General features: G+C 66.9%; 53 protein-coding genes and 1 pseudogene (2 of these 54 cut by a window edge). 26 read left to right on the top strand and 28 right to left on the bottom strand.

Annotated features, from left to right (window positions below):
- The 9 genes from B9N97_RS11995 to B9N97_RS11955 all read right to left on the bottom strand — a co-directional run.
- Positions 1-79: the beginning of an ABC transporter substrate-binding protein gene (locus B9N97_RS11995; protein WP_085086558.1), read on the bottom strand. The gene continues 1,166 nt to the left of window position 1, outside the view; the window shows 79 of its 1,245 coding nt (coding positions 1-79); its start codon is at positions 77-79; its stop codon lies beyond the left edge, outside the window.
- A 5-nt stretch (positions 80-84) separates the two neighbouring features.
- Positions 85-936 carry a GntR family transcriptional regulator gene (locus B9N97_RS11990; protein ID WP_085086556.1) on the bottom strand — a complete coding sequence of 284 codons (852 nt, stop codon included), beginning with the start codon at positions 934-936 and terminating at the stop codon, positions 85-87.
- Positions 937-1,070: 134 nt separating this feature from the next.
- Positions 1,071-1,442 (bottom strand): ribbon-helix-helix domain-containing protein, encoded by a 372-nt coding sequence (locus tag B9N97_RS11985; protein WP_085086554.1) that lies wholly within the window; start codon positions 1,440-1,442, stop codon positions 1,071-1,073.
- A 47-nt stretch (positions 1,443-1,489) separates the two neighbouring features.
- Entirely contained in the window at positions 1,490-3,538 is a 2,049-nt protein-coding gene (locus tag B9N97_RS11980) for a sigma-54-dependent Fis family transcriptional regulator (protein ID WP_085086552.1), read from the bottom strand.
- A 223-nt stretch (positions 3,539-3,761) separates the two neighbouring features.
- Positions 3,762-5,399, bottom strand: a complete 1,638-nt coding sequence (locus B9N97_RS11975; protein ID WP_085086550.1) for a molecular chaperone GroEL — start codon at positions 5,397-5,399, stop codon at positions 3,762-3,764.
- A gap of 88 nt (positions 5,400-5,487) precedes the next feature.
- Complete coding sequence (locus B9N97_RS11970; RefSeq protein WP_085086548.1) at positions 5,488-5,844, bottom strand: MmoB/DmpM family protein; 357 nt, start codon at positions 5,842-5,844, stop codon at positions 5,488-5,490.
- Between the two features lie 34 nt (positions 5,845-5,878).
- Positions 5,879-7,024, bottom strand: a complete 1,146-nt coding sequence (locus B9N97_RS11965; RefSeq protein ID WP_085086546.1) for an aromatic/alkene monooxygenase hydroxylase subunit beta — start codon at positions 7,022-7,024, stop codon at positions 5,879-5,881.
- Between the two features lie 32 nt (positions 7,025-7,056).
- The gene (locus tag B9N97_RS11960) at positions 7,057-8,115 is read right to left on the bottom strand and encodes an NADH:ubiquinone reductase (Na(+)-transporting) subunit F (protein ID WP_085086544.1); all 1,059 of its coding nucleotides are present in this window, start codon (positions 8,113-8,115) and stop codon (positions 7,057-7,059) included.
- A 93-nt stretch (positions 8,116-8,208) separates the two neighbouring features.
- The gene (locus tag B9N97_RS11955; RefSeq protein ID WP_085086542.1) at positions 8,209-9,873 is read right to left on the bottom strand and encodes an aromatic/alkene/methane monooxygenase hydroxylase/oxygenase subunit alpha; all 1,665 of its coding nucleotides are present in this window, start codon (positions 9,871-9,873) and stop codon (positions 8,209-8,211) included.
- A 496-nt stretch (positions 9,874-10,369) separates the two neighbouring features.
- Between B9N97_RS11955 and B9N97_RS11950 the strand changes: the two genes are divergently transcribed.
- The 5 genes from B9N97_RS11950 to B9N97_RS11930 all read left to right on the top strand — a co-directional run bounded on the left by B9N97_RS11950 (position 10,370) and on the right by B9N97_RS11930 (position 14,676).
- Entirely contained in the window at positions 10,370-10,762 is a 393-nt protein-coding gene (locus B9N97_RS11950; protein ID WP_085086540.1) for a c-type cytochrome, read from the top strand.
- A gap of 32 nt (positions 10,763-10,794) precedes the next feature.
- Complete coding sequence (locus B9N97_RS11945; protein ID WP_085086538.1) at positions 10,795-11,190, top strand: VOC family protein; 396 nt, start codon at positions 10,795-10,797, stop codon at positions 11,188-11,190.
- 44 nt (positions 11,191-11,234) lie between these two features.
- Positions 11,235-11,789, top strand: coding sequence for a twin-arginine translocation signal domain-containing protein (locus B9N97_RS11940; protein WP_085086536.1), 555 nt, complete (start codon positions 11,235-11,237; stop codon positions 11,787-11,789).
- 81 nt (positions 11,790-11,870) lie between these two features.
- Positions 11,871-13,442, top strand: coding sequence for a GMC family oxidoreductase (locus B9N97_RS11935; protein ID WP_085086534.1), 1,572 nt, complete (start codon positions 11,871-11,873; stop codon positions 13,440-13,442).
- A 166-nt stretch (positions 13,443-13,608) separates the two neighbouring features.
- A complete protein-coding gene (locus tag B9N97_RS11930; protein ID WP_085086532.1) occupies positions 13,609-14,676 on the top strand; it encodes an FUSC family protein in 1,068 nt (355 codons plus the stop codon).
- A 50-nt stretch (positions 14,677-14,726) separates the two neighbouring features.
- Here B9N97_RS11930 and B9N97_RS11925 read toward each other — a convergent pair whose 3' ends face one another.
- The 4 genes from B9N97_RS11925 to B9N97_RS11910 all read right to left on the bottom strand — a co-directional run bounded on the left by B9N97_RS11925 (position 14,727) and on the right by B9N97_RS11910 (position 19,894).
- Positions 14,727-15,239: a BLUF domain-containing protein gene (locus B9N97_RS11925; RefSeq protein ID WP_085086530.1), complete on the bottom strand. Its 513-nt coding sequence runs from the start codon at positions 15,237-15,239 to the stop codon at positions 14,727-14,729.
- A gap of 271 nt (positions 15,240-15,510) precedes the next feature.
- Complete coding sequence (locus tag B9N97_RS11920; RefSeq protein WP_085086528.1) at positions 15,511-17,814, bottom strand: mechanosensitive ion channel domain-containing protein; 2,304 nt, start codon at positions 17,812-17,814, stop codon at positions 15,511-15,513.
- Positions 17,815-18,008: 194 nt separating this feature from the next.
- Positions 18,009-18,767: an SDR family oxidoreductase gene (locus tag B9N97_RS11915; protein ID WP_085086526.1), complete on the bottom strand. Its 759-nt coding sequence runs from the start codon at positions 18,765-18,767 to the stop codon at positions 18,009-18,011.
- Positions 18,768-18,940: 173 nt separating this feature from the next.
- Positions 18,941-19,894, bottom strand: coding sequence for a GlxA family transcriptional regulator (locus B9N97_RS11910; protein WP_085086775.1), 954 nt, complete (start codon positions 19,892-19,894; stop codon positions 18,941-18,943).
- Between the two features lie 374 nt (positions 19,895-20,268).
- On the opposite strand from B9N97_RS11910, the gene B9N97_RS11905 reads away from it, so the two are divergent.
- Positions 20,269-20,577: a putative quinol monooxygenase gene (locus B9N97_RS11905; protein WP_085086524.1), complete on the top strand. Its 309-nt coding sequence runs from the start codon at positions 20,269-20,271 to the stop codon at positions 20,575-20,577.
- A gap of 13 nt (positions 20,578-20,590) precedes the next feature.
- Here B9N97_RS11905 and B9N97_RS11900 read toward each other — a convergent pair whose 3' ends face one another.
- A complete protein-coding gene (locus B9N97_RS11900) occupies positions 20,591-21,178 on the bottom strand; it encodes a TetR/AcrR family transcriptional regulator (RefSeq protein ID WP_085086522.1) in 588 nt (195 codons plus the stop codon).
- Positions 21,179-21,334: 156 nt separating this feature from the next.
- Here B9N97_RS11900 and B9N97_RS11895 point away from each other — a divergent pair, with 156 nt between their 5' ends.
- Complete coding sequence (locus B9N97_RS11895) at positions 21,335-22,546, top strand: acetyl-CoA C-acyltransferase (protein WP_085086520.1); 1,212 nt, start codon at positions 21,335-21,337, stop codon at positions 22,544-22,546.
- Between the two features lie 125 nt (positions 22,547-22,671).
- Positions 22,672-23,010, top strand: coding sequence for a carboxymuconolactone decarboxylase family protein (locus B9N97_RS11890; protein WP_208621201.1), 339 nt, complete (start codon positions 22,672-22,674; stop codon positions 23,008-23,010).
- Positions 23,011-23,055: 45 nt separating this feature from the next.
- Here the strand turns inward: B9N97_RS11890 and B9N97_RS11885 are convergent, their stop codons facing one another.
- Genes B9N97_RS11885 through B9N97_RS11875 form a run of 3 tightly spaced genes read right to left on the bottom strand, consistent with a single transcriptional unit; the run spans position 23,056 to position 26,996 of the window.
- Positions 23,056-25,377, bottom strand: coding sequence for a xanthine dehydrogenase family protein molybdopterin-binding subunit (locus B9N97_RS11885; RefSeq protein WP_143266621.1), 2,322 nt, complete (start codon positions 25,375-25,377; stop codon positions 23,056-23,058).
- Between the two features lies 1 nt (position 25,378).
- Positions 25,379-26,377: an FAD binding domain-containing protein gene (locus B9N97_RS11880; protein ID WP_085086518.1), complete on the bottom strand. Its 999-nt coding sequence runs from the start codon at positions 26,375-26,377 to the stop codon at positions 25,379-25,381.
- A 1-nt stretch (position 26,378) separates the two neighbouring features.
- Positions 26,379-26,996: a (2Fe-2S)-binding protein gene (locus B9N97_RS11875; RefSeq protein ID WP_085086516.1), complete on the bottom strand. Its 618-nt coding sequence runs from the start codon at positions 26,994-26,996 to the stop codon at positions 26,379-26,381.
- 420 nt (positions 26,997-27,416) lie between these two features.
- Between B9N97_RS11875 and B9N97_RS11870 the strand changes: the two genes are divergently transcribed.
- From B9N97_RS11870 to B9N97_RS11850, 5 genes are all read left to right on the top strand, one after another.
- Positions 27,417-28,739 (top strand): cytochrome c, encoded by a 1,323-nt coding sequence (locus tag B9N97_RS11870; RefSeq protein WP_085086514.1) that lies wholly within the window; start codon positions 27,417-27,419, stop codon positions 28,737-28,739.
- Positions 28,736-29,227, top strand: a complete 492-nt coding sequence (locus tag B9N97_RS11865; protein ID WP_085086512.1) for a (2Fe-2S)-binding protein — start codon at positions 28,736-28,738, stop codon at positions 29,225-29,227. Before B9N97_RS11870 ends, B9N97_RS11865 begins: the two co-directional genes overlap by 4 nt.
- Complete coding sequence (locus B9N97_RS11860) at positions 29,224-31,491, top strand: xanthine dehydrogenase family protein molybdopterin-binding subunit (RefSeq protein WP_085086510.1); 2,268 nt, start codon at positions 29,224-29,226, stop codon at positions 31,489-31,491. Before B9N97_RS11865 ends, B9N97_RS11860 begins: the two co-directional genes overlap by 4 nt.
- A 13-nt stretch (positions 31,492-31,504) precedes the next feature.
- On the top strand, positions 31,505-32,620 hold the full coding sequence (locus B9N97_RS11855; protein ID WP_085086509.1) for an FAD binding domain-containing protein: 1,116 nt from the start codon (positions 31,505-31,507) through the stop codon (positions 32,618-32,620).
- Positions 32,621-32,746: 126 nt separating this feature from the next.
- A complete protein-coding gene (locus B9N97_RS11850; protein ID WP_085086507.1) occupies positions 32,747-33,259 on the top strand; it encodes a helix-turn-helix domain-containing protein in 513 nt (170 codons plus the stop codon).
- Positions 33,260-33,359: 100 nt separating this feature from the next.
- Here the strand turns inward: B9N97_RS11850 and B9N97_RS11845 are convergent, their stop codons facing one another.
- Positions 33,360-34,679 (bottom strand): MFS transporter, encoded by a 1,320-nt coding sequence (locus B9N97_RS11845; RefSeq protein ID WP_085086505.1) that lies wholly within the window; start codon positions 34,677-34,679, stop codon positions 33,360-33,362.
- Positions 34,680-35,002: 323 nt separating this feature from the next.
- Between B9N97_RS11845 and B9N97_RS11840 the strand changes: the two genes are divergently transcribed.
- The 3 genes from B9N97_RS11840 (at position 35,003) to B9N97_RS11830 (ending at position 37,342) form a co-directional block, all read left to right on the top strand.
- A complete protein-coding gene (locus B9N97_RS11840) occupies positions 35,003-36,028 on the top strand; it encodes an alpha/beta fold hydrolase (RefSeq protein WP_085086503.1) in 1,026 nt (341 codons plus the stop codon).
- A gap of 148 nt (positions 36,029-36,176) precedes the next feature.
- Complete coding sequence (locus B9N97_RS11835) at positions 36,177-36,557, top strand: response regulator transcription factor (protein WP_085086501.1); 381 nt, start codon at positions 36,177-36,179, stop codon at positions 36,555-36,557.
- On the top strand, positions 36,554-37,342 hold the full coding sequence (locus B9N97_RS11830; RefSeq protein WP_244560683.1) for a response regulator transcription factor: 789 nt from the start codon (positions 36,554-36,556) through the stop codon (positions 37,340-37,342). Before B9N97_RS11835 ends, B9N97_RS11830 begins: the two co-directional genes overlap by 4 nt.
- Here B9N97_RS11830 and B9N97_RS11825 read toward each other — a convergent pair.
- Positions 37,324-38,616: a sensor histidine kinase gene (locus B9N97_RS11825; protein ID WP_244560682.1), complete on the bottom strand. Its 1,293-nt coding sequence runs from the start codon at positions 38,614-38,616 to the stop codon at positions 37,324-37,326. The two genes, B9N97_RS11830 and B9N97_RS11825, sit on opposite strands and share 19 nt — an antisense overlap.
- A gap of 186 nt (positions 38,617-38,802) precedes the next feature.
- On the opposite strand from B9N97_RS11825, the gene B9N97_RS11820 reads away from it, so the two are divergent.
- The 3 genes from B9N97_RS11820 to B9N97_RS35940 all read left to right on the top strand — a co-directional run bounded on the left by B9N97_RS11820 (position 38,803) and on the right by B9N97_RS35940 (position 41,903).
- Positions 38,803-39,249 carry a (2Fe-2S)-binding protein gene (locus B9N97_RS11820; protein ID WP_085086767.1) on the top strand — a complete coding sequence of 149 codons (447 nt, stop codon included), beginning with the start codon at positions 38,803-38,805 and terminating at the stop codon, positions 39,247-39,249.
- 14 nt (positions 39,250-39,263) lie between these two features.
- Positions 39,264-41,552 (top strand): xanthine dehydrogenase family protein molybdopterin-binding subunit, encoded by a 2,289-nt coding sequence (locus B9N97_RS11815; RefSeq protein WP_208621200.1) that lies wholly within the window; start codon positions 39,264-39,266, stop codon positions 41,550-41,552.
- Positions 41,553-41,756: 204 nt separating this feature from the next.
- Positions 41,757-41,903, top strand: coding sequence for a hypothetical protein (locus tag B9N97_RS35940; RefSeq protein WP_208621199.1), 147 nt, complete (start codon positions 41,757-41,759; stop codon positions 41,901-41,903).
- 152 nt (positions 41,904-42,055) lie between these two features.
- Here the strand turns inward: B9N97_RS35940 and B9N97_RS11805 are convergent, their stop codons facing one another.
- The 5 genes from B9N97_RS11805 to B9N97_RS11785 all read right to left on the bottom strand — a co-directional run bounded on the left by B9N97_RS11805 (position 42,056) and on the right by B9N97_RS11785 (position 47,269).
- Positions 42,056-42,676, bottom strand: a complete 621-nt coding sequence (locus B9N97_RS11805) for a helix-turn-helix transcriptional regulator (protein ID WP_085086497.1) — start codon at positions 42,674-42,676, stop codon at positions 42,056-42,058.
- Between the two features lie 126 nt (positions 42,677-42,802).
- Positions 42,803-45,208, bottom strand: a complete 2,406-nt coding sequence (locus B9N97_RS11800; RefSeq protein WP_143266620.1) for an ATP-binding protein — start codon at positions 45,206-45,208, stop codon at positions 42,803-42,805.
- The gene (locus B9N97_RS11795; protein ID WP_208621198.1) at positions 45,184-45,696 is read right to left on the bottom strand and encodes a winged helix-turn-helix domain-containing protein; all 513 of its coding nucleotides are present in this window, start codon (positions 45,694-45,696) and stop codon (positions 45,184-45,186) included. The genes B9N97_RS11800 and B9N97_RS11795 overlap by 25 nt, the downstream gene beginning before the upstream one ends.
- A 170-nt stretch (positions 45,697-45,866) precedes the next feature.
- Complete coding sequence (locus tag B9N97_RS11790) at positions 45,867-46,766, bottom strand: oxidoreductase (protein ID WP_085086492.1); 900 nt, start codon at positions 46,764-46,766, stop codon at positions 45,867-45,869.
- Positions 46,767-46,912: 146 nt separating this feature from the next.
- Positions 46,913-47,269, bottom strand: a complete 357-nt coding sequence (locus B9N97_RS11785) for a hypothetical protein (RefSeq protein ID WP_143266617.1) — start codon at positions 47,267-47,269, stop codon at positions 46,913-46,915.
- A 322-nt stretch (positions 47,270-47,591) separates the two neighbouring features.
- Here B9N97_RS11785 and B9N97_RS11780 point away from each other — a divergent pair, with 322 nt between their 5' ends.
- The 4 genes from B9N97_RS11780 (at position 47,592) to B9N97_RS11765 (ending at position 51,616) form a co-directional block, all read left to right on the top strand.
- Positions 47,592-48,599: an ABC transporter substrate-binding protein gene (locus B9N97_RS11780; protein WP_085086488.1), complete on the top strand. Its 1,008-nt coding sequence runs from the start codon at positions 47,592-47,594 to the stop codon at positions 48,597-48,599.
- Positions 48,596-49,426: an ABC transporter ATP-binding protein gene (locus B9N97_RS11775; RefSeq protein ID WP_208621197.1), complete on the top strand. Its 831-nt coding sequence runs from the start codon at positions 48,596-48,598 to the stop codon at positions 49,424-49,426. The genes B9N97_RS11780 and B9N97_RS11775 overlap by 4 nt, the downstream gene beginning before the upstream one ends.
- Positions 49,423-50,208, top strand: coding sequence for an ABC transporter permease (locus B9N97_RS11770; protein ID WP_085086486.1), 786 nt, complete (start codon positions 49,423-49,425; stop codon positions 50,206-50,208). Before B9N97_RS11775 ends, B9N97_RS11770 begins: the two co-directional genes overlap by 4 nt.
- Before the next feature lie 184 nt (positions 50,209-50,392).
- Complete coding sequence (locus tag B9N97_RS11765; RefSeq protein WP_085086484.1) at positions 50,393-51,616, top strand: PAS domain-containing sensor histidine kinase; 1,224 nt, start codon at positions 50,393-50,395, stop codon at positions 51,614-51,616.
- A gap of 13 nt (positions 51,617-51,629) precedes the next feature.
- On the opposite strand, the gene B9N97_RS11760 is transcribed toward B9N97_RS11765, so the two are convergent.
- From B9N97_RS11760 to B9N97_RS11745, 4 genes are all read right to left on the bottom strand, one after another.
- Positions 51,630-51,860, bottom strand: coding sequence for a hypothetical protein (locus B9N97_RS11760; protein ID WP_085086482.1), 231 nt, complete (start codon positions 51,858-51,860; stop codon positions 51,630-51,632).
- A 239-nt stretch (positions 51,861-52,099) separates the two neighbouring features.
- A complete protein-coding gene (gene istB / locus B9N97_RS11755) occupies positions 52,100-52,831 on the bottom strand; it encodes an IS21-like element helper ATPase IstB (RefSeq protein ID WP_085084044.1) in 732 nt (243 codons plus the stop codon).
- Positions 52,818-54,338: an IS21 family transposase gene (istA, locus tag B9N97_RS11750; protein WP_085084042.1), complete on the bottom strand. Its 1,521-nt coding sequence runs from the start codon at positions 54,336-54,338 to the stop codon at positions 52,818-52,820. Before istA ends, istB begins: the two co-directional genes overlap by 14 nt.
- 62 nt (positions 54,339-54,400) lie before the next feature.
- Positions 54,401-55,837: a hypothetical protein gene (locus B9N97_RS11745; protein WP_143266615.1), complete on the bottom strand. Its 1,437-nt coding sequence runs from the start codon at positions 55,835-55,837 to the stop codon at positions 54,401-54,403.
- A 141-nt stretch (positions 55,838-55,978) separates the two neighbouring features.
- Here B9N97_RS11745 and tnpA (B9N97_RS37015) point away from each other — a divergent pair.
- From tnpA (B9N97_RS37015) to tnpB, 3 genes and pseudogenes are all read left to right on the top strand, one after another.
- Positions 55,979-56,128 (top strand): annotated as a pseudogene (gene tnpA / locus B9N97_RS37015) (IS66 family insertion sequence element accessory protein TnpA); the annotation flags it as partial.
- A gap of 42 nt (positions 56,129-56,170) precedes the next feature.
- The gene (gene tnpA / locus B9N97_RS36720) at positions 56,171-56,554 is read left to right on the top strand and encodes an IS66-like element accessory protein TnpA (protein ID WP_085086476.1); all 384 of its coding nucleotides are present in this window, start codon (positions 56,171-56,173) and stop codon (positions 56,552-56,554) included.
- Positions 56,551-56,750 carry the 5' portion of an IS66 family insertion sequence element accessory protein TnpB gene (tnpB, locus tag B9N97_RS11730; protein WP_085086474.1) on the top strand. The gene runs 157 nt beyond the window's last position, so only the first 200 of its 357 coding nucleotides appear in the window; its start codon is at positions 56,551-56,553; the stop codon falls past the right edge of the window. Before tnpA (B9N97_RS36720) ends, tnpB begins: the two co-directional genes overlap by 4 nt.

Below are 56,750 nucleotides of genomic sequence, written 5' to 3'. Positions count from 1 at the left end.
CGGCGGCAGCCGCACCGGCCTTCAGCACCGTGCGGCGGGAAATCCCGGAGATCGCGGAGTCCTGAACCGAACGTCCCATAACGCTCAACTCCTCTGTTTGATTGCCCGCGTGCTGCGGGTGGGCTTTTCGCCCAGTTTGCTTTTGTCGGTTTTGCTCTTGTCGGTTCGCGGCCAGCCCAGGGCGGGGCTCCAGCGCCGTTCGCCGTCGTTGCCGGTGCGCACCAGATCCATGTGAAAGCTGTAGCGGTCGGGCCGGTACAGCGCGTGCAGATGCTCGACGCCCCGGCCGGACGGCTCGTAGACGATGCGGGTCAGGGTCAGCAGCGGCGATCCGATCTCCAGATCCAGCGCCGCCGCCGCTTCGGGACCGGCAAGCGTCGCGTTGATCGCCTGGGTGGCGCGCTCCGTCGTCACGCCCGATCGTTCGATCAACTCCAGCAGCGGACGCGCCGCCAGTTCCGCCTCCGAATAGGTCAGGCCGATCCATTCCGGCACGTGGGTGGTCAGGTAGGAAAACGGCTCTCCGTCGATCAGGCGCACGCGCACCGACCGTTGGACCCGCTCGCCGGGCTTCAGACCCAGGCTCTCGGCAATGGATTCGGATGGAATACCGTAACCGAAGGACAGCAGCTTCACATCGGTGCTGCGGCCCATGTCGATCAGATGCGACAGGACGTTCGACAGATCGGCGACGATGGGACGGACGGCGCGCGTGTCGTGGACGAAGGTGCCGGAGCCGGCCTTGCGCTGCACCAGCCCTTCCTTTTCCAGAAGGTCGAGCGCACGGCGCACGGTGACCCGCGACACCGCATGTTCGGCCGCCAGCGCCGGTTCGCCCGGCAGCCGCCCGCCCGGCGGCAGTTCGCCGGCGACGATGCGGTCACGCAGCAGCAGATAGATCCTGCGCGCCTTCAGGGGTTCGACCGCCGACTTCACAGTACTCCGCCTCCCCTTCACCGGAAACCGTCGTCTGTTCATTCATCAGACAGGAACCTGTATGATGAATAATACAGCTTTGGTCAACAGCGATGTTGGGAGCGCCAACGGTTGCGGCCCGCACCCGTGCCTTATCAGCGGGAACGGGCGCGGTCGGGACGGAGGGCAACGACGGATGCACCATCGCGGCCCGATGCGGCAGCGACGGATTTCATTCCCCCGGCGACGTCATCCGCAGCGGCGTCGGGCGTCAGGGTCAGATAGCGCACGCAGCTGACCCGCAGGAAGGACGCGAGGTTCTGGACGCTACCGTGAACCTCCACTACCTCGTCATAGAGCGTGACGATCAGGCGGTTGGTGGTGGTTCCCTGTTCGGCGGCGATGCCGGCCAGGACGTTCCAGAACAGGTTCTCCAGCCGGATGCTGGTCACCATGCCATGGATTCGGACCGAACGGGACCGGGCCTCGTACAGGATCGGGTCGGTGTTGACAAAGATTTGGCACATGCGCCGATCCTCCTCCAACGATGGACCTGTTCCTTATCGAAGCCGGCTCATCCCCGACGAACCGCGTTTCGCTGGATGCCGTGCTGGCTCATCTTGCGATACAGGGTGCTGCGCGAAATCCCCAAGACCGCCGCGGCATCCGACAGGTTCCCGCCGGTGGCGGCGATCACATCCTCGATCGTTCGCTGCTCGGTGACCGTGAGCGACATAGGCACCGGACCAGCCGGTCCCGCGACCGCCGGATAGGGCGACGGCCACCCGCCGGTCTCCAGGCAGCCGCAGGCGTCGCGCAGCTCGTCGGGTAGATCGTGGACATCGACGGTTCCACCGGTGGACAGCAGGATCGCGCGCTCCACCACATTGCGCAGTTCCCGCACATTGCCCGGCCAGTCGTGGCCCTGCAGCAGATCCAGTGCCGCGGCGGTGAAACGAACGGGTGCGCGGCCATGCCGCTCCGCCAGAACCCCGTTGAAGTGGGAGATCAGGCGCGGAACGTCGCCATGGCGCTCGCGCAAGGGCGGCACCCGCAGGGCCGTCACGGCAAGGCGGTGATACAGATCGCGGCGGAAGCGGCCGGCGGCGACCTCCTGCCGCAGGTTCCGGTTGGTCATGGCGAGCAGCCGCACCGACACCCGGCGCGGGACATTGTCGCCAATCCGGTACAGCACCCCCTCCTCCAGCACCCGCAGCAGATAGGGCTGAAGGTCGAGCGGCAGTTCGCCGATCTCGTCCAGGCACAGCGTGCCGCCGTCCGCCAGTTCGAACCGGCCGATCCTACCCTCCGCCGCAGCACCGGTGAAGGCGCCGCGCACATAGCCGAACAGCTCGCTTCCCAGCATCTCACGCGACACCGCGCCGCAATTGAACGGCACGAAGGGGCCGCCGGCCACCGCGCTGTGGCCGTGGATGGCGCGCGCGAACAGCTCCTTGCCGACGCCGGTCTCGCCTTCGATCAGGATGGGGACCGGCAGCGGCGCCAGACGCTCCCCCTGCCCGATCACCATGCGCAGGCTGTCGCTGGCCCCGACGATGTCGGCGAAGCGGCAGCGGCTGCGGTCGGATTCGTCCGGTACCGCCCGACGCCCGGCTGAGGGACGGGGCGACGCCGAACCGGGAATGACCAGCAGCGTTCCACGCCGCTCGCCATCCAGCATCAGCGGACGGACCCAGTCGGACGGAACCGGCATCCGGCCGCCGGCGCCGCCTTCCAACCCGACAAGGGGCAGCTTCGTCCCCCGGCTCAGCGGCGGCAGATCCGACCCAAGGCTCGCCTTCAGCAGATGCGCCGCCTTGCGGCTGGCGAAGAGAAGGCGCCCGCGCGCATCCAGCGCGATCAACCCCTCGCCGGCGTATTTCTGGCTGTCCTCCAGGCAGGCCTCCAGAAGCCGCACATGCTCGGCCTCCGTCTGGCGGGCAAGGTTCCATTCCACCTGCCGGGCGGCGACCACCGCCAGCGCCAGCGCCTGCCCGCTGAAGCTCTGTTTCAGGCCGGAGATGTCGAGCAGCCCGACGACCGATCCGTCGACCGGGTCATGGATCGGCGCGCCGGCGCAGCTCCACCCCTTGATGCCGGCGCAGTAATGCTCCGCCGACTGGACCAGCACCGGCTGCTTGGAGGCGAGCGCCGTGCCGATGCCGTTGGTGCCGGCGCAGGTTTCGCCCCACTGGCCGCCGCAGGCAAGGCTGATGTCGCGGGCCGCGTTCATCGTCGCGCGGTCGCCAGCGGCCTCCAGCACCACGCCGTTGGCATCGGTGATCAGCATCACCGTCCGCGTTCCGGCCAGCAGGTTCGCCGCCTCCGCCAGGGTGGTGGCGGCGGCCTGCAGCAGATCGCGGTTGTCACGGCGCAGGGACTCGACAAGGTCGCTGCCAACCACCGGGGCCGCATCCGCCCGCGCATCGACCAGGAAGCTCTGGCAGCGTGCCCAGGATCGGATGACCACGTCGCGGACCGGCAGATTCTCCCGCCGGGACCCGGAGACGAAATCCTCCCACGCCTTCATCGTCGCCTTTTCGCCGTCCACCAGCGCATGGAACGCCGGACCGGACGAAGCAACGGCCAGACGGCCGACACCGATCTGTTCGTTGGCCAACACAGTCCCCTCCCTGCTTCACGGCGTCTTTCGCGGTTTTCCCGTCGCGCCGATTGACCTTGAACGGGGGTGCGGGGACTTGCCCCGATTTGCTCCGCGTCCAAGATTGTTTGTGTAGAAAATTATAAGCCGGACCGAAGCGGGAGCGGTAGTAGCGGAATACTCTATGGCCTTTTTCCTGTGTTTTTCCCCGAAGGTGGAAGCGGGTGGTCGCGGCAAGGCGGGGTCAGCTGCGTCCGTATCGCTCCATCCCGCCGCCGCGGGCCGGACCGGCGGTGGGGTCTACGTCGTCGGGGATGTCGGCGACCAGGGTATGGGTGGTCAGGATCAGCTTGGCGACCGACACCGCGTTCAGCAATGCCAGCGTGGTGACCTTGACCGGATCGATGATCCCGGCGGCGAACAGGTCACCGAAACGGCCGGTGCGGGCGTCGAAGCCGGAGCCTTCGGGAAGCCCGGCGATCCGGGCGGCTACCCCGGCCCCGTCCAACCCGCCATTCTCCGCGATGCAGATCACGGGCCGCAGCATCGCCCGCTGCACCAGCTTTACCCCTGCACGCTCGCCTTCCCCCACATCCGCGGCCAACCGGTCGAGCAGCGGGGCGATGCGGGCGAGCGCGGTGCCGCCGCCCGGCACCACCCCGTCCGCCAGCGCCGCGCGGGCGGCGGCGAGCGAATCCTCCAGAAGCTGGGCGGTGCGCTTCTGCTCCACTGGCGTGGCGCCGCCGACCTCGATCAGGGCGGTGCCGTGCGTCAGCTTCGCCAGCCGCTGGGACAGCTTGTCCCGCTCGATGTTGGGCGGCGCCTCCTCCCACTGCCGCTGCACCAGGGCGCGGCGGGCGGCCAGCGCGTCCGGATCGCCATGGCCGCGCAGGAGGGTGGTGCGGCCGGCGGACACCTCGATGCGGTCGGCGGCCCCGAGATCCTCCGCCGTCACGCCGTCGAGGCGTCCGCCGAGATCGCGGGCGATCACGCGCCCGCCGGTCAGGATCGCGATGTCCTCCATCATCGCCTGACGCCAATGGCCGAATTCCGGAGGATTGATCGCCACCACCGCGGCCCGGCCGTCGCGGCGCAACGCCATCAGCGCCGCCACCACCTCCGGCGCGACACTGTCGGCGACAACCAGCAGAGGACGCTTGTCTCCAAGGCGGTCGATCAGGCGCAGGATCGGTTCCGGATCGGCGATCTTGTGGTCTGTCATCAGGATGCGGGGCTGCTCCAGCACCGCGGTCTGGCCGGTCGGCTCGGTCGCCATGTGATGGGACAGGAAGCCACGGTCCAGCACCATGCCCTCCAGCACATGCAGCGCGGTCGGCGCGCCCGGCTGGCCGTATTCGATGTCGATCACGCCCTCCGGCCCCACCCGGCGCAATGCATCCGCCACCAGCCGGCCCAGCACCGGGTCGGTCGCCGCGACGGTCGCCACCTGTTCCAGTTGCCCATCGCGCTCCAGCGGCCGGGCCATGCCGCGGAGGTGGTCGACGACGAAGCCGCAGGCGCGCTCCATCCCCTCCACCAGTTCGACCGAGCCATGGCCATCGGCGAGCACGGAAACGCCGTCCTGGATCAGCGCGTCGGCCAGCACGGTTGCGGTGGTGGTGCCGTCGCCGGCCACGTCGTTGGTCTGCTTCGACACCTCGCGCACCACCTGGGCGCCCATGTTTTCGAAGCGGCAGGGCAGCTCGATCTCGGCGGCGATGCTGACGCCGTCGCGGGAGATCATCGGCGTGCCGATGGTGCGGTCGATGATCGCGTTCGTCCCCTTCGGCCCCAGCGTGCCGCGCACCGCCAGCGCCAGCTTGCCCACCCCACGGGCAAGCGCGGCCCGCGCCTCGGCACGGTGCAGCATCATCTTCGGCATGGCGTCTGTCCCTCCCATTCTTGATTTTGCGGATTTGAAAAAAGAGGCGGAGCCCACTGGACCTGATGCGGACCCCGCCTTCCCGAGGTCACTCGTAGGCGAGCGCGTCGTCCATGTTGCCGAAGAGGACGACGGTGTCCTCGTCGATCATGACCATGCGGCCATAGTGGGTGGAGGTGGAGATCTCGAAGATGTGCGGGGTCATCTCGCGGCCGAGGGCCTCGCCGATCTCGCTCATCTTGAACTCGATCTTGCCCTCGCCGTCGATGCGGATCATCGCCGGCAGATAGGTGACGGTGATGCCCGGCTTGCTTTCCATCACCTCGGCGATGCAGCGCGCCTCGACGCTGTCGTTCATCGTCACGCCGCACTGGTGGGAGATGGTGCCGTCCTGGGTGATGTCCTTCAGCGGCTTGAAAAGCTGCTGCACGGTGGTGACGCTCATGGTTTTCGTCCTCTTGGCGGAGATGCGGGAAGGATCACTCGGCGGCAGCGTCAGTGACTGCGGCCGCGGTGGCAGCCGGAGTTGCGACCTGCCCGACCTCGACCGGCGGCAGGGCCGGCAGGTCGGCGTCGATGCCGATCTCGCGCCCGATGGCGGCGACGCGGTCGCGTGCCCGCTCGAAGGCATCCGCAAAGCTCGCCGCCTTGACCCGCGGCAGCGACCACAGCGGCTGCAACTGCAACGCCGCCTTCACCGCCAGTCCGCCGTGATGGGTGAACCAGCTCTGCAGCATGGTCCGGTTGTCTTCGCCATGGGCCGGGTCGCGCAGCAGCAGGGCGAACAGCTCCACCGCGTTGGCGAGGTTGCGCTCATAATCGGCCTCCGCCGCCGAGATCACCGACGGGGTGGAGAAGTCATTCTGCGCCGCAGCGACCTGCATGACGAAGCCGCTGCGGAACAGCTCGCCCACCAGCGGTTCGAAGACGAGGTTGACGGCGAAATACTGCTCCAGGAAGTCGGTGGCGGCGCGGATATGCTCCACCGCCTCGCGACAGGGCTGCCAGATCGGGTCGTCCAGCCAGTGCGCCTTGCCGGCGTCCAGATCGAACCCTCCGATATCGCTGCCGACCTCCGCCAGATAGAGCGTCAGGTCCTGGGCGAAGCGCAGCTTGTAGGAGGCGTTGGTCAGGATGGCGTTGTTGACCATCTGGGTGTAGCCGTAGCGCTGCGCCCGCATCAGCGCGGTGCCCAGCCCATATTCGGCATGCTTGAAGGCGCCGACATGGTTCTGCAGCACGGCGACCCAGGCCTTGTCGAAGCGCTGGGGCGCACCGGCGCGGCGCGCGTTCTCCACCACATTCTGGATCATGCCGACGATGGTGGACTGACGCTGGTAATGGGTGCGTTCCCATTCCTGGTCGGGGGCGCGGAAGCCGTGCCAGTCCATGCATTTCAGCGCTGTCCAGTCCTTGGAATAGGTCGGCGTGCCGTCGCCGAAGGAGATGATCCAGTTCTGGAGCAGGTAACGTTCCGGATCGGGTTGGACGTCGACCGTCACGTCCTCGTAATGGGTTGCCTTGCGGCCCTTCGGTTCGAAGTAGTTGTAGCGGCGGCTGTCGGAACCGGGAAAAGCCTTGGCTCCGGCGGCGGCGGATTTGGTATCGGTTTCCTGCATGGTCATCGTCTTTCCTCCCGTATTTGCAAAATCCCGGCTCAGCGGGTGGCGGGGGTGAATTTGTCGAAATAGACGCGCGCGGAATCGACGCCGGCGATCTGCAGGACCGGCAGCACCGCGTCGATCATCGGCGGCGGCCCGCAGGAGAAGACGTCCGCCTCCTCCACCTCATCCATTTCGGACAGGTGCCGGCGCAGCACCTCGTGGATGAAGCCGGTCTCGCCGGTCCAGCCGTCGCCATCCTCGGCATGCGACAGGGCGGGGATGAAGGCGAAGTCCGGCAGGCTGCGGGCGAACTCCTCGAACTGATCGAGGTGGAACAGGTCCCTGCGGCTGCGGGCGCCGTAGAAGAAGCGCACCGGCCGGGTCTCGCCGCTGGCGGCCTGATCGCGCAGGATCGACAGCAGCGGCGCCATGCCCGATCCGCCGCCGACCAGGATCATCGGCCCGTCCCGCCCCTCGCGGCGGAAACAGGTGCCGTAAGGGCCGCGGACGCTCACCCGGTCGCCGACCGACAGGCCACCGTCCAGCTGGCGCGAGAAGGCGCCGTCCGGGTATTTCTTGATGATGAACTCCAGCCGGTTGCCGTCGGCCGGCGGGTTGCCCATGGAGAAGGACCGGGTGAGGCCGATGCCGGGCAGCGTGATGTCTGCATATTGGCCGGCCCAGAACTTCATCGGCTGGTCGAGGTCCAGCGCGATGGCGACGATGTCGTGGGTCAGCGGCTCCACCGCCGCCAGCCGCGCGTTGAAGTCCTTCACCGGGATGGATCGGGACAGAAGGTCCTCATCGTAATTCAGCAGTTCCACCGCCACGTCGCTGTAGGCCAGCGAGCGGCAGAGCAGGATGTGGTTGCTGTCGCGCTCCGGATCGGAGAGCGCGAAGGTGGAGTATTTCAGCATCTCCACGTCGCCGTCGATCAGCAGGCATTTGCAGGCGGAGCATTGCCCCTCCTTGCAGCCATGCATCAGCGAGACGCCCTGGCGGAAGGCCGCGTCGAGGATGGTTTCCCCCTCCGCAACCTCCATTTCGATGCCGACCGGCTCCAGCCGCACCGTGTGGACGGCCGGACTGTTGTGCAGCGCTTGTGCGGTCATGGTCTGTCGATCTCCGCGGTGATGTCAGCAGGGGTTCCCGTTCCCCCTCTCCTTCCGGAAAGGGGGGGCGGGCCCGAGTGAATGGGCGGGGGATCAGACCCGGCGGATCTTGAAGCCCTTGCGGTATTCCTCGACATGCGCCTGACGCTGTTGCGGCGTCATTTCGCGGAGCGCCAGGAGCGGGCTGCGGATGGTGTGGCCGCGCACATGGTCCAGCGTCCACATGTCCTTCTCCTCGAAGGACAGGTGCGGTTGGGCGACCAGCGTCTTCCCATCGGGACGGACGAAGCCCATGTCCTGGATGGCATCGGCGAGGTCCCAGCCGTCATAGACCTCCTCCCACTGGCGCCGGCCGGAGAAGCGGCCCATCGCCGGGGTCGGGCGGCCCTGGTATTCGGCGGCGAACGCCTCCTTGTGGGTCCAGCGGTCGACTTCCGAGGCGTAAGTGTAAAGCTCGCCGTCCACCTCATCGACCTGGAAATCCTCGCGGATCACGCAGGGCACCAGGCTCGACCAGCAGCGGTGCGGATAGACGTAGCCGGTGTCGGCGAAGGTGATCGGCACGCTGCCCGGCTTGCTGAGCTTGGCGTAATTCTCCCACCAGATGCCGAACTCGTCGTACCAGCCGGGATACTTGCTCTCGAACCACTCGAAGTCGCGTTCGGTCATCGCCTCGATGCGCCAGAAATTGGCCCACCAGCCGGCCGAGAAGAACTGGGCGATCTTGTGGACGTAGTTCTTCTTGACGATGCTGTCGAAGGCTTCGTGAACATCGTCATGGTGGATCTTGATGCCGTACTTCTCCAGCGGCAGCATGTAGGTGCGGTAGTAATCCTCGAAGATCCAGCGGTGCCACAGCTCGGCGTAGGATTCCTTGTTCTTGTCGCGGTGCTTGGTGCCGTATTCGATGATCGTGCCGATGGCGGCATCGACGATCATGTGGTTCTGCCAGAAGGAATAGCGGATGTCGCGTTCCAGCAGCAGGTGGTTGTCCGGCTCCTTCAGCACCGACATCAGCATGGAATGGCCGTTGCCGATGTGACGGGATTCGTCGCTCTGCACCGACAGGAAGACGGTGGGCAGGGCATAGTCGCCGTTGCGCGCGGCTTCCGACGGCATGGCGACGAACAGCGTGTTGGTGAAGGCGGTCTCCGCCACGACCTGCAGATAGATGTTCGACGCGGTGATGGCGTCGCCGGTCAGGAAGGCCTCACCGAACTGCCGGCCGATGGTGGTGGCGTAGCATTTGCCGAACGCCTTCTCGGTGATGTCGAAGCCGGCCGGGTCGATGTAGTTCTCCATGTACCATTTCTTGAGGTTCATCTGGATCGTCGAGTGCCGGAACTCGTCGATCATCTGCATGGTGAAGCCGGTGCGCAGGTCGTCGCCCGGCGCCAGTTGGCCCAGCGTCGCCATCGACCGCGCCGCCGAGATTTCCGGGAAGGGGATGATCGCCAGGAACAGCTTCATCCACTCGATCCAGCGCGGCTCCACATTGCGGAACATGTCGCCGCGCAGTGCCGCGTCCAGCGCGCCATAGACGCGGTTGTCCTTCTCCTCCTGCATCGGGAAGTAGGAGCGCAGGACCTGCTTCATCGGGTCGCGCGGCGCCTTGGAGATCTTGTAGTCGGTCGGGAAGGCCATCGCCTCCTTGACGTAGGACGGCGTCCAGCCGAGATCGGCGACGCGGCGCGCCGCCTCGGTGATGCCGATGCCTTTCTGGCTGGTGATCTTGTTCAGCGTCAGTCCATCCGGCATGTCGTCTCTCCCCATGATTTTGATGATGGTGTTGCGATGGTCGGGCTTGTGGAGCGGGCCTGAGGGATCGCGTCGGCCGTACATCCCGGATGACGGGACACCGGCAGTCTGAAGGGCGGAATCGGCAGCGGCGCGACGATGTGGTGCGCAGCCTCAGGCCGCTTGCGGCCGCCGAACCGGGGCAGCCGCATCGCCAGCCCCATAAAGCAACCGGCGTGCCAGAAGCCCGAGAAGCCGGGGATCGGCGATTTTAAAGAAGGTTTGCAAAACGTACTGTCTCATTACGGGACGATCTGTCGCGCTGCGGTGTCCCAAAATGAAACAGTTGGGACGGTCGGCACCGGCCAGACCGGCCAAAACCGGCTTGCATGCTTGTCCATTGCGACCTTCTGCAGCGTGGCACACGCCTTGCTCTACCAAGTCGACGGCGCCGCTCCGGCTGGTCCGAAGTGCCGGCGCTCCGCTTCGGGAGGATTTTCAAACGATGAGGCATGCGATGCACGCGAGGATGTCGCCGCACCGCTGGGTGATGTTGCTGCTCCTTCTGTCCATACCTTTCGCGCCCTTTACGCCGAAATCCGCGGCGGCGGATGGCGAGGTGCTGTTCCGGCAGCAATGCGGAACCTGCCATTCGGTGAAGAAGGACGACGGGCCGCGCGCCGGACCGCCGCTTTACGGCGTCATCGGCCGCAAGGCCGGCACGGCCGACGGCTTCGAATATTCGGATGCGTTGCGCGGCGCCGGGTTCGCCTGGGACGCCGGCCATCTGGAACGTTGGCTGGCGAACTCCAACCAGTTCATCCCCGGCAGTTACATGAATTACCGCCAGGACGACGACGCCATCCGCAAGAGCATCGTCCAGTTCCTGGAGGCCAAGGCCAAAGGGTAGCGCCGCCCCACCACGACTTCGCGAGAAACATCATGGCCAAGATCATCCACATGATGGTGCGCGTCCTCGACGAACAGCGGTCGTTGGACTTTTACGCCAAGGCCTTCGGGCTCGAAACGGCCGAACGGCTGGGGTTCGACGGCTTCACGCTGATCTACCTGCGCAACGCCGAAAACGACATGGAGCTGGAACTGACGGTCAACCACGACCGCACCGCCCCCTACACCCACGGCGACGGCTACGGCCACATGGCGGTGGCGGTGGACGATCTGGACAGCGAACACGCCCGGCTGTCGGCCCTGGGCTTCCCGGTGACGCCGGTGAAGGAGTTCGCCCCCGGCGGCGCCCTGCTGGCCCGCTTTTTCTTCATCACCGATCCGGACGGCTACAAGACCGAGGTCCTGCAACGGCACGGCCGCTACCGCTGACCTTTGACGGCAAAAACAATCCACTTGGGAAGGAGACGTCGATCATGCGCGTTCTCGACAAACGGATACGGCTCAACCGGCGCAATTTTCTGAAGACCTCCGCCGCGTCGATGGCGGCGGCCGGCGCGGTTTCCGGCGGCATGGTGTCGATCACCGCAACACCCGCCTGGGCCGAGGCCCTCACCGCCGTCAAGCCCGACGCCGCCAAGACCCTGCTGGTGATGGTGCGCGATCTCTATCCGCACGACCGGCTGGGCGACGCCTATTACGAGACGGCGCTGGCCTCGATGGACCAGGCGGCGGCCAAGGACGCAACCCTGGCCGGCCAGCTCAATGAAGGCGCGGTTGCCCTCGACGCCGCGGCGCGCAAGCTGCACGGCACGCCCTACGCCGCCATCAAGGCGGAAAAGGACCGCGTGGCGGTGCTGAAATCCATCGAGACCACGCCGTTCTTCGCCAAGGTCCGCGGCGACATGGTGGTCGCTCTCTACAACCAGCCGGAGGTGTGGGCGAAGCTCGGCTACGAAGGGGCGTCGGCCGAATATGGCGGCTACATCCACCGCGGCTTCGACGACATCGACTGGATCAAGGACGCCTGACGGCGAGGATGCCTGACGGCGTCGGGAGCCGGCCTGAATGAACGCCCACTGAATGCCCGAAAAATGGGGGAGGACCGAGACATGGTCGCGAAATTCGCAATGGACGACGACAGCGTCGTGGTGGTGATCGGATCGGGTGCCGGCGGTGGCACTCTGTCGAACGAGCTGGCCCAGAAGGGCATCAAGGTCGTTTGCCTGGAAGCCGGCAAGCGTCACGAAATCCAGGATTTCGTGAACGACGAATGGAAGAGCTTTTCGCAGATTTCCTGGTTGGACAAGCGCACTACGTCCGGCACCTGGCGGGTGGCGAAGGACTTCCCCAATCTGCCGGCCTGGATCGTCAAGGCGGTCGGCGGCTCTACGGTGCACTGGGCCGGCGCCTCGCTCCGCTTTCAGGAGCACGAGTTCAAGGCGCGCACGACCTACGGCGAGGTGGAGGGCGCCAACCTGCTCGACTGGCCGGTGACGCTGGCGGAGATGGAGCCCTATTACGACAAGGCCGAATTCAAGATGGGGACGACCGGCACCAACGGCATCCCGCGCCTGCCCGGCAACAACAATTACAAGGTGCTGGCGGCCGGCGCGAAGAAGCTGGGCTATGCCGAGTTCCACACCGGCAACATGTCGATCAACAGCAAGCCGCGCGACGGCCGCGGCTCCTGCCAGCAGATCGGCTTCTGCTTCCAAGGCTGCAAGTCGGGCGCGAAATGGTCCACCCTCTACACCGAGATCCCCAAGGGCGAGGCCACCGGCAATCTGGAGGTCCGGCCGGACGCCCAGGTGCTGAAGATCGAGCATGACGCGAAGGGCAAGGTCAACGCCGTGCTCTATGCCGATAGCACCGGCGCCATCCACCGGCAGAAGGCCCGCATCGTCGCGGTCGCCGGCAACTCGATCGAAAGCCCGCGCCTGCTGCTGAACTCGGCATCGACGATGTTCCCGGACGGACTGGCGAACTCGTCCGGTCAGGTCGGGCGCAACTACATGCGGCACATGACCGGCTCGGTCTATGCGATGTTCGACCGGCCGGTGCACATGTACCGCGGCACCACCATGGCCGGGATCATCCGCGACGAATCCCGCTTCGACCCGCGCCGCGGCTTCGTCGGCGGCTACGAGATGGAAACGCTGTCGCTCGGCGTGCCCTTCATGGCGGCCTTCCTCGATCCCGGCGCCTGGGGCCGCGATTTCAGCTCGGCACTGGATGCCTACGACCATATGGCCGGCATGTGGCTGGTGGGCGAGGACATGCCGCGCGAGACCAACCGCATCACCCTGCACGCGTCCGAGAAGGACAAGTTCGGCCTGCCCATCCCCAACGTCAATTTCGACGACCACCCCAACGACATCGCCATGCGTACCCACGCCTATGGCCGCGGGTCGGCGGTCTATGACGCGGTGGGGGCGGTGCGGACGATCCACACCCCGCCCTACCCCTCCACCCACAATCTCGGCACCAACCGCATGAGCGCCAACGCCCGCGACGGCGTCGTCAATAAGTGGGGGCAGGCGCACGACGTCAAGAACCTGTTCGTGTCGGACGGCAGCCAGTTCACCAGCGGCGGGTCGGAGAACCCGACCCTGACCATCGTCGCACTGGCGATCCGGCAGGCCGACTACATCGCCGACCAGATGGGCAAGCGTGAGATCTGAGGACCGCCAGATCCGCGCCCGCGCCTCTTTCGCCACCCGTTCCGACGTGATGCCGGGAATGCTGCCCATCGCATGCGCGCGCACACCGTATTGGAGCACGGTCGGAAGTGCCGGGCAGGATTGAGCCGGCGGCAGGACTCATCGCCCGGTGCGGTGTTGACGCAGCATGCAGTCACCATCCCGCTTCCTCGCCGCTGCCGTCCATGGCGATCCGGTCCGCCGTGCGGTCCAGACCACGGTTGCCGCCGTCGGCTCCTATGCGCTGATGACCGTCCTGGGATTGCCGCAGGCGTCCTGGGCGGTCATCTCGGCCCTGTTCGTCACCCAGATCAATGTCGGGGCGACCTTCAACTCGGTCATCTACCGGCTGGCGAGCGCCGTGCTCGGCACCGCGACCGGGCTTGGCTGCGTCTATCTGATCGGACAGGGCCCATGGCAGACCGCCCTGTCCCTGGCGGTGGCGGCCTTCATCATCGATGCCCTGTCCGGACGCTGGCCGGGCCTGCGCTTCGCGGCGGTGGTCGCCGGCATCCTCATCATGTCCCACCAGGGCAACGACCCGCTTACCACCGCGCTCCTGCGGGCGCTCGCCATCACCATCGGCGCGCTGGTGGCCGGCCTCGCAGCACTGCTGATCCTGCCGGTGCCCGCCCACCGCCGGGCTCAGCATCATCTTGCCGAAGCATTGCGCCAGTGCGGATCGCTGATGGCCCGGCTGGGACAGCAGGATCGGAAAGACGACGACGAGGAGCAGCGGCGCCGCGACATCCACACCGCGATCCGCGACAATCTCCAGTCCGTCATCGCCAACAGCCGCCAGTCACGCCACCCGCATGCCCGCAACGGCGACGGACCCGGCTACGAGACACTGACCGAAGCGGTGCAGCGGCTGTGGCACACGCTGGACATGGCCTGCAGCATCGACCTGCACCCTCTGTCCGAGCGGGCCCGAGCCACCCTGTCGGGCACGCTCGCCCCCATTGCGGCAGAGGGCTGCGCCCATCTCCACCGCATCGCCGACGCGGTGGAGCAGGACGGCATACCGCCCCGTCCCGAAGGATTGCAGGAAGACCTCGGCACGGCACGGCAGCGGCTGGGCAACCTCGGCAGCGCCCTGCCGGATGACGAGAAGGCGCAACTGATCGCCGTGGGCCTGATCCTCCGCGAGGTCGGCACCAACATGTATGCCATTGCGGAGCCGCTGCGCGGGAACGACAACGCGGGTGGCGGATAACGGACCGCATCGCTTCACCAGAGAAAAGCGCGGAACAGGAGTTCACACGGTCAACGCCGGAACATGTGGCCGATCCGTGGAATCCGTCCCGGCTTTGTGCTCGGCGGGTACGGCGCCATCTTGGCCTGCACGCAGGCATACTGATAGGCCATGGCCAGCAATCCGAGGGCGAAGGCCGGTTCCAGGGCGCGGTTCGACAGCAGCTCGTCACAGGAGAAGCCCGACCCGAACACGGCTTGCCAGAACGCGTCATCGTCCAGGAACATCACGTTCATCGACCAGGCCCCGAACCGTCGCCGTTCCAGTCCGTTTTCCGAATAGACGACCTCCATATGGTCGTGCCGTGTGTCGCGGTTGATTCGATCGAACGTTTCGTCGACATCACGGGTCTCCCCTTCGATAGCCGTCAGGAATACCCCGCCGCATTCGACCATGAACCCGGTGACCCCGGCCTTCCTGTTCTTCCTGGCGGCGACCAGACACAATCTTTGAATGTCGGTGTAGGATAACAACCTTGTCAGCTGGCTGCGGAAAACGATTTGCAACATGCCGATCCCCTCCATCGGAGGAACTCTGAACCGTTCAGGTGCTGACCTTTGATCTTTAAATTATTCCAATTAAAAAGCTTGTCATCGCACAAAAAGGCAGCATGCCTTCAGTGCGGTCTGGACAACGAACGGCTGCATACTCCTGTACTTTCGGTCGGCGACCCCCCAGCCCCACCGGCCCGCCGGCGACAAGAGGGAGGCACCGTCCCGGGCGGAGGTAATCCCGGTTCGCGGCAGTCTCCCAACTGAGGCTGGATCGGGCATCGCCTATATGCGCCCGCCACCGTCATTCGGCGGCTTCGCCGTACGCGCTCGCCTTGGCGAGGCTGCCCGGCGCGATATGCAGGGTACGCTGCGGGAACGGGATGGTGATCCCCAGTTCGTCGAAACGCTTCTTCATGCGGCCGTTGAATTCGCGGCCGACATTCCACTGCTGGATCGGCAGGGTCTTGATGCGCGCCTTGATCAGGACGGCGGAGTCCCGGAAGGCATCGATGCCCAGCACCTCCAGCGGCTCCAGGATCAGCGGGGCGAAGCGCTGGTCGGCGCGCATTCCCGCCCCGATCTCGTGCAGCACCGACACCACGCGGTCGACATCCTCGCGATAGGCTACGGTGACGTCGAACACATAGAAACTGAAGTCCTTGGTCATGTTTGAGATGCTGGTCACCGCGCTGAACGGCACGGTATGCACCGTTCCGTCGAAATCGCGCAGTCGGATGGTGCGGATGGTGATGCCCTCCACCAGCCCACCCTTGCCGCCGACATTGACCACGTCGCCGACCGAGATGGTGTCCTCGAACAGGATGAACAGGCCGGTGATGACATCCTTCACCAGCGTCTGGGCGCCGAAGCCGACGGCCAGACCGACGACGCCGGCGCCGGCCAGCAACGGCCCGATGTCCAATCCCAGCTCCGATAGTGTGATCAGCGTCACGAAGGTGAGCAGCACCACCATCAGTGCGTTGCGCAGCAGCGGCAGCAGGGTGCGGATGCGCGCGCTTCGCTGGATGGCATGTCCATAGCGGTCGGTGGTCGCCAGATTCCGCTCGATCACGGCGTTGGTCAGTTCCCACACCGCAAGCGCGATGGCCGCCACCAGCAGGATGGCTAGGCCGGACGCCAGGAACCGCCAGCCCATCGCCGTTTCCAGCGTCCCGCGCACGTCCAGGCCCCAGGCGTCCAGCACGACCAGCCCGGTCACCCCCGCCAGACCCCAATGCAGAACCCGCGTGCCGGGCCCGATGTAGCGCTTTATCCGCCGGTCGCCCCAGGTCGATCGCTGGCGGTCCAGGCGGAGCCGCAGAGCCGTCGAGCCGCGGGCGATCCCGCGCCCGATCATCCGGGCGATCGCCACCGCAACCAAAGACACGGCGGTGGCGCGCAGAACGAACCACAGACCGCCCTCGACCTCCAGCGCCCAGATGCCGAACAATGCGACGATGTAGAGGATGGCGACGGCGTGCCAGACATTGGCCAGACGCCGCCCGGCGGCACGCAAAAGGCGCCCGGGGCGTGTCGTCTTCGCCGCGTGCACGGTGGCCTGCCCATGCTCCACCGGCGCGGGAGCGGACGAAATCTCTCCGCGCAGCCAGGAGGCGACGGCTGCACGGCTTTGCAGAACCAGCGCCGTCAGCATGATGGCGTCGGCAAGGCCGACCAGCTTGACCAGCGTGACGTAGGACTGCTCCGGCAGTCCCAGCGTGCGCGCCGTCCCGGCTGCGAACAGACCGTAGACGGTCGAGAAGGCGATGGCGCGGCTCCACACCAGCAGCCGCCGCGCCGCGGCATCATCCATCGGAATCAGCCGCAGGTTGCTGGAACGCGGCGACAGGAGTCCGCGCATCACCAGCACCACCACCTGCACGAACAGGCTGGCGTTCAGGAAGGCAACGCCCAGCAGCCGAACCGTACTGGGCGGGTCGATCAGCACCAGCACGCCGAAGCCGGCGACGGCGAAGGCGGCGATGGGCGCCAGATCCATCAGCGCGCGGACCAGCAGCAGCGGAATCTTGGCGATGGCCGAACCGAACGGCCGTGCCGCCAGGATCGACCGCGGCCGGCGCAGAAGCCGCGTTGCCACCAGCCGGGCGGCATGCCCGGCCAAGACCACCAGGACAAGTTCGGCGAACAGCCAGGCCCAGGTCGCCTGCCGCGCCGGATCCATCGCCTGCCGCTGCAGCCAGCGCATGCCCTGCGGAGCGTTCAGGACCACCTCGCCGGTCGTCCGGACCTCCTCCCCCAAATCATCCAGGCGCGACGACAGCATGGTCAGCAGGCGGGTGCCGAGCCCCTCCGGCTCGCGGTCGGGCTTCGCCGCCTGTTCGGCCTGCTGCAAGGCCTTCAGTTGATCGAGCAGCGCCTCGCGCTTGGCCGGGGTTTCCAGCGAATCGATCAGGCGTCCGATCTCTTTCGGGCTCGGGTCCTGTGCTTGCACGGGCGCTGCCGGCATGGCCTGCGCGAAGGCGGAGCCTGCCGTTGCGACGACGGACAGGCACAGGAAGACGAGGCAGATCAGGGTGGTGAAAAGGCGGTTCGTCCGTCCGCGGCGGTCTGCGGGCGCTTGCGCGCTGCATTCGACAAAAGCCATGGTCTCCTGGGGCGTTGGATGAATGCGTGGATGGGCGATCCGAGGACAACAGGCGGGAAAAGCCTCTTGTCACGCATTCAAACGCTCTGCGACGGCATACCCCATAGGCAAGATCGCCGATCACCGACAGGCCAGGGTGGAGGGTCCGGCCACCGTGGCGGCCGAACCTCGCACATCTATGCGGACGGGGCCGATCAGACCGGGATCGGGTTCTCGGCGATGTAGCTGTTGAAGCCCATCACCAGCGCATGCTCGTTCGGGCCGGCGTTGTCGCGCATCGGGCGGGCGCTTTCGACGATGGCTTCCTCGGCGTCTGTGCCCAGCGCCGCCATCGTCTGTTCGATGAAGGCATCCAGCGGCATGGCGCGCGGGTCGTCGCCCTTCTTGATCAGATCGGTGTTGACCCAGGGCGGCGCGATTTCCTGCACGGTGACGCTGCTGTTGCGCAGCATGAAGCGCTGGGACAGCGTGTAGCTGTGCAGCGCCGCCTTGCTGGCCGAATAGACCGCCGTGGTCGCCAGCGGCGTGTAGGCCAGCACCGAGGTGTTGTTGACGATCACCGCCCGCGGCTGCGCCTTCAGATGTTCGATCAGCGCGGAGGTCATGCGGATCGGACCGAGCAGATTGGTGGTGATGATCGACTGGGCCTGCGCGTCGTCCATCGGGCCGGACGCGTCGTCGAACGGCATGATGCCGGCATTGTTGATGAGGACGTTCAGCGTCGGGTTCTCGGCGACCAGCCGCTCCGCCGCGGCCTGGATGCTGACCGGATCGGTGATGTCCAGTTCGATGCCCTTCATGCCGGGATTGGCGGCGGTCACCTGCTCCAGCAGGGCCTTGCGCCGGCCGGCGATGATGACCTGATTGCCCAGCTTGTGGAACGCCTCGGCCAGCCCGCGGCCGATGCCGGAGGTTGAGCCGGTGATGAAGATCGTGTTGCCGGTGAGTTGCATGGCTGGATGTCCGTTCTATAGAAAAAGTGGGCAAGCGGGTGCGCCAGAGGAAATCGAATATTCCCCACAGTCGCCGTGTTTCCAGTGATGTGAAAAGCTACCGCACTTCAAGTATCTGCGGAGCCATATCTAGGTATTAACCGCTCCGACCTGGGCCGAAGCCGGGGTGCCGCCTAGTCCAGTGCCGATACGCGACCACTTTCTACCGACCGGCGGATCACCTGCGGCGGCTGGCCATAGGCGCGCAGGAAGGCGCGGCGCATACGCTCGCGGTCGGCGAAGCCGGTTTCGCGGGCGATGACGTCCATCGAGTGGCGTCCCTCCTCCATCATCACGCGCGCTGCCTCCAGCCGCAGATGCTCGACCGCCTTGGCCGGTGTCTGGCCGGTCTCCTGGCGGAACAGACGGCTGAACTGGCGCGGGCTGAGGTTCGCCGCCTCCGCCAGTTCCTCCACCGACAGATCGTTCCTCAGATTCTCCTTGGCATGGACCAGCGCCCGCCGCACGCGGTCGGAACGCGGTTCGAGGTCGAGCAGGGCGGAGAATTGCGATTGCCCGCCGGGCCGGCGCAGATAAACCACCAGCTTGCGCGCCACCGCCTTGGCGACCTCCGCACCGAAATCATCCTCCACCAGCGCCATGGCGAGGTCGAGGCCGGCGGTCATCCCGGCCGAGGTCCAGACATTCCCGTCGACGCTGAAGATGCGGTCCTCCTCCACCTTCACGGCGGGGTAGAGGCGCTGCAGGGTCCGGGCATGGCTCCAATGGGTGGTGGCACGGCGTCCGTCGAGCAGGCCGGCCTCCGCCAGCACATAGGCGCCGGTGCAGATGCCGGCGACCCGGCGCGACGCGCCGGCGGCATCGCGCAGATAGGCCAGCAGGCCGGGGGTGGACGGCTTGACGCGCAGGGAGCCGATGGTAACGGTCGTGTCGAAAAAGCCCTCGCCGAACTGCTGCGTCTCGACGGCGAAGCCAAGGGAATTGCGCACCGGACCACCCTGCTCCGACAGGACGGTAACCTGATAGGCCTGCCGGCCGAGCACGAGATTCGCCATTTCGAAAGCCGAAAGCGCGGCCATTCCCATCACCTGGAAATCGTCGAAAACCACGAAACCGATGGTGAGCATGTCCTTCTCCGCCTCGCCTGCCCTGTCCCGTTCCGAGGCCGCATGCCCGAAGTGCGTGACGGCCAGCCCCAGACTATGCGGCGTTCGCTCCGTCTGGAATGTCAAAGACACCACGAATCCGGCCATTAGCACCGGGCAGAATGTCCGTTTTCGTCCGGATGGATGTCCGGAAATGCGACGTCCGAACAGGGAGGTGAGTGCGCGATCGATCTGAATTCCTGATCGATGAAATCGGAACTATGCATTTCAGTTTTTGATCTGCCGGGACTATCCCTTGACCGCATGTTCGCGCGGCCGGTTGCCAGGACTCCCGCCATGGCCCAGACTTGCCGCAGCAGCCGTTCCACCAGCCACCCAACAAGGGAAATACCGCAATGAGCGTTCCGCCGAGCGATCAGGTGCAACTCGTCGCCTACCTCGTCGCCAAGCCCGGTCAGGAGCAGGCACTGGCCGACGCCATCACTGCCATCGTCCCGGCCGTTTTGAAGGAGCCGGGCTGCCTCGCCTACTCCGCCCATGTCAACCGCGAACGGCCGGGCACCATCGTGATGTACGAGGTGTGGCAGGATCAGGCCGCGCTCGACACCCATGCCAAGGGTGCGGCCTTCACCGGCCTCGCCGCACAGTTCGACACGCTACTGGGCGAACCGCTGCGGATCGAGTTGCTCCGCCGCATCGCCTGACCCGAGGGGCCGGCTATTCACCGGCCGCTCCCGCCCTGCCAAGACTTTCGCGCGCCGCGTCCAGAATCTCCTCCGACAGGGCGGGATCATCGACGGCGCGCGAGAGGATCAGGGCACCGACCATGCCCGACAGGGTCGCCAGGGCGGCCTTGCGCTTCGCCTCCGCCGAGCGGCCCGGCACCAGCCGCTGCAGCCTGTCGATGAACGGGCGCAGGCCCCGGGTGAAGGCGCCGCGCACCGCCCCGCCCTGCCGGGATACATCGACTCCTAGCGCGGCGATGGGACAGCCGGCGGCGCTGTGGTCGCGGTGACGCGGCGACAGGTACCCGTCCAGCATTGCCGCCAGCGCCCCGTCACCCGGCGGCGTCTCCGCCGCATCGTCCCAGCGCTCCACCATCACCTCCATTGCGCGGGCACAGGCCTCCGCCGCCAGATCCTCCTTGGACGCGAACTGGCCGTAGAACCCGCCATGGGTCAGCCCGGCCTCCTTCATCAGGTCGGCGACGCCGATCCCATTGAACCCCCGCTCGCGGAACAGCGCGCTTGCCACCTCCACGACCCGACGCCGGTTCTCCGCCGCCTGCTCCTTGCTCACCCGCATGATGCACCTTCCGTGACCGGACCTTGACCGGTGCGGTTTCCGAAAATCGTCCGAAGACCCATTGACAAATTATATGACGATCATCATCAATTATGCAAACATGACGACCATCATTTATTCTGCCCCAGTTGGGTTGCAGAGCCGGAGACCACGACCATGCACACCCCCTCCAACCCGCTTTCCAGCCAGGATCCCGTTGTCATCGTGTCCGCCGTCCGCACGCCGCTCGGCCGTTTCCAGGGAGAGCTTGCGGCGCTGCCGGCAACCGCACTCGGCGCCCGCGCCATCGCGGCGGCGTTGGAGCGGGCAGGCCTGCCGCCCGCCAGCGTCGGCGAGGTGCTGATGGGCTGCGTGCTTCCGGCGGGACAGGGGCAGGCGCCGGCCCGGCAGGCGGCCCGCGGCGCCGGACTGCCCGATGCGGTGGGCGCCACGACCATCAACAAGGTCTGCGGCTCGGGCATGAAGGCCACCATGCTGGCCCATGACCTGATCCGCGCCGGCTCGACCGACATCGTGGTGGCCGGCGGCATGGAGTCGATGACCAATGCCCCCTATCTGCTGGCGAAGGCGCGTGGCGGCTATCGCATCGGCCATGACCGGCTGCTGGATCACATGATGCTCGACGGGCTGGAGGACGCCTATGAGGGCGGCCGAGCCATGGGCGATTTCGGCGAGGCGACGGCGGAGGCCTACGGCTTCACCCGTGCCGAACAGGACGCCTATGCGGCCCAAACGCTGACGCGCGCCCGGACGGCGGTGGAAAGCGGCGCCTTCGCGGCGGAGATCGTGCCCGTCGCTGTGCCCGCCAAGGGCGGAGACCGGCTGGTCGAGCAGGACGAAAACCCGCTGAAGGTCTCACCCGACAAGATCCCGGCGCTGAAACCGGCCTTCCGCCACGACGGCACGATCACCGCCGCCAGTTCGTCGGCCAATGCCGACGGCGCGGCGGCGCTGGTGCTGACCCGTCGCTCGGTCGCCGAAGCCGCCGGCCTGCCGATCCTTGCGGAGATCCGCGGCCATGCCACCCACAGCCAGGATCCGGTATGGTTCACCACCGCCCCCATTCCGGCGATCGCCAAGCTGCTGGACAAGGTCGGCTGGTCGGTGGACGACGTCGACCTGTTCGAGATCAACGAGGCCTTCGCCGTCGTCGCCATGGCGGCACAGCGCGACCTGGGCATTGCGTCCGACCGGCTGAACGTCAATGGCGGGGCTTGCGCGCTCGGCCATCCCATCGGTGCCACCGGCGCGCGTCTGATCGTGACGCTGCTGCACGCGCTGGCGGCACGCGGGCTGACCCGCGGCGTGGCCTCGCTGTGCATCGGCGGCGGAGAGGCCACGGCCATCGCCATCGAACGCGTCGGCTGACGCTTCCGGAACGGCGTCCCAAAGACGGACGCATCCTTCTATATCGCGGCCACGGCGGAACGTAGCGTGGCCACACCGAACCGGCGCCCTCGACAACGGCGCTGAAACAAATGGAGACATGGGCCATGATGCTCAACTGGAACGAATACCGTCAGCAGGTGCTCACCGGCGTCGGCGAGATTGCCAAGCTCAGCCCCGATACCGTCAGGGGCTATGCCGGGCTGAGCGCCGCCGGTCAGAAGAAGGACCTGCTGGGCGCCAAGACGCGCGAACTGATCGCGCTGGCGGTCGCCGTCAGCATCCGTTGCGACGGCTGCATCGCCGTCCATACCGAAGCGGCGATCAAGCAGGGCGCCACCCAGGATGAAATCGCCGAGGCGCTGGGCGTCGCCGTCGCGCTCAATGCCGGCGCCGCCCTGGTCTATTCCACCCGCGTGATGGATGCCTACGCCGCGCATGGCTGAACAGAAGGCGGCGGAGAGCGGCCGCCGCTCCGCCGCCTGAGTCCGTCAGGCCGAGATCAGGTCGTCGATCCGGATCGGCAGGTCGCGGATGCGCTTGCCGGTCGCATGATAGACGGCGGCGGCAATGGCGGCGGCGGTGCCGACATTGCCCAACTCGCCCAGCCCCTTGACCCCGGCGGGATTGACCGCCTTGTCCTCCTCCGGCACCAGGATCACCTCCAGCTGTTCGATGTCGGCATTCACCGGCACCAGATATTCGGAGATGTTCTTGTTGACGTAGCGCGCGGCACGCCTGTCGATCTCCGTCTTCTCGTGCAGGGCCGAGCTGATGCCCCAGATCATGCCGCCCATCAGCTGGCTGCGGGCGGTGCGGGTGTTCATGATCCGCCCGGCCGCGAAGGTGCCGACGATGCGCGGCACGCGGATCTCGCGGGTGCGGGCGTTGATGCGGACCTCCACGAACTCCGCGCCGAAGGCGTACATCATCTTGTCGCCCTTTGAGCCGCCCTTCAGCGTGCTGCTGCCGTTGTAGAGCTTGCGCAGGGAATCCGGCGGGACGCCCTCCGGCATCCACTCCGCATATTCCTCGATGGCGCCGGTTCCCATGCGGCCGAACACATCCGCGAGCTTTTCCGTCGGGCCACCCGCATCACCGCCGGCCGTAACGCCACCGTCGCGCAGGTCGAGCGTCGCGGGATCACGGCCGGCGAAGGGACCGTCCTTGGCCGACGCCGCGGCGTGGAACAGCTTGCCGCGGATGGCGTCGCAGGCGGTCAGCACGGTGGAGCAGACGGTCGCCGTGGTGTTGGAGCCGCCGGCCACCGGCGCCGGCGGCAGCTCCGTATCGCCCAGCTCCACCACCACCGCCTCGACCGGCACGCCCAGCCGTTCGGCCGCCATCTGGCCGATCACCGTGTAGGCGCCGGTGCCGATCTCGTGCGCGGCGGTCTGCACCCGTGCGGTGCCGTCGGCGGTCAGCCGCACCCGCGCCGCGCCGGCCCCCATGTTGGTGGGATAGACCGCGGTGGCGCAGCCCCAGCCGATCAGCCAGTCGCCGTCGCGCATCGCGCCCACCGCCGGGTCGCGTTTGGACCAGCCGAACGCCTCGGCCGCCGCATCATAGCACTCCATCAGCGACCGGCTGGTGTAGGGCTTGCCGCCGATGGGTTCGGTCATGGTGTCGTTGATCCGGCGAAGCTCCACCGGATCCATCTTCAACGCCACCGCCAGCTCGTCCATCGCGCTTTCCAGCGCGAAGACATAGGGCGTCTCGGGCGGTGAGCGCATGTAGCCGGGGGTGTTGCGGTCGGCCTTCACCATGTTGACCCGCGTCCACACCGCGCCGTAGCCGTAGAGCCGCGCGGTGGTGTCGGTGCCGGCCACCACATAGGAGTCGGGACGCGAGGTGATCTCCCACCCCTCGTGGCCGAAACCGGTGATCTTTCCGTCCGGTGTGGCGCCCATGCGGATGTGGTGGCGCGTCTCCGCCCGGTAGGTGGCTGTGGTGAAACACTGGGCGCGGCTGACCACGCAGCGCACCGGACGGCCGATCCGCCGGGAGGCCAGCGCCACGATGCCCGTGCGCGGCGTCATCGGCCCCTTGGAGCCGAAGGCGCCGCCGATGAAGCGGCTGACCACCCGCACCTTCTCCGGATCGATGCCGAGCTGCTTGGCGACATTCTCGCGGAAGCCGTAGACGAACTGGCTCGGCTCATAGACGGTCAGCCGGTCGCCGGTCCAGAAGCAGGTGGTGGAGAACAGCTCGATCGGGTTGTGGTGCTGGGTGGGGGTGGAATACTCGACGTCGATGGTCACCGGCGAGGAGCGCAGGGCGGCCTCCAGATCGCCCGCCGCCGGGTCCTCCTTGTGGCTCTTCACCGCATCCTTGGCCAGCACCGTTTCGGTGCCGGGCGCGCCGAAACCGGCGCTCGGCTTTTCGGCCTCATACTCCGCCTTGACCCGGTATGCCGCCTCGCGCGCCGCTTCGAAGCTGTCGGCCAGCACCAGGGCGACGATCTGGCCGTCATGCCAGATTCGGGTGTCCGTCAGGGGGGAGATCGAGGTGGCGGTGCCGTTGCCGAACTCCAGCCGGTGGAGGCCGTCGGCATTCTCATGGGTCAGGATCTCGATGACGCCGGGGATGGCCTGCGCCTCCGACAGGTCGAGGCGCGTCAGCCGGCCCCGCGCGATGTCGCTGGTCACCAGCACGCCATGGGCGACATTGTTCAGCGGCTCGTCGGCCGGATAGCGCGCCTCTCCGGTCACCTTCAGCCGGGCGTCGTAGCGGGGGACCGGGCGCCCCATGTTCCGCTTCGGCTCCGGCGCGGCGGCGTTCCGGTCGGACGCAGTCTTCTGATCCGGGCTCATCTCACGTCTCCATCCGCTTGGCGTCCATCAGGGCGCGCACGATCGTCTGCTTGGCGAGCGGCACCTTGAAGGCGTTGTCGCCGCGCGGTTGCGCCCCCGCCAGAGCCGCCTCCGCCGCCGCGGTGGCCGCGGCTTCGTCCATCGTCTTGCCGCGCAGGGCCGCTTCCGCCTCGCGGGCACGCCAGGGCACGGTGGCGATGCCGCCCAGCGCGATGCGCGCCTCGCGCACGACTTCCCCGTCCAGGTCCAGCGCGACCGCGGCCGAGGCCAACGCGAAGGCATAGGAATCGCGGTCACGGATTTTCAGATAGAGCGAGCGCCGCGTCCACGGGCCGGCCGGCACCGTGATGGCGGTAATCAGCTCGCCGGGCTCCAACACCGTTTCGACCTGCGGCGTGTCGCCGGGCGGACGGTGGAGGTCGGACAGTGCGATGCGGCGGGCGCCGCCCTTCTCCCTCACCGTCTCCACCACCGCATCAAGCGCCACCAGCGCCTGCGCAAAGTCGCCGGGGTAGGAGGCGATGCAGGCGTCGCTGGTACCGAGCACCGCATGCAGGCGGTTCACCCCGTCCATTGCCGCACAGCCGCTGCCCGGTTCGCGCTTGTTGCAGGGCCAGGAGACCTGACGGAAATATTCGCACCGTGTCCGCTGCAGCAGGTTGCCGCCAAGGCTGGCCATGTTGCGGATCTGCTGGCTGGCTGCCAGTTGCAGCGCCTGCGCGATCACCGGATAGTCCGTCTTGACCGCCGGATGCTCGGCCGCCTCGGCCATGCGGACCATGGCGCCCAGCCGCAATCCGGACTTGGTCGCTTCGATTCGCCCGGCCGGTCCGCCGGCCGCCGGATTGACGTCGACCAGCCGTTCCGGACGCATGACGTCCAGCTTCATCAGATCGCTGAGCGTGGTGCCGCCGGCGATGAATTGGGTGGCGCCGCCGGTGCCGGCCGCCTTCACCGCGCCTTCGAGCGTATCGGCGCGTTCATACTGGAATGGCCGCATGTCAGGCGCCCTCCATCTCGGACTTCGCCTGCCTGACGGCAGCGACGATGTTGGGGTAGGCGGCGCAACGGCAGAGATTGCCGCTCATGTATTCGCGGATGTCGGCATCGCTTTGGGCATGGCCTTCCTGCACGCAGGCGACCGCCGACATGATCTGGCCCGGCGTGCAATAGCCGCATTGGAAGGCGTCATGGTCGATGAAGGCCTGCTGCATCGGATGCAACGCGCCGCCGGGACCGGCCAGCCCTTCGATGGTGGTGATCTCGCGGCCCTGCGCCATCACGGCGAAGGTCAGGCAGGACAGCACGCGGGTGCCGTCCACCAGGACCGTGCAGGCGCCGCACTGGCCGTGGTCGCAGCCCTTCTTCGCCCCGGTCAGTCCGGCATGGTCACGCAGCGCGTCCAAAAGCGAGGTGCGGGGATCGATCGCCAGTCGATGGTCCTGGCCGTTGATCCGCAGCGTAACATTGGTGGCCGCACGCGGGTCCGGAGGCGGGGCCGGGGGCGGCGTGGCGGCACCGGCCAGGCTCGACAGCAGGGGAAGCGTTGCGGCCGTCCCCGCGCCCACGCCGAGGAAGCCGCGCCGGTCGAGTCCGCCGTGGTCGCGCTTCGAGTTCATCTTCGCCCCTTTCGTCTGCGGTCGGATGCCGGGCCGTCCGCAAGGCGCCGGCACCTGAGAGAACAGGGCCGCCGGCAGTTCGTCGCTACGCCGTCCCCCCCGATGGCTACGAAGGTGCACATCCTCGCGGCGACATGGGAACTCTCCCGCCTCCTTGCGGTTTGCCTCCGGCGATTCCGCCTGCGCCGCATGAGGCGTTCATTCCGGCTGGCTCTTGCCGCTCGGCGGTTCGCCCTATCACCTCGTCACGGGTTTTCCGCTGGTGGTTGCGGCGATCCGGTGTGTGGCTGTATGGAGACGTGCGGGTTTCGTTCAAAAATCCCGCGTCCATTCTTCAATACGACCGCCACACATTTCGGCACCCTCCCTGGACTAATCCGCCCGCCCACGACGCATGCGGCGGACCATAGGAGGTGCAGCATGAAACCAACGCGATGGGCCGGCCGGGCGGCGGGCAGAAGGGCGGTGGTCGGATGGGCAGCGGGCGGCGCATTGGCCTGCCTTGCCGGCGTCGGCGCGTTCCTGGGGATCGCCTACCGAAGCGGCCTGCCCACCGTTCCCACGCCCAAAGCCTCCGACTTTCCGGTGGAACTGGTGTCCCGTGGTGCGGCGCTGGCGACGATCGGCGACTGTATCGTCTGCCACACCGCCGATGGCGGTGCCGCTTATGCCGGCGGCCGGGCACTGGCGACGCCGTTCGGCACGCTCTATTCCACCAACATCACGCCGGATCGGGAAACCGGGATCGGCGGATGGTCGAAGGAAGCTTTCAAGCGTGCCATGCGCGACGGGGTGTCGCGTGACGGCCGTCATCTCTATCCGGCCTTGCCCTACGACCATTACCGCCGGGTGCATGACGGGGATCTGGATGCAATCTATGCCTTCCTGATGACCCGCCCGGCGACCTCCGCCCCGGCCAAGGCGAACGAGCTGATCTTCCCGCTGGGCTTCCGGCCGCTGCTGGCCGGCTGGAAGCTGCTGTTCCTGCATCAGGAGGAATTCACGCCGCGGCCGGACCACGATGCCGTGTGGAACCGCGGCGCCTATCTCGCCGAAGGTCTCGGCCATTGCAGCGGCTGTCACAGCCCGCGCAACCTGGCCGGGGCCGAGGAGACGGGCGGCAGCGCCTATTCCGGCGGCATGGCCGAGGGTTGGGTGGCGCCCGCGCTGAATGGCGCCGGCCCGGCCGCCATACCCTGGACGGCGGACAGCCTGTTCACCTATCTGCGCACCGGTGTCGAGGGCCGCCATGGCGCCGCCGCCGGGCCGATGGGGCCGGTGGTGCATGGCCTGTCCCGCGCGCCGGAGTCCGATGTCCGCGCCATCGCCACCTACATCGCCTCGCTGTCGGCGGACCGTACAGCTCCGGAAACGCCCGCCCCTCCGGATCGCACGGCGGAGGCCGCAAAGGCGAACCCGGCCGCCGCCGCCCTGTTCGCGGGGGCCTGCGCCGGCTGCCACGAGGGCGGCGCGCCGATGATGACGCAGGGCCGTCCCGGCCTGTCTACGGTGACCGCCCTGCAGCTCGACCGGCCCGACAACGCGATCCGCGCCATCCTGCAGGGCATCCATCCGCCCACCGGGCCGGCCGGCCCAACGATGCCGCCCTTCGCCGCCAGCCTGACTGACGCACAGGTCGCCGACCTCGCCGCCTATCTGCGAACCCGCTTCAGCGACCGCCCGGCCTGGACCTCGCTGGAGGCGGCATCCGCCACGGTCCGCAAGGAGGAGTCCCAGCCATGACCGTCACCATCACCGTCAACGGCGCCGACCATGCGCTGGACATCGACCCGGCCACGCCGCTGCTCTATGTGCTGCGCGACGACCTGGAGCTGAACGGGGCCAAGTACGGCTGCGGGCTCGGCCAATGCGGCGCCTGCACGGTCCATATCGACGGCAAGCCCGCCTTCTCCTGCCTGACGCCGGTCGGCGCCGTCGCCGGCCGCCGCATCCGCACGGTGGAGGGGCTGGGCAGCGCCGACGCCCCCGGCCTGCTGCAGCAGGCGTTCGAGAAGGAACAGGCGGCGCAGTGCGGCTACTGCATCGCCGGAATGCTGATGCGCGCCCAGGCCCTGCTGGACCGCAATCCCGATCCGGACGAGGCACAGATCCGCGCCCACATGCAGACCAACCTCTGCCGCTGCGGCACCCACATGCGCATCCTGCGCGCCATCCGCCGCGCCGTCGCCATGCGCAAGGGCGTCCAGTCGGCGCAGGATGTGCGGCCATGAGCCCCGTCCTGCCGTCCCTCTCCCGCCGCGGCTTCCTGACCGGCGGCGCCCTGGTGGTGTCCTTCGCCCTCGCGCCCAGGGCCTTCGCCCAGCTTGCCGGCGGCGGCGAGGGCGGCGCCGGTCCGACCGTCGTGGCACCCGACCTGAAGGGCAGCTTGAAATCCACGCCCTGGCTCGACGCCTGGATCCGCATCGACGCCGATGGCCGGGTCACCGTCTTCACCGGCAAGGTGGAGTTGGGCCAGGGCATCCGCACCGCCCTGACCCAGGTCGCGGCGGAGGAATTGGACATCCCGCCCGCCGCCATCACCCTGGTCACCGCCGACACCGAGCGCACGCCGGACGAGGGGCTGACCGCCGGCAGCCATTCCATGCAGGACAGCGGCACCGCGATCCAGAACGCCGCCGCCAATGTCCGCATGCTGCTGGCGGCCGAGGCGGCACGGGGCTGGGGCCTGCCGGCCGATCAGGTCACCACCGGCGGCGACGGCAGGCTGCACGCGCCGGACGGCAGGTCCCTGCCCTATGGCGAGGTCGCGGCGCGGCTGTCGCTGCATGTGCAGGCAGTGCCCGACGCGCCGCTGCGCCGGCCGTCGGACTACCGAACGTTGGGGCGGGAACTGCCGCGGATCGACATACCGGCCAAGCTGACCGGCGGTGCGGCCTATCTGCACGACATGCGCCTGCCCGGCATGCTGCACGCCCGCGTCGTCCGCGGTCCCAGCGTCGGCACCAGCCTGCAATCGCCCGACCTCGACGCCGTCGCCCGCATGCCGGGCGTGGTGAAGATCGTCCGGCAGGGCGGCTTCCTGGCGGTTGTGGCGGAGCGGCAATGGACGGCGATCCAGGCCCTGCGCCATCTGCAACGCGCGGCCTATGCCCGAACACAGTCCCCGCTGCCGGCTGACGGCACCGGCGACGCCGTGGCGGCGACGCTGAAGGCGCTGCCGGCCCGCGACATCCCGATCATGGACACCGGCGAGCCCGCGGGCCCGGCCATCCGCACCGTCAAGGCTCGCTACACGCGGCCCTGGATCAGCCATGGCTCCATCGGCCCGTCCTGCGCCATCGCGCAGTATGTGGACGGCACGATGACCGTCTGGACCCACAGCCAGGGCACCTTCGACGTCCATCGCGTCGTCGCCGAACTGCTCGGCCTGCCGCCGGAGCGGGTCCACGCCATCCATGCCGAAGGCGCCGGCTGCTACGGCCAGAACGGCGCCGACGATGTGGCGGCCGACGCGGCGGTGATCGCCAAGGCCGTACCCGGCCACCCCATTCGCCTGCAATGGATGCGCGAGCAGGAGTTCGGCTGGGAACCGCTCGGCCCCGGCATGATGACGGAGCTGGAGGCGGCGCTGGGCGCCGACAACCGCATCGTCTCCTGGCGCCACGCGGTCTGGAGCAACCCGCACAACAACCGCCCGGTCGGGGCCGGCGGCGTGCTGGCCGGCAATGAGGCCGACCCGCCCTTCCCTGCCCCGGAAGGCAAGCCGATCCCGATGCCGGAAGGCGACGGCAGCCGCAACTCCAACCCGCTCTACAGCTTCGCCAACACCCACGTCGTCTATCATTTCCTGAAGGACATGCCGGTGCGCGTCTCCGCCCTGCGGTCGCTGGGCGCGCATCTGAACGTGTTTTCCATCGAAAGCATGCTGGACGAGCTGGCCGCCGGGGCCGGCATCGACCCGCTGGCGATCCGCCTCGACCATATGCGGGACGAGCGGGCGCGCGATGTCATGCAGGCGGCGGCCGACCGCTTCGGCTGGTCGAAACGGCCGAAAGGCGATGGCCGGCGCGGCTGCGGCATGGCCTTCGCCCGCTACAAGAATCTCGGCGCCTACTGCGCGGTGGCGATGGAGGTGGAGGTAGACCGCGAGACCGGCCGGACGCTGGTTCGCCGCGCGGTCGCCGCGGTCGATTGCGGCCAGCCCGCCAACCCCGACGGCGTGCGCAACCAGATCGAAGGCGGGCTGGTGCAGTCACTCAGCTGGACCGGCAGGGAAGCCGTGCGTTTCGCCGCCGACCGCCGCGCCAGCTTCGATTGGAGCAGCTATCCCATCCTGCGCTTCGGCGATGTGCCGGGCTCGGTGGAGGTGGTGGTGATGGACCGGCCCGGCGCGCCCTTCCTCGGCACTGCCGAGGCGGCGCAGGGCCCGTCCGCCGCCGCCCTGGCCAACGCCATCGCCGACGCCACCGGCGTGCGCCTGCGGGACATGCCGCTCAGCCCCGAACGGCTCAAGGCCGCACTCGGCCCCGTATAGGAAGGAATAGACCATGAAGTCCCTGCGTGTGAGGATCGTCGGCGGCTCCGTCGGCGGTCTGTTCGCCGCCGCCCTGCTGCGGCAGGAAGGGCACGACGTCCGCCTCTATGAGCGTTCCGGCGGCGGGCTCGCCGGCCGGGGCGCCGGGCTGGTCGGCCAGCGCGACCTGTTCGCCCTTCTGCGCGCGGTGGGGTGCGAGCATGTGGCGCATGTCGGCGTCGTCGCCCAGGAGCGCATCCTCCTCGACCGCGCCGGCGAGATCCGGAACCGGCAGGCGACGCCGCAGATGCAGATCTCCTGGGATCATCTGTACGCCACGATGCGCGGAAAGGTGCCCGACGACGCCTATGTCCTGGGCCGCACCGTCCTGGGGGTGGAGCAGGATGCCGCCTCCGCCAGCCTGCGTTTCGACGACGGCAGCCGGGAGGAGGCCGATCTGGTGATCGGCGCCGACGGTCTGGGCTCCATCGTCCGCTGCGCGGTGGTGGGAAGGCACGCTGCCAACGAGTATGCCGGCTATGTTGCCTGGCGCGGCCTGGTGCCGGAACGGGATCTGCCGGCGGAGGCCGCCATCCTGCTGGAGCGCTTCGCCTTCTACGACATGCCGCAATCGCACACATTGGGCTATCTGGTCACCGGGCCGGCGGCGGAGACTGCGGTGGGGGCACGGCGTTACAACTGGGTCTGGTACCGGCGGGTGGCGGCTGCCGAATTGCCGGCGCTGCTGACCGACACCCAGGGACGCCACCATCCCTATTCGCTGGCGCCCGGACAGGTGCCGAAGACACTGGCTGCAAGGCTGCGGCAGGATGCGGCGGACCTGCTGCCGCCCCCCTTCGCGGCGGCGATCGCGGCGGAGCCCCGCCCCTTCGTCCAGGCCATCTTCGATTACGAGGTGCCGGCGATGACACGCGGCCGGGTGGCACTGCTGGGGGATGCCGCCTTCGTGGTCCGTCCGCACACGGCGATGGGCGTCGCCAAGGCGGCGGGCGACGCAATGGCGCTGGCGCGGCATCTGTCCGCCCACCGGGAGATCGAGACCGCCCTGCAAGCCTACAACGAGGAGCGGCATCCCGCCGGCGCCGCCATCGCCGCCTACGGGCGCCGGCTGGGCGCGATGCTGGAATGAGCCTCACACCAAAGGCTAGCAACCGTAAAGCGATGGCACAGGGCCGGTGACGCCAGCGTGCGATTCCGCGGCGCACCCCAAGCCGGCCAAACTCCCTGCACGCCATGCCATGCAGGGAGCCCCCCGATGCTACAGCCAGTCGCCGCAGATGAGCGGACGGTCGCCACGCTGGTGACCCGCGCCCTTGCGGTGCTCGACCATGATCCCAACGGCGCGCGGCTCTGCCTCGACCGGCTCGCCTCCCTGTTCGCGGGCCGGCGGACCGAGCCGGCGGCCATCGCCACTCGGTTCCGGCCCGGAGGAGGACTGACCTCCCGGCAGCTCCGCCAAGTGACCGAACATATCGAGGCGAACATGGCCGGGCCGATCAGGGTGGAGACACTGGCCGCCCTCGCCGGACTCAGCGGCGGACGCTTCACCGACGCCTTCAAGGCCAGCATGGGCCGGACACCCCACGCCTACATCATCGAGCGGCGGGTGAAACTGGCCCAGCGCCTGATGCTGGAAACCGACGAGCCGCTCTGTCAGATCGCCTGTACCTGCGGCTTTTCCGATCAGTCCCACCTGACCCGCCTGTTCGGCCGGGAGGTCGGCCAGACACCGCTGCGATGGCGCAAGGCGGTGCGGCGTCAATACTAGAGCAGCGCCTGGGCCGGCGTCCGTCGCATCCGCGGTTTATGCCGGGCGCCTCGGCCAGCCGCAGGAAATCGAAGCGCATCGCAGCGCATTCGAATGATACTCACCCGGCGGAGAGTTCCGGTTTTCCTGGAACGCCGGACTGCCGCAACCAGTGCGCTTCGCGCATTCTTGATGCGCCCCAGACGGTGGCAAGGGCACAGGCCATGACGTACCAGGCGGGGGAGATCGGATTTCCGGTGACGCTGATCAGCCAGGTGACGATGAACTGGGCGAAGCCGCCGAAGATCGATACGCCCATACTATAGACGATCGACAGGCCCGAGGCGCGGACACGGGACGGGAAACTCTCCAACAGCAGAAGCAGGCAGGCTCCGGCCCCGACCGCATTGATGGCGATCAGCAGCCCGACCACCACCAGCGCCGCCGGAACGCTGGCGACGTGCGACAGCACCCAGAATGCGGGATGGGTCAGCAGCGCGCTCGCCAGCGCGGTCCAGATGACGAAGGGACGGCGTCGGCCCAGCCGGTCCGACAACAGCCCGGCCAGCGGCGCCACCACCAGCATGGTCGCTCCGGCGGCACAGCCCGTCAGGAATGCGGTCTGAGGCGGCAGCCCGACCATCCGGATCAGGTAGGTCGGCATGTAGAAGATGTTGACGTAGGTGGAGGCGGTGCCGCCCATGATCATCAGGACGCCGGTAAGCAGCTTGGCCCGATGATGGGACAGCAACTCCGCCAGGACTGCCCGACCGCCGGGATCGGGGCGCGCGGTTTCCGGAAGCAGGCGGCGCAGATGAAGGCCCACCGGAACGATCAGCAGCCCTGCCAGGAAGGGAAGGCGCCATCCCCACGATTCCAGCGCGTCGGCCGACAGATGGGTCGACAGCAGATAGCCGCTGAGCGCACCCAGCAGGGCGGCCGCCCCCTGGCTGGCCATCTGCCAGCTGACCCGCAGTCCGCGGCCGGCGGGGTGGCCCAGCTCCATCAGCATGGTCGTCGCCACGCCGATCTCGCCGCCGGCTGAAAAGCCTTGCAGGATGCGGCCGATGACGATGATGGCCGGTGCTGCCGCACCGATCTGCGCATAGGTCGGACAGAGCCCGATCAACAGAGTGCCCAGCGCCATCAGGGCGATGGTCAGCACCAGCGCCGGCTTGCGCCCGACCCGGTCGGCATAGGCGCCGATGACGATCCCGCCCAGCGGCCGGACGACGAAGCCGACCCCAAAGGTCAGCAGCGCCAGCAGCAGCGGACCGAACTGCGATTGCACCGGGAAGAACAGCTTGCCGATGGTCAGGGCGAAGAAGCTGTAGATGGTGAAATCGTAAAGCTCCACCGCATTGCCGACCGACAGCGCCAGGATGGTGGCGGGAGGCGTCGGCGCGGGCGGACCGCCGCCGGCGAAACTCGACGATGCCATGGTCCTTCCCCCTCTTTCCACTGCCCGGAGCGCACGACGGCGTTCATAAGATTCAGGTCAATCAGTCTTCTGAAAACTAAGGGCTCGGCACTTTCGGGACATCGAATGGAGAGGCGTGCGTCCCTTTTTCCAACAGAACTGCAAATCAAGACACAAACCACCCGATATCGCCCCTGATTTCATGCCGATTATTTCCCTTCGAATATTGATAATACCTAGGGATGGCTTTGAAAAGTGCCTCATTCCGGTAGGCATGGAAAGCACCGGCGTTCCGCGGCGCCGATCAGCCGAACCGTTGACGAACTGACATGAGGACTTGAACGATGCGACCCGAAGACTTCACGTCGGCGCCGGATGCCACGCGCCGCAGCTTCATCGTCGGCACCGCGATCGCCGGGGCCGCCGTCGCGACCACTGCCGTCGCGACGACCGCCGCCGCGGCCGAACGCCAGCCCGCCGGCAACGGCTCTGTCCACCACAGGGAAGGAAAACGGACGATGACCAACGGCAAAACCGAAGACGGGTTCGTCACCGCCAAGGACGGCGTATCGATCTATTACAAGGATTGGGGGCCGCGCGACGCCCAGACGATCATGTTCCATCACGGCTGGCCGCTGACCGCCGACGATTGGGACGCGCAGATGCTGTTCTTCCTGAACCATGGCTACCGTGTGGTCGCCCATGACCGGCGGGGCCATGGCCGCTCCACCCAGACGGCGACCGGGAACGAGATGAACACCTACGCCGACGACGTGCTGGCCGTCGTCGCCGGGCTGGGATTGAAGAACGTGTTCCATGTCGGCCATTCGACCGGCGGCGGCGAGGTGGCACGCTATCTGGGCCGCCACGGCGCCGCGCGGGCGGGAAAGGCGGTTCTGCTGGGTGCCGTTCCGCCGATCATGGTCAAGACCGAGGCCAATCCCGGCGGCCTGCCGCTGGAGGTGTTCGACGGGTTCCGCGCGGCGCTGGCCGCCAACCGCGCCCAGTTCTTCCGCGACATCCCGTCCGGCCCCTTCTATGGCTTCAACCGCGACGGCGCCCAGGTCTCCCAGGGCGTCATCGACAACTGGTGGCGGCAGGGGATGATGGGCGGCACCAAGGCCCATTACGACTGCATCAAGGCCTTCTCCGAGACCGACTTCACCGAGGATCTGAAGAAGATCGACATCCCGGTTCTGGTGATGCACGGCGATGACGACCAGATCGTGCCGATCGCGGATTCCGCCCTGCTGTCGTCCAAGCTGCTGCCGAAAGGCACGCTGAAAGTCTACAAGGGCTTTCCGCACGGCATGGCGACCACGCATGCGGAAACCATCAACACCGACCTGCTGGCCTTCTTCAAGGCCTGAGGATGCCTCGCCCCCGCAGGGCCGCGCCCGGCGCTGCGGGGGTCAACCTATACGCAGGTATGAATGCCGCATCCTGCTCCACCTGTTGAAATGGATCGGCCGCAACGGACGTGGTTGACGGGCCAAACCGCGGCTGGAGTGCGATGTTGTGCTGAGTGTTCCCACCATCTGTGTCGTCGACGATGATGAAAGCATCCGGGAAAGCTTGGACAATTTCCTGCGGTCCGTTGGACTGCAGGTTCGCACCTTTTCCTCGGCGGAGGAGTTCATCGCCTACCAGGGCGAGGCGGACTGTCTGATCACCGATCTCAACCTGACCGGCATGGACGGGCTCAGCCTGCAGATGGTGTTGCTGCAGCAGGGCCGCATCCACCCCGTCATCGTGATGACCGCCTTCGCCACGCCCGCCGCCCGCGTCCGATCGCTTGCGCAGGGGGTCACCGCCTTTCTGACCAAGCCGCTCGATCCGGAAAATCTGCTCGTCCTCATCGAAGACGCCCTCAAGACCGAACGGGATCCCACCCCATGACCGGCCAGCCTCACCGCAGCGACACCACCGTTGGGAGATACGACTTCGCCGGCTTTGCCGCGGGAGAACGGCGCGGCTACGATGAACGGGCCGGTCGAAAGGAACGGCAGATGGTCCTGACGGAGAACTCCATGGCGGACGGCAACACCCCTGCCTTGGTCTGCATCATCGACGACGATGCCGACGTGCGATGTGCGGTGGAGAGCCTGCTCCGCTCCGTCGACTACAATGTGCAGGCTTTCGCCTCGGCGGAGGAGTTTCTGGCATTCGACGACGCCGCAAATGCCGCCTGCCTTATGCTCGACGTCTATCTGGACGGCGCCGATGGGCTTGAGGTCCAGCAGGCGCTGCATGAGCGGTCGATCTCCGTGCCGGTGGTGCTGATGACCGGCCAGGGCGACATCCCGATGACGGTGCGCGCGATGAAGGCCGGCGCCGTCGATTTCCTGACCAAGCCCTTCGCCGAACCGGATCTGCTGCAGGCCGTCGCCGAAGCGGTGGAACTTGACAGCCGCCGCCGGGCCGAACGCGGACAGGACGACACCGTGCGCGGTCTCTATGCCAAGCTCACCCCGCGCGAGCGCGACGTGATGGCCCTGGTCACCGCCGGGCTGATGAACAAGCAGGTGGCGGCGAAGCTGGAGCTGAGCGAGGTCACGGTGAAGATCCATCGTGGCAACCTGATGCGCAAGATGCAGGCCCAGTCGCTGGCCGACCTCGTCCGCATGGCCGAAATCCTGGACGTGCGCGAACGGACGGTCACCCGCTACAGCACGGCCGGCTGATCCACCCCCTCGGCCGCGGCAGATGCCACCGGCAGCGAGAAGGACAGGCTTGCCCCTTGCCCGCTGTCGGCCGCCCACAGCCGGCCGCCACGCTCCTCCACGATGGTCTTGCAGATCGACAGGCCCAGCCCCATCCCCTCCTGTTTGGTGGAGAAGAAGGGTTCGAAGATCCGCGGCAGCACGTCATCCGGAATGCCGGGACCGCTGTCGGTAATGGTGAAGGTTACGAAATCCGGCCCGTCCGCCGCTGCGGCGATGGCGATGCGGCGCTCCGGCGCATTCGCCGCCTGCATGGCCTGGATCGCGTTGTAGGCGATGTTGACGATCACCTGCTGGATCTGCGTGCGGTCGCCGACGATGGCCGGCAGGTTTGCCGGCATGTCTACGGCAATCCTCGTTTTCTGGCGATAGGCCTCATGCTCCACCAGCGTGACGGCGTCGGCGATGCAGTCTTGCGGCTTCATCGGTTCGGTGACGAGTTCGCCCCGCCGCGCGAAGGAGCGCATCTTGCCGATGATCCGCACGGCATGCTGGGTGCTGGCGGTGATGCGGTTCAGGCTGGTCGCCACCTCGCCCAGGTTCGGGGTCTCGCGGGACAGCCAGCGCGTCGCCGCCGCGGCATGGCTGGCGATGGAAACCAGCGGCTGCGACACCTCATGCGTCAGCGACGCCGCAAGCTCCCCCACCAGCGACAGGCGCCCGGCATGGCTGAGGTTGGCCTGGGCGGCCATCAGCGCTTCCTGCACCCGCTTCAATTCCGTGACGTCGACGGCGAAGAAATAGAGGCGGCTGTAAGCCTGCGGATCGGCAGGGCCCGGCGGCAGGCTCGCCCGCCACAGGATGGGCACGACGCGTCCGTCCTTGGTGTGCAGCACGCGTTCGCCCTGGCAGACCGTCTTGCCGCGCACCATCGCCTTGAAGACCTGGGCGTTGCTGGCCGGATTGGCCGGCAATCTCACGCGCGATTCCTGCAGGAAGGTCTCCTTGTCCCGGAATCCCAGCAGATCGAGCGCGGAGCGGTTGGCATCGAGAATCCGGTGGAACCGGCGCACGTCGAAGAAGAACTGCGGGTTGTCCTCCAGGAAACGGTCGAAGTCCGTCACCCCGCCGGCGATCACCTCGTCGACGGCCTGCTTCACCCCCGACCAGTCCTCGCACAGGATCGAGATCGGCGAGATCTCGAACAGGTCGGCATGCAGACGCTCCATCGCCAGATATCCTTCCCCGTCGCCATTCACCATGCCGCGACGCTGCAAATGCTCATCCTCGGACATCTATAGGAAACTCTTGAAAAGACGGCAACTTTGTCTCGATTGGCGGACTCGCACGGTTTCCGGTCATTCAGCTTTTGGACGGTTTGGCATCCTTAATACCTAGGGATGGATACGAGACCGACGGGCGGTGGGCAAGAATAAGCATCAGCTGAATTCTTCCACATGCATCCCCCGACGGAGACCGTCATGACCACCCTGCACGTCAATGGCCGCGCCTATCAGGTCGCGGTCGAGGATGACACGCCGCTGCTCTGGGTCCTTCGCGACACGCTGGGGCTGACCGGGACGAAATATGGCTGTGGCATCGCGCAGTGCGGCGCCTGCACCGTGATGATCGACGGGACCGCCACCCGCTCCTGCCAGGTGCCGGTGGACAGCGTCGGCGATGCCGACATCCGCACCATCGACGCCATCGAGGAGGACCCCGTCGGCCGCAAGGTGGTGGAAGCCTGGGTCGCCGGGCAGGTGCCGCAATGCGGCTATTGCCAGTCCGGACAGGTGATGGCGGCGACCGCCCTGCTGAAGCAGACGCCCAACCCGAGCGACGGCGACATCGCCGACGCGATGACAAACCTGTGCCGTTGCGGAACCTACAACCGCATCGCCGCCGCCATCCGCCAAGCCGCCGGCTGAGAGGAGGACACGCCATGAATCGCCTGCTCACCGTCGCCTCCCCCAACCTCCCGCCGCCTCGCCGGGACCCGCTCGAACTGCAGATAGAGGCCCAATCCGCCGTTCCGCTGATGAAGCCGGACGGCGTTTCCAACCTGTCGCGCCGCGCCTTCCTCGGCTTCGGCGCCAGCGCGCTGGTGCTGGGCGCCCTGCTTCCGTCGATGCCGGTGCGGGCGCAGACCGCCGCCACCGTCAAACCTGGCACCCGCATTCCGGCCTTCCTGGTCATCGGCAAGGACAATGCCGTCACCCTGCTCAGCCCCTTCGTGGAGGGCGGTCAGGGCATCAACACCGGGCTTGCCCAGATCGTCGGCGAGGAACTGGACGTCAACCCCAGCCGCTTCACCGTGGAATGCGCCCCGCCGGGGCCGGATTACGCCGTCATCAACGGGCTGCGGATGACCGGCGGCAGCTTTTCCACCCGGTCCAGCTACCCGCTGATGCGCCGGCTGGGCGCCACCGCCCGCGACCTGATGATCCGCGCGGCATCCGCAAAGCTGAAGGTCAAGCCGCAGAGCCTGACGACGGAGGACGGCTTCGTCATCCATGCCGCCAGCGGCAAGCGGCTGTCCTACGGCGAGTTGGCTCCCGTCGCCCTTGCCCTGCCGCCGCGCGACGATGTGGCTCTGCGCGACCCGGCCAGTTTCCGCTACATCCGCCAGCCGGTGGCTCGGCTGGACGTGCGGGCGAAATCGACCGGCAAGGCCGTCTACGCCATCGACCAGAAGCTGGAGGGCATGCTCTACGCCGCGGTCCGGCACGCGCCGAACCAGGGCACCAGCGTGCAGACCATCGCCAACGAGGCCGCGGTGGCGGCGATGCCCGGCGTCCATTCCGTCCACACGCTGCCGGGTGCGGTGGCGGTCGCCGCCGACAGCTGGTGGCGCGCCCGCAAGGCGGTGGAGGCGCTGTCGGTGAGCTGGTCGGCCCCTGCCGCCACGGGATTCGACACGGTTGCCGCCGACTACGCCTCAAGCGGACTGCTGGGCGCGCTGAAATCCTCCACCGAAGCCGGGCTTTCGGCGGAGACGGAGGGCGATGTGGCCGCCGCCTTCGCCAAGGCCGCCAAGGTGATCGAGGCGGACTACGACGCCCCCTATCTGGCCCATGGTCAGCTGGAGCCGCCATCCTCCATGGCGCGCTTCAATCAGGACGGCACGCTGGAATTGTGGGCGCCCAACCAGATGCCGGAGCTGTTCCAGTCGGTGGCGGCCCAGACCGCCGGGCTGGCGCCGGACAAGGTCATCCTGCACTCGCCCATTCTCGGCGGCTTCTTCGGCCGGCATTTCCTCTATGGCAGCGCTAACCCCTTCCTGCAGGCCATCCAGCTGGCGAAAGCCACCGGCCGCCCGGTGAAGGTATTGTGGTCGCGCGAGGAGGAGTTCCGCATGGACGCGCTCCGCCCGCTCAGCTTCAGCCGTTTCCGCGCGGCCATCGGCAAGGACGGGCGTCCCACCGCGATCCAGGCACGCACGGTCGGCGAAGGGCCGCTCGGACGCTGGTTCGGCGCGGTGTTCAAGGACCCGGTCGACAGCTCCGCGGTGGAGGGCATCACGGAGAAGCCCTATGCCATCCTCAACCGGCGGATGGAGTACGTGAAGTTCCCCCACCCCGTGACCATCGCCTTCTGGCGCTCCGTCGGCCATTCGATGAACGATTTCTTCTATGAAGGCTTCCTGGACGAGATCGCCGATGCCGGCGGCCTGGATCCCTTCGCCCTGCGGATGGAGCTGCTGAAGGACAAGCCGCGTCATGCCAAGCTGCTGGAGACCGTGGCGGCGATGTCCGGCGGCTGGAAGCGCGGCCCCTACGAGGTGGACGGCACCCGCCGTGCACGCGGCGTCTCCATGGCCTCCCCCTTCGGATCGGAAACGGCGACGATCGCCGAGGTGTCGGTCCAGGATGGCGAGACGCAGGTCCACAATGTCTGGGTCGCCTTCGATCCCGGCAGCATCGTCAACCCCGCCATCGTGAAGTCGCAGGTGGAATCCGCCGTGGCGTTGGGCCTATCGGCCACCCTGTTCGAAGAACTGGTCTATAAGGACGGCGTCCGTCAGTCGCACAATTTCGACGATTACCCGATCCTGTCCCGGCGCTCCATGCCCGCCGTCCATGTGGAGATCGTGGAGAGCGGCGCGCCGATGGGCGGCGTCGGTGAACCGGGGCTGCCGGGCGTACCTCCCGCCGTGGTGAATGCCGTCGCGGCCCTGACCGGCCAGCGCATCCGCAGCCTGCCGCTGGCGAAGAACAGGATCGGGGTCTGAGGACTAATCGTCGTTCACAGCGTGAATGTCTGGAAAAGCTGTTTCCATGACATTCACGCCGTGAGCCTGCCGTCCTAAACTTCGTCCATCCGCCAATTTCGGCCGACCGACCGTCGACAGGCCCGGCTGGTCGGCATCACAGGGCCGCAGCACGCGCCGATCATTCTGTCGGTCAACGCCTCCTTCCATTATTTCGGCTTTTCGGTGGGAGCCGCGCTTGGATCGCTGGTGCTGAGCGTCGGCAGCGTGCGGGAACTGGGATGGGTCGGGGCGCTCTGCGTCGCGCTGGCCTGCCTGCTGGATTTCGCTCCGGCCAAGGCGCCGCGGATGGCACAATCACCGGCCGAATGACGCACACGCAACGGAAAGGGCCGCCGAATCTTCGTTCGGCGGCCCTTTCTTGCTTCGTATCCGACCAGACCGGGATCGGCTTCTCGGCGAAACAGCGGCTGAAGCCCATCGCCGGTGCCCTCCTTCCGGGCTTCCCGAGCCGAAATATTCCGTCACTGGTCGTCAAAATCCCCGTCGATCCGATGCTTATGCCGCCAAAGCCGGGGCGCTTCCCCGGCAACGCGGCGGAAGATGCGCGAGAAATGCGACTGGTCCGAAAAGCCGCAGTCCAGCGCGATCTGCGACAACGGCGTGGTCGTGGTTTCAAGCAGTTCCTTCGCCCGTTCGACCCGCCGGCGCACGATATAGGCATGTGGCGGGCACCCGAAGCTGTCCTTGAAGGCTTGGCAGAAATAGCCGCAACTGAGCTTCGCCGCCGCCGCCAGATCGCGATTGCGGATGGAACTGGCGAGATGGGCGTCGATATAGGCGGCAACCCGCCGGACCTGCCATGCGGCCAGCCCGGCCTTCGGCAATCCGGTCTTCTCGCCGACATCGTCCGCCGCATCCTTGGCATGGCTGTGCCCGCCACTGGCGCGCTGCAGCCGGGCAAGCGCCAGCGACAGGCAGTGCTCCACCGACTGCCGATCCGGCGCCAGCATGTCGTTCGCCACCCGCAACAGCCAATCGGCCGCGGCCGTCAGCCTGTCGCCGTCATCCGGCGCCGGGCTGACGGACAGCGGGGCTGCCAACGCCGGAAGACGGCGCAGCGTCTCGGAAGCAGCCAAATCCATGTCGATCTCCTGCTCAGGTCACCATGACGGCGACAGTGCCGGAGGCCCGGGTGTGCGTGAACCCATACACAGGTATCGATGGCCGGACGGACGGGTGGAGGAACCGTGGCGGCAGGTCCGGGGTGTCTAAAGCCGGTCCAGAAGGGCCGCGGCTTCCCGGAGATCAGGGGTATCGTGCCCCTCGGTGAAGGAGCCATAGATGGACGAAAGGACGGCCGCGGCATCCCCGCGGCGCCCCGTCTCCATGGACCGATTGGCCAGGCTCATCGCCGTCCGCAGGCTCCAGGACCGGGCCCCTTGTGCGCGGGCGATCTCCATCGACTGCCGCAGCAGCGCCTCTGCCGCCTCCGGTCCATCGGCATTCTCCGATTTCAGGCGGAGCAGCTCGGCCGTCGCCCAGTTTGTCGGGCCGTTGCTCGTTTCATCGAGGATGGCCGGCGGGATCAGACGCGGGGCGACGGTCGCGAGCATCCGGATGCGCTTGTTCCGGTACAGCTCGGCGAACCGCGAAGACCGGCGAAGCGCCGCGATCCGGTCATCCCCTCCCTGCCGCGCTTCCAGCGCCAGCTGATAACACAGCCCGTAGGTCCGCCAGACGAACAAGGTGCCTTCGTTGGTCTTTTCGACCAGCAGGTTGGCGTAGCGCGCCGTAAGGTCGTAGTCCCCGCACCAGAAAGCCACCGGGCAGGCGCCGAGCGACAAGGCGAAGCAGAGGGAGAGCATGTGGCCGGAGGCCAGTGCCTGCTCCACCGCCTCGTGCATGGCTTCCCGCGCCCGGTCCGGGTGGCCCTGAATCCAGGATATGCGCGCCATATGGGTGTGGGAGACGATCCTCTGTTCGAACTGGTAGCCTCGCAGGCTCGATCCGGTGGTCGGGGCCGGCGCACCCAGGCACCGCTCGGCGAAGCCGCGGGCACGGTCGAACTCGCCCACGGTGAGAAGGCCGAGCGCCATCATGCGCTGGTGCATGGACAGGGCTCCGGGATCGGCGGGCGTACCCAGGAGTTCCCCGAAGCGCTCCGCCGCCTCCAGCGCCTCATGGTCCTGCTCCTGCGCCAGATAATAAAGCCACAGCCCCCACAGGGCACGGCGCTGGTATCCGATGTCGCCGAGTTGCTGCGACAACTCCAGGCTGCGCAGCAGAACGGCGCTGACCTCCGGTGCGGGGCCGAGTGAGTTCCACAACGCCGGTCCCAGATGCGCCGTGATCGCCATCTCCGCCTGCAAATCCGACTGTGGTTGCTGCCGGACGGCCTGGAGCACAGTCTCGGCACGCCGGCGGAATTCATCGGTCAGCGACAGTTGGAACCACATCGGCGCCGATGCGACGGTCAGTTCGACGGCGGTCGCCAAATCCCCGGCTGGCGACAGGGACCATTCCAGCGCGCTGCGAACATCGTCCACCCGGGTTCCATATACGACGGTCCAGGCCACCGTGTTCGTCGACTGCGATCCGGCCAGCATCCGGCAGAGATGCCGCGCCAGATTGCGGCAGACCACGTCCACCTCGCCGCTTTCCTGAAGCCGTTCCGCCGCATATTGGCGCGTGGTTTCGAGCAGGCGGAACTGCACGCTCTGCCGCCGGTGCTCGACGGACAGCAGCGACTTCTTTGACAGCTCCGAAAGTCCTTCGACGACGTCCTCCTCGGAAATCTCTCCGAAGGCCGCGACGCCGATGGAAAGGTCGCCGGTGAAAGACCCGCGGATCACGGACAGCCGTCGCAGGACAATGCGTTCACGCTCTTCCAACAGGCGGTGGCTCCACTCCAGCGTGGCCCGAAGGGTCTGGTGGCGGGGCAGCGCGGTGCGGCGACCGCCGCGCAGAACGTCGAAGGCCCGGTCCAGGCTCGCCGCCAGACCATGGATGCCAAGCAGCGGCACGCGGGCCGCCGCCAGTTCCAGCGCGAGCGGAACGCCGTCCAGGTGGCGGCAGAGTTCGGCGGCAGCCGGCGCGTCGGCATCCGACAGGCTGAACATCCCGTCGCCGGACGACACCCGCTCGATGAACAGTTCCACCGCCGGGTAGGTCAACGCCTGCTCGGCGGTCAACCTGTGCTCCTGCCCCGGCGGAACGGACAAGGGCGGCAGGCGGTAAACCCACTCGCCCTGCGCGCGCAGGATCTCGCGGCTGGTCACCAGGATATCGATGTCGCGGGCGGTCGTCAGGATACCTTCGACGACGACGGCGACCTCCTCGATCAGATGCTCGCAATTGTCGAGGATCAGCAGGGTATCCAACCCCTTGACCGCCGCGAGGAAACCCTCCAAGGCTCCTTTTCCGCCACCGGGCAGCTTCATCGCCTGGGCGATGGTGGCGCACACCAGCGTCGGGTCGGACAGCGTGCTCAGATCGACGAAATGGATCGAGTCCCGGTGGCCACTCGCCGAAATCTGCGCCACCTCGATGGCGACGCTCGTCTTCCCGATTCCACCGACGCCGGTGATGGTGACGCAGCTCTTCTCCGCCAGCTTCCGCACGATGTCGTCGATCGCCTCCTCCCGCCCGATCAACCGGTCGATGTTGCGAGGCAAAGGATCGAAAGGTCCGCAGGCGGTGCGGACGGAGGCACGACAGGCCCCTCCACCGCCTCCGGTGACAAGATCGTCCGGATGGTCCCGACGAACCGGTAGCCCTGTGCCGGGATATTCTCGATGTAGTCCGTGCCGACCTCGTTCTTACCCAACAGCTTCCGCAAGGAGCCGATGTGAACGCGGATGTTCGCCTCTTCGACGAACAGACCGGGCCAGACGCGGGCCATGATGTCGCGATTGCTGACGACAACTCCGGCCCGTTCCAGGAGCAGGGCAAGAATGGCCTGAGGCCGGCTTCCCACCTTGACGGCAACACCGTCCTTCAGCAGCCCGAGCGTCGGTGAAAAGCGGAAGGGTCCGAAGGCGACCTCGTTCTGCTCCATGGCGGGACCTGTCACGGACGGCAGTTGCGAAGCCACGGAGCGCTGGGAAACGGGCGATTCAGCCAAAGGTCGCGTCCACCGCCCCGCCAACAGCAAAGCGGTCACACGATCTCCGGCGCGGCTCGGTCTTTTTCAGGTCGTCGAAGTCAAAAGAAATCGTCATGTCCCAGCGCTACGCATACGTAAGACTTCACCATGATACGTATGCTTGGCCGCAGGTCAACGCATCATGACGTGGCGTGATGCAGCGCCATGGGATGGTTCCGCACCGGCCGTCAACGACCGTCGGCACCATCCTCCAGCATGCCTGCTTCGACCCCGATGGCATCGGCCCAGCGGCTTCGCACCAACTCTACCGCGCGCTGTCGGGTGAAGGCCCCGGATACGATGATCGCGGAGGGAAAGGCCGAGCGAATGCGGTCGGCGGCACTGCGATCATCAAAGGGCAGATGGCCGAGCGGCGCTCCATCCCCGGCGGTGCGCACCAGATGAACGAAGGGAATCTCCTGCCCCGCCAAAGTCGTCAGAAGCATGGTGAACAGCGCGACGGGGTCCGAATCCGACATGCCGCGGAACTGGCCGAACGGCGACAGGCGGACACCGACCCGCTCCGCCGTCCAGACGCCGGTTACCGCATCGACAAGTTCGCAGAGGAAGTTCAACCGGTTCTGGATGGAGCCGCCATACCGGTCCGTGCGCCGGTTGGTCCCGTCCTGAAGAAACTGGTCGGGAAGCGAGCCGTCGGCCGCGTCGAGTTCCACGCCGTCGAACCCGATGCGCATGGCCTGCCCGGCGGCGCGACGGAAATCCGCGATGACCCCGTCGATGCCGGTGCCGTGCAGGACGGCGGCCCGGATTGGGTCGTATCCCGGGTGGCACAACCGCACCACCACCTTGGCTTTCCTGTCGTGGGCCAGGCTGATCGCCGCAGCCCAGGCCGCGGCCACGCCGGGCGTGTCGAACCCTTCCGGGACGGTGGCGGACGCAGCATTGGCCGAAACCGGCACGGGGTGCGTTATGACCAGCCCACCGGGCGGGACTTGCCGGAAGCAGGCGCCGTAATCGGCCGCCGAACAGCGCTCGCCGATCCGCCGGTGATCAGTCGCCGCCGATATGACGACGCGATGGGCAAGATCGAGCGCACCGATGTTTATTGGGAGAAACAGCTTTTCCATTCCGGTACCTTCCACCGGATCAAAACCGCATCGCAGTGCGGCCGGACGCTGGAGCTTCAATCACGCCGAACACCGACCGACCGGACAATAGCCAACCGGACTGCAGCCAACCGGACTGCGGCCAACCGAACTCTGCCATGCCAGGTTCAGCCATGCCGGACCCGGACCTGCTTGTCGCTTTGCACCGTCCTCAGCCCAGGAGCCGAGCGGAAGGCGGAGACCGGAGCGGCATTGGCGCGCTTGGGAAGCGACGGCGGGGTGGACGCCGCGCGCACGGACGCCACCAGTTCGATGATCCGGTGCGCCATGTCGTCGGCACGGTCCATCTCGGCCTCGATCAGCCGGGACATCTTCTCCGCGTCGGGGCAGGCGGCACCATTGCGCTCCGTCCAGCGCCGCCGGGCGTCCGACGCCAGCCGGATGGAGGTCACGGCGTTGACGAGGGTCCTGACGTAGGAGACGTAGGTGTTGATCTCCACCTCGCCGAATGCGGGCGGTTGCATCGCGAACGCTTCGGCTTCGGGCCACCGCTGGTGCGGCGACATCGACGGCGCTCCAGCGTCTTGGGCGGAAAGGTGGGCCATGGCCCCGCTCCTGTCTGGGTTGTTCTGAGGAGAGTGTGGCCGGGCGGCGGCCCGTAAGCGAGTAAAGCGTTGTAAAGGCCGGCGCCCCTTTACGCGCGTCGACGCCATGCTTCCCATGCTTTCGAAGGAGCTTGGCAACCGGGCCGAAGCTCCGCAATATTCCTTTGTATGCAAGTGCCATTGGATTCCCGACGGCGATGCGGCACGCCCATTGCTTTTAATTTGATTGACGGAATCGACCATGACGCTAAATCGACGGAATGTGCTGACGGCCTCTGCGGCGGGCATGTTCCTGGCCTCGGTCAGGCCGCTGGGCGCACAGGCGCAGGACGCCTTCTCCATCGTGCTGCCCAACCAATTCATCCTGGCCTTCATCGACGTCCTGTTCACGCAGGCCGGCGGCTATTTCGAACGGGAAGGGCTGCGGGTCGGCATCGAGGAAGGCCGCGGCTCCTCCATGGCGTTGCAACAGGTCCTGGGCGGAAACGCGACGATCGCCCGCATCGGGGCGGTGGACCACATCCGGGCGAGCGGCCAGCCGGCGGGCCGTGATCTCGTCGCCATCGGCACGGTACAGCAGACCTCTCCCTGGTTCGTGGTGAGCCTGCAGGACAAGCCGGTGACCAAGCCGGAGGACATGGCGAACCGGACCATCGGCATCCAGTCGGTCGGGGGCACCACGGAAACTCTGCTCGACATCATGCTGGCAGCCCGCGGCGTGGATCGCACCGGCGTCCAGCGGGTGGTCGTGGGCAACTCGCCGGCGGGGGTCGATCTGATCCGCCAGGGTCGGATCGACGCCTACCTCGTGACGGCCAGCATTGCGGTCGCATTGCAGAAGAGCGGCCAGCCCGTGCATGTGTGGAACACGGACATGGTCGCCGCGACGCCGGGCTTCTGCTATTCCGGCAAACGCGACGTGATCGAGCGGCATGAGCCGTTGATCAAGCGCTATCTTCGGGCGGTCCGCACCGCGCTGCTCGACCTGATCGACGGCAAGGTCGCCATTGCCGATGCATTGAAGGCCATGGAGCGCTTCGACATGGCCGAAGCCCGCAAACAGGAGCTTGCCGCCGCAATCTACAAGGAAAACATCACCTTCCTGCTGGCGGACGGCCGGGAGAACCTCCTGCGCAACGTGCCGCAGCGTTGGCAAAACGCCTACGACCTCATGGTTTCCTGCGGTTTCGCGCCGCCGAACCTGAAGCAGGAGGACCTTTACACCAACCGGTTCATCGACGCGCTGTGAGCGAGATCGGCGGCAGAGGAGGCAGCGGCGGGCGGCCGGCCCTGATCACGCTGACGGCGGTCGGCAAGGCCTTCGATGTCGGCGACGGAACGGCGCCGGCGCTTCTGCCCAGCAGTCTGTCGATCGCCGACGGCGAGTTCGTCGTGTTTCTCGGGCCGTCGGGCTGCGGCAAGACCACCCTTCTGCGCATGATGAGCGGACTGCTGGAACCGACTTCAGGGACCATCGCCGTTGCCGGAAACCCGCTGTGGGACAAGGGTCGCTGCCGGAAGGAACTCCGGTCCCGGCTGGGGCTGGTATTCCAGGACTCGGCCCTGCTCCCCTGGCTGACGGTGGAGGAGAATGTGCGGCTGCCGCTGGACCTGCGTGGTCGGCTGCCGCGCGCGGAGCGGCTGTCCGGCGCACGGGCGATGCTGGCGCTGGTCGGTGCCGCCGACATCGGTGCCCGGATGCCTCACGAGATTTCCGGCGGCATGCGGCAGCGGGTGGCCATTGCGCGGGCGCTGTCCTACGATCCCGATGTGCTGCTGATGGACGAGCCCTTCGCGGCACTGGACGCGATCTCGCGCGAGGCCTTGAATACCGAGCTTCAGACGCTCTGGCTCTCGACAGGCAAGACCATCGTCCTGGTGACGCATTCGATGGCGGAAGCGGCCTTTCTGGCCGACCGGATCGTCCTGTTCTCGCCGGGGCCGGGGCGCATCGACAGTGCGATCGACGTGCCCTTTCCAAGGCCGCGCACCCGCGACCTCACCTATTCGCCGGAATTCCAGCGGATGGTGCGCGACCTGCACGAACGATTGGCCGGATTGATGAGGCTGCCATGAAGAGGGTCCGGTTGCGTGATGCGGTCTGGCTGCCTTGGCTGGTCACGCCATGCCTGCTGGCGGCTGGGCTGCTCGTCTGGCATGGAGTCGTCACGGCCCGGGGCGTCTCCCCCTTCATCCTGCCCGCCCCCGGGCCGGTGCTGGCGGAGTGGGTGGAGTTGCTGAGCAGCCGCCGGGCCTGGAGCCACACGGCCATGACCTTCGCCGGTACCGTGGCTGGCTTCCTCCTGGCGACCGTCCTGGGTGTGTCCGCAGGCATCCTGCTCTCGCTGTCGCCGACGCTGGAGCGCCTGTCGAAGCCCTTCATCGTCGCCTTCCAGGTCCTTCCGAAGGTGGCCCTGATCCCGCTGTTCGTGGTGTGGATGGGATTCGGCCTCGGCCCGAAGATCGTCACCTCCGCCATCCTGCCCTTCTACCCGATCATGATGAACACGCTGCTCGGCATCCGATCGGTGCCGGAAGGACTGCGCGACGTGATGGCGTCCTTCGACGCCAGCCGCTTCCAGTTGCTCCGTCGCCTGGAGCTTCCCTACGCCCTCCCCTTCATCGTCACCGGATTGGAGGTGGGCATCGTCCTGGCCCTGGTCGGCACCGTCGTGGCGGAATTCATATCCGGAAGCTACGGGCTGGGATATCTGCTGGTCAGCCGGATCAACTCCTACGAAACGGCACAGATGTTCGCCATTGTCCTGCAGCTCTGTCTGCTGGGGCTCGTGCTCCACACCGCGATCGCGGGGCTCCGTCGGCTGCTGGTGCCGCGCCTCAACCCATCGCGCCCTTGAATATTGCAAAAGGGCTCCTGAAGTTTTGCGGTTCGCGGGGGGACAGCCTGCCGACCCCATGCTCCGTGCAGTCCCAGTAAACCCGTGACACTCCGCTTCGCCAGAACTTATTAACCTCGGTTCAACAATACCGCCCTACGATCGTCAAACTCTCTTGACGGAATTCTAATGTGAGTCATGTCTCTTGAGCAGGTCTAGTGCCATTGACCAACTTGAGGAGTTGCGCCGGGACCGCGACCGTTACCGCTCCTTGGTCGAAGTCACCTCCGATTGGGTGTGGGAGGTCGATGCGACGGGACGCTACACCTACGCCAGTCCGCAATGCTGCACGCTGCTCGGTTTCGATCCCGAGGAGGTCGTTGGTCGAACGCCCTTCGATTTTATGCCTGCCGACGAGGCAGCGCGCGTTGCGGGCGAATTTTCCGCAATCGTCTCTGAAAAAAGACCCTTCTCCGGTTTGGTAAACATCAACCGTCGCAAGGACGGTTCACTGGTCGTTCTTGAGACCAGCGGGGTACCGCTGATCGCGCCGACGGGAGAATTGCTGGGCTACCGTGGCGTTGACCGCGATATCACCGAACGCCACAAAGCCTATGTGGCATCGCAGAATCTCGCGAGCGAACTGAAGACGCTGGCAATTCATCTGGAAGAAGAGCGCGACCGAACCCGAAAGGCCAGTGACGAGCAGATGCGCTTCGTCGCCGTCATGACTCATGAACTTCGCACGCCGTTGAATGCGATTATCGGATTCTCCGAAGAAATGTTGGAGGAGGCATTCGGTCCGCTCGCCCATGACGGCTATAGGGACTACTTGCGGGAAATCCGCCAGGGTGGAGAGCGGTTGCTCGCCACCGTCAATGACATCCTTGATCACGCTCAACTTCAGGTGGGTGGCCTGACCCTGTCTCCCGAGCCGCTCTCATTGCCTGAACTTCTCCGCTCCATTCGGCGCTTTGTCCTTCCCCGCGCGGTGGCCAACGGCGTCACTGTTGATGTTTGTGTCGATGGTGACCTGCCAAATGTCCGTTGTGATCCGCGCTTGCTGAGACAGGCCCTGCTCAATCTTGTGGGCAACGCGATCAAATTCAGCGCTTCCGGAAATACCGTAACCTTGGCGGCTGCTCTGTCAGCGGACGGCGTTCCCGTTTTGCGCGTGGAGGATCATGGTCCCGGCATGACGGCCGACCAGATTGCCGTCGCGATGAGCCCGTTCGGGCAAGTGCACCGAGCCGGGGGCGGTATGGACCAGGGCACAGGCTTGGGGTTGCCCATCGCCAGCAAGCTCATCGCGCTGCATGGCGCTCAACTCACGATCGACAGCACGCCGGGTGTCGGAACGACCGCGATCATAACGCTGCCGCAGTCCTCTATCGTCGCCGGTTTCCATAAGGTCTCTCAAGGCGCCTGAAGCGGCCCGCGCTTCAGGTCCGGCGGGTTGCGATGACATTCACTGCGGAGGCCATCCGTTTCTCCCTGCCAAGCCTGATGGCGTTCAGCATCGTGGCCGCCGCATAGGAAACGATCAGGATGCCGAAGGGGGCTGCGGGAGAAACATAGAGGTAATGGTAGTCGCTCCGCAGGGCGGTGACGTTCAGGAACGACACCAGCAGGATCCGAGTGGCGAACGCCGCGGTTACAGCCAGGGAAGCCACGAGAAGGCCGTCGATCCTGCGCCGACGCAGAACAGACCAGAGATGTCAATCGGCTTCCAAATTCCAGCCGGCATCGGCTTGCAATTTCCAGCCACGCTTGCGGTTGCAGAACCTGTTGTCCAGGGAGTCCACGGGAGGGTCCCGCGCGCGCCGCGGAGTGCCCTTATGGCTGACGCAGCGGCGCGCGTGGGAGGGGCCTGTGGGCCCCCCTGGGCAACGGATAGGGGGAAGGCTTTGGATCAGGAGCGGTTCTTGAACCGCCAGCTCTCGTTGCCGGTTTCCAGGATGTCGCAGTGATGCGTCAGCCGGTCGAGCAAAGCGGTGGTCATCTTGGCGTCGCCAGCGAACACCGTCGGCCATTCAGCGAAGCTCAAGTTGGTGGTGATCAACACCGAGGTCCGCGAGTACAACTGGCTGAGCGCGTGGAACAGCAGTTGGCCGCCACTCTGGGAGAACGGCAGGTAGCCGAGTTCGTCCAGCACCACGAGATCAACGCGGGTCAACTGGTCAGCGAGCTTGCCCGCCTGCCCGGTCCGGGCTTCGGCCTCCAACCGGTTCACCAGGTCGATGACGTTGAAGAACCGGGCACGGGCGCCGCGGCGCACGCAGTTGGCCGTGATGGCGATGCACATGTGCGTCTTGCCGGTCCCGGTTCCCCCGATGAACACGGCGTTGCGCTGGGTTTCCAGAAAGCCGCCATCGTGCAGGTCGCGCACCAGCCCCTCGTTGAGGGGACTGGCGGTGAAGTCGAACTCGGCCAGCGTCTTGGCCAGAGGCAGCTTGGCGGCGCCGAGTTGGTAGCGGATCGAGCGCGCCTGCTTCTCCGCCCGCTCCGCCGCCAGCAGGTCGCCCAGGATCTGCTGGACGGTGCGCTGCCGCTTCAGTCCATCGCTCATTACCTCGTCGTAGGCGGCACGCATGCCGGCCAGGCTGAGCTCGGCCATCATCGCCATCAGCTCATGCCGTTCCATGGCAGCCCTCCCGCACCGCGCGCAGGCGGTCGTAGCGCCCGCAGTCGGCGGCCGGCTCAATGGACAGCGTCAACGCCGTCGGCACCGCCATGGCCGGTGCCGGTGTGACGTCGTGGCGCCGGGCGAGGATGTTCAGGATCACGTCCCGGCTGTGCGTACCGCTCGCCAGTGCCTCGCGGCAGGCGACCTCCACCGCCTCCAGGCCATCGGTGAGGATGGCGGCGAGCACGCCAACGAACTGCCGGTCAGCGTCGTCGCCGCGGCCCAGGCGGGTCCGCACCGTCGCCAGGGCTGGCGGCAAATCCCAGTCCCGGAACGGCGCCCCGTTGCGCAGCGCCCCCGGCTTGCGGACGAGAACCGGCAGGTAGTGCAGCGGATTGTACCGCGTGTGGCCGTGCCCGAAAGCTCGTGGGTGCTCGGCGACGATCGCGCCGTTGAACCACACCACGATCCGTGTCGCGTAGGCGCGGACCTGCACCGGCTTGCCGGCGGCGATCGCGGCCACGCTGTAGCGGTTGCGGTCAAAGTGGATCAGGCAGGTTTTCGAGACGCTGAGCGTGGCCTCGTGGAAGCCGTCGAAAGGATCGCTCACGGTGATCAGCGCCGGCCGCTCCGCCTGGAACACCTCCCACACCGTCCGGCTCCTATCCTCTGGATGCGGCGTCTGTTGGGCCCAGACGATCACCTCGTCGTGCAGGCGTTCGTTCACCTCTTCCAGCGTCTTGGCCCGCAGCCGCGGCGTGAACAGCCGCTGGCGCAAGGTGCCGACCTGGTTCTCGACCTGGCCCTTTTCCCAGCCCGAAGCCGGGGTGCAGGCCACCGGCTCGACCAGGTAATGCGAGCACATCTGGGCGAAGCGGCGGTTGAAGCGGCGCTCTTTGCCGACAAATACGGCGTCCACCGCCGTCTTCATGTTGTCGTAGATGCCGCGCTCGCACAGGCCGCCGTAGAAGGCCGCGGCACGGGCGTGGGCGTCGAACACCATCTCCTGGGTCTGGCGCGGGTAGACCGCCACAAACGGCATGCGGCTGTGGCACAGGCGGGCATGGGCCACCTGCACCTTGGTCGTCACGCCGTCCAGGATGATCCACTCTTCCGCCCAGTCGAACTGGTACGCCTCGGCCGGGGCAAAGGTGAGCGGAACGTAGGCGTTCACCGGCCCACTCGGCGGCTGGCGCTGCTTGAAGCGCTTGATGTAGCGCCGCACCGTGTCGTAGCCGCCCTGGAACCCGGCATCCTTCAGCCGTCCGAAGAGCCCCAGGTAGTCGAGCCGGTCGCGGGCTGGCCGCCGCTCGTTCTCCGTGATCAGCCGTTCCAGCTCCTCCTGGAACCCGGACAACTTCGGAAGCGGCTGGTGCTGGCGCTCGTAGCGCGGCGCCGTCTCGCCCGAGCGCAGGTATTTCGTCACCGTCTCCCGCGACACCTTCAGCGACCGGGCAATGGCCCGGATGCTTTTCCCCTTCGCGTGCTCGCGTCGTATCCGTGCGATCGTCTCCACCGTCAACATCCCTGTCCGCCACCCTGTCGTCCAAACCCAGGGTGGTAGTCTGCCAGATCAGGGGTGGCTGGTTATTGGACGCCGATCACCCCTGAAACTGGCCCAGTGTTGCAGGCCGATGCACAGATGTCCGCCGGCGCGGAACCACCATCCAGCGGGGTTGGCGGACTGTGGATGATGGCGGCGAACCGGCGCATGGTTGCGTCGTCACCGATGCTCGGCCGCGCACCGACGGGGCCCGATCGAAAGCCGGCGGCCTTCAGGTAGAAATCATAGGCGCTGGCCAGGGTTTCGGCGATCTGGCCGGGATGACCAGGCGGCATGAAGGTCGACCGGGCCGGCAGGCAAGGGATGGTGCCCCGGTCACAGGCCGCATTGATCTCGGCTGCGAGGCGCCGATAATAGGCATCTGCCTTTCCAGCACTCGCGTACCCGCCGATATCCGCCACCGCGTCCCGCAAAACCCACATGAAACCCGTGGTGTCGTAGGACCCGAAGCCCGGCGATATGTACGCCAGTCCCTTCGGTCCTTCGAGGAACGGCTGCAGTTCTGCCGCGGCCGGGCTGACAGAGTAGGCAGCTTGTCTTGCATCGGCCGGGAAGGCCAGATAGCGCTTCCACGGCGTTTGGTATTGAATGCGGCTGAGCGCGCCGTAGGCTGCCGCGAACGGGCCCTGACGGAAGTCGTTGTCCCTGAAGACGCCATAATGGCTGAAATTGAGAATGCAAACGGTCAGGATCACTCCGCCTGCAACCGTTGCCGGGATAATGATCGGGACGGTCAGGGCGGTCAGACCCCGCCTGGAGAACAGCAAGCCGTCCTGCCGCAGGGCGCGCCAGCGTATGACGAGCCAATAGAGCACGAGCAAACCGACCGCCGGGTAGAGCCAGGGCGTTTCCTCGCGCGTCAGCCAATAGCCTGCCGCCGCAATACCAAGACCGAGCAGGGATGGCAGCCGTCGACGGAGCGGCTGATCGGCATTTGCCGCGTAGGCCAGTACGGCACAGGATACGACCAGCAGCGAGAGTGGAATGTAGACATCCTCGCGTATGACACGCGAAAGATCCGCTCCCCAGAAGATCGGCATAAGCGCCAGCGCAGCGAAGGTGCCCGTGGCGATGCTTCTGCTTCCGGACACGCCCCTGACGGCAAGGGCCGACACGGCGCAGGCCAGCAAATACAAAAGGTGCTCCGCCAGCCGAAGAGGAAGCCCGAGCCAAGACGACGCACACAGGAAGGCCGGATAGCCGATGCCTTTCGCGAGCGTCAGGTTATCGTACGGCCCCAGCCAGTCGCCGCGGCAAAGGGACTCTGCCAGGCGGATAAAAAGCAGATCGTCGTAACCGCCGGCGATTGCCTGGACCGGGACGACCAGCCGCAGCCCGACGCTCAATGCGGCAGCCGCAACCAGGATGGCAATGTGCATGGTAACCCTATCGAATCTGGCCTGGATGCGCACCGGCACCAAGGCGCTTTCTATTCCATCCGGAACCTCGGCTTCCAGCATCGAATGTCGCGACATAAACGCGGAATAGGGCGGTGTATTTTGGTGCTATGTCGATAAATCGTAAGCGTTGTGTGACGACACATCCGACGTGATCGTGGTTCATGAAATATTCCGCTGGTCGCAGTTCAGCGGGGTAAGAGGATGTCGGGTCAGGATCTGGAGAGCTATTGGCGCGGTCATGTCGATGCCTGGAAGGGCAGCGGGCTGACGCTGAAAGCCTATGCTGAAGCCCATGGAATTGGACGCTGGGCTCTGGGACGGTGGTCGCGCCGCTTTGCCGCTGCGGAGGAGGTGAGCGCTCGCTGTCATAGGGATAGCCCTGGTGCTGTCCCTATGACGGCGAGCGCTCCCTTGGTGATGGAGATCGTCGAGGCGGCACCCCGCCGGCGGTATTGGTCGCAGGCGGAGAAAGAGCAGCTGGTGGCGGAAACCTGCGAGCCGGGCGTGAGCGTGTCGCTGGTCGCCCGCCGGCGCGGGGTCGATCCCAGCCTGCTGTTCCGCTGGCGCCGCCAGATGCTCACTCCGGCCGAGCCGACGCCCATCTTCGCGCCGGTGGAGGTGGCGGACACCACGTCCGCTCTTCCCCTCACGCCGCCAACTCCATGCAGTGCCGGCATGATCGAGATCGAGTTGGCCGGCGGACGGCGGCTGCGGGTCGGTCGGGATGTCGATACCGAAGCACTGCGCCGGGTGATCAGCGTGCTGGAGCGGCCATGATGCTGTCGATCCCGGCCGGTGTGCGCATTTACCTGGCGCTGGAGCCCTGCGACATGCGCCGCGGCTTCGACGGACTGGCCCTGCTGGTGCAGCAGGCGCTGGGCAAGGATCCGTTCTGCGGCCACCTCTACATCTTCCGAGGGAAAGGGGCTGGACGCGTAAAAATTCTCTATGCCGATCAGAACGGCATGTGTCT

The organism is Azospirillum oryzae, assembly GCF_900177515.1.
Lineage (GTDB): Bacteria > Pseudomonadota > Alphaproteobacteria > Azospirillales > Azospirillaceae > Azospirillum > Azospirillum oryzae_A.
The sequence above is the reverse complement of the archived record's forward strand: the minus strand, read 5'-3'. Positions and strand labels throughout refer to the sequence as shown.

Coding starts and splice junctions, on each gene's coding strand:
- B9N97_RS11985 (WP_085086554.1), bottom strand. CDS start 1,442: ATGTGCCAAATCTTTGTCAACACCGACCCGATCCTGTACGAGGCCCGG.
- B9N97_RS11975 (WP_085086550.1), bottom strand. CDS start 5,399: ATGCCGAAGATGATGCTGCACCGTGCCGAGGCGCGGGCCGCGCTTGCC.
- B9N97_RS11970 (WP_085086548.1), bottom strand. CDS start 5,844: ATGAGCGTCACCACCGTGCAGCAGCTTTTCAAGCCGCTGAAGGACATC.
- B9N97_RS11965 (WP_085086546.1), bottom strand. CDS start 7,024: ATGACCATGCAGGAAACCGATACCAAATCCGCCGCCGCCGGAGCCAAG.
- B9N97_RS11960 (WP_085086544.1), bottom strand. CDS start 8,115: ATGACCGCACAAGCGCTGCACAACAGTCCGGCCGTCCACACGGTGCGG.
- B9N97_RS11955 (WP_085086542.1), bottom strand. CDS start 9,873: ATGCCGGATGGACTGACGCTGAACAAGATCACCAGCCAGAAAGGCATC.
- B9N97_RS11950 (WP_085086540.1), top strand. CDS start 10,370: ATGCACGCGAGGATGTCGCCGCACCGCTGGGTGATGTTGCTGCTCCTT.
- B9N97_RS11945 (WP_085086538.1), top strand. CDS start 10,795: ATGGCCAAGATCATCCACATGATGGTGCGCGTCCTCGACGAACAGCGG.
- B9N97_RS11940 (WP_085086536.1), top strand. CDS start 11,235: ATGCGCGTTCTCGACAAACGGATACGGCTCAACCGGCGCAATTTTCTG.
- B9N97_RS11935 (WP_085086534.1), top strand. CDS start 11,871: ATGGTCGCGAAATTCGCAATGGACGACGACAGCGTCGTGGTGGTGATC.
- B9N97_RS11930 (WP_085086532.1), top strand. CDS start 13,609: ATGCAGTCACCATCCCGCTTCCTCGCCGCTGCCGTCCATGGCGATCCG.
- B9N97_RS11925 (WP_085086530.1), bottom strand. CDS start 15,239: ATGGAGGGGATCGGCATGTTGCAAATCGTTTTCCGCAGCCAGCTGACA.
- B9N97_RS11920 (WP_085086528.1), bottom strand. CDS start 17,814: ATGGCTTTTGTCGAATGCAGCGCGCAAGCGCCCGCAGACCGCCGCGGA.
- B9N97_RS11915 (WP_085086526.1), bottom strand. CDS start 18,767: ATGCAACTCACCGGCAACACGATCTTCATCACCGGCTCAACCTCCGGC.
- B9N97_RS11910 (WP_085086775.1), bottom strand. CDS start 19,894: ATGCTCACCATCGGTTTCGTGGTTTTCGACGATTTCCAGGTGATGGGA.
- B9N97_RS11905 (WP_085086524.1), top strand. CDS start 20,269: ATGAGCGTTCCGCCGAGCGATCAGGTGCAACTCGTCGCCTACCTCGTC.
- B9N97_RS11900 (WP_085086522.1), bottom strand. CDS start 21,178: ATGCGGGTGAGCAAGGAGCAGGCGGCGGAGAACCGGCGTCGGGTCGTG.
- B9N97_RS11895 (WP_085086520.1), top strand. CDS start 21,335: ATGCACACCCCCTCCAACCCGCTTTCCAGCCAGGATCCCGTTGTCATC.
- B9N97_RS11890 (WP_208621201.1), top strand. CDS start 22,672: ATGATGCTCAACTGGAACGAATACCGTCAGCAGGTGCTCACCGGCGTC.
- B9N97_RS11885 (WP_143266621.1), bottom strand. CDS start 25,377: ATGAGCCCGGATCAGAAGACTGCGTCCGACCGGAACGCCGCCGCGCCG.
- B9N97_RS11880 (WP_085086518.1), bottom strand. CDS start 26,377: ATGCGGCCATTCCAGTATGAACGCGCCGATACGCTCGAAGGCGCGGTG.
- B9N97_RS11875 (WP_085086516.1), bottom strand. CDS start 26,996: ATGAACTCGAAGCGCGACCACGGCGGACTCGACCGGCGCGGCTTCCTC.
- B9N97_RS11870 (WP_085086514.1), top strand. CDS start 27,417: ATGAAACCAACGCGATGGGCCGGCCGGGCGGCGGGCAGAAGGGCGGTG.
- B9N97_RS11865 (WP_085086512.1), top strand. CDS start 28,736: ATGACCGTCACCATCACCGTCAACGGCGCCGACCATGCGCTGGACATC.
- B9N97_RS11860 (WP_085086510.1), top strand. CDS start 29,224: ATGAGCCCCGTCCTGCCGTCCCTCTCCCGCCGCGGCTTCCTGACCGGC.
- B9N97_RS11855 (WP_085086509.1), top strand. CDS start 31,505: ATGAAGTCCCTGCGTGTGAGGATCGTCGGCGGCTCCGTCGGCGGTCTG.
- B9N97_RS11850 (WP_085086507.1), top strand. CDS start 32,747: ATGCTACAGCCAGTCGCCGCAGATGAGCGGACGGTCGCCACGCTGGTG.
- B9N97_RS11845 (WP_085086505.1), bottom strand. CDS start 34,679: ATGGCATCGTCGAGTTTCGCCGGCGGCGGTCCGCCCGCGCCGACGCCT.
- B9N97_RS11840 (WP_085086503.1), top strand. CDS start 35,003: ATGCGACCCGAAGACTTCACGTCGGCGCCGGATGCCACGCGCCGCAGC.
- B9N97_RS11830 (WP_244560683.1), top strand. CDS start 36,554: ATGACCGGCCAGCCTCACCGCAGCGACACCACCGTTGGGAGATACGAC.
- B9N97_RS11825 (WP_244560682.1), bottom strand. CDS start 38,616: ATGTCCGAGGATGAGCATTTGCAGCGTCGCGGCATGGTGAATGGCGAC.
- B9N97_RS11820 (WP_085086767.1), top strand. CDS start 38,803: ATGACCACCCTGCACGTCAATGGCCGCGCCTATCAGGTCGCGGTCGAG.
- B9N97_RS11815 (WP_208621200.1), top strand. CDS start 39,264: ATGAATCGCCTGCTCACCGTCGCCTCCCCCAACCTCCCGCCGCCTCGC.
- B9N97_RS11805 (WP_085086497.1), bottom strand. CDS start 42,676: ATGGATTTGGCTGCTTCCGAGACGCTGCGCCGTCTTCCGGCGTTGGCA.
- B9N97_RS11790 (WP_085086492.1), bottom strand. CDS start 46,766: ATGGAAAAGCTGTTTCTCCCAATAAACATCGGTGCGCTCGATCTTGCC.
- B9N97_RS11785 (WP_143266617.1), bottom strand. CDS start 47,269: ATGCAACCGCCCGCATTCGGCGAGGTGGAGATCAACACCTACGTCTCC.
- B9N97_RS11780 (WP_085086488.1), top strand. CDS start 47,592: ATGACGCTAAATCGACGGAATGTGCTGACGGCCTCTGCGGCGGGCATG.
- B9N97_RS11770 (WP_085086486.1), top strand. CDS start 49,423: ATGAAGAGGGTCCGGTTGCGTGATGCGGTCTGGCTGCCTTGGCTGGTC.
- istB (WP_085084044.1), bottom strand. CDS start 52,831: ATGGAACGGCATGAGCTGATGGCGATGATGGCCGAGCTCAGCCTGGCC.
- istA (WP_085084042.1), bottom strand. CDS start 54,338: ATGTTGACGGTGGAGACGATCGCACGGATACGACGCGAGCACGCGAAG.
- B9N97_RS11745 (WP_143266615.1), bottom strand. CDS start 55,837: ATGCTGGAAGCCGAGGTTCCGGATGGAATAGAAAGCGCCTTGGTGCCG.
- tnpA (WP_085086476.1), top strand. CDS start 56,171: ATGACGGCGAGCGCTCCCTTGGTGATGGAGATCGTCGAGGCGGCACCC.